Origin of the sequence: Nocardia sp. NPDC058640 (assembly GCF_042716995.1) — a bacterium.
GTDB lineage: Bacteria > Actinomycetota > Actinomycetes > Mycobacteriales > Mycobacteriaceae > Nocardia.
Genome location: NZ_JBHXRG010000001.1, coordinates 658601 through 716271, shown reverse-complemented (window position 1 = coordinate 716271; position 57671 = coordinate 658601). Strand labels below are relative to the sequence as shown.

Sequence of the window (57671 nt, the reverse complement as noted above, 5' to 3'; positions counted from 1 at the left end):
GTTTCGCTAACAAGAACGTAACGGGTACAGCTACCCGACCGTTACTCGGCGTGCGATTATGTCTCCCGACCGCGTTACCGTTAGGGAGCAAAAACAAGTGTCTGAGTTCTTGACCACGATCAACGGGTACATCTGGAGTGACTCGCTGATCTATCTGTGTCTGGCCGCAGGTTTGTACTTCTCGATCCGGACCAGATTCGTGCAGTTGCGGGAGATCCCGGAGATGATCCGGCTGCTGATCAACGGGGAGAAGTCCAGCTCCGGCGTCTCGTCGTTCCAGGCACTGGCCATGTCACTGTCGGGCCGGATCGGCACCGGCAATATCGCCGGCGTCGCGACCGCGATCGCGTTCGGTGGCCCCGGCGCACTGTTCTGGATGTGGGTGGTGGCGTTCCTCGGCGCGTCCACTTCCTACGTCGAATGCACGCTGGGTCAGATCTACAAGACCCGCGACAGCATCACCGGTGAGTACCGCGGCGGCCCCGCGTACTACTTCAGCAAAGCGATGGCACACACCAAGGCCGCGCCGCTGTTCAAGGTGTACGGCGTGCTGTTCGCCGCGGTCACCGTGCTGGCCTGCGGTCTGCTGATGCCCAGCGTGCAGTCCAACTCGATGACCGCCGCGATGCACCAGGCGTGGGGCCTGTCGGAATGGGTCATCGCCGTGGGCACCGTGATCGTGCTCGCCTTCGTGATCATCGGCGGCGTGAAGCGCATCGCCGCGTTCGCGTCGGTGGTCGTGCCGTTCATGGCCGTTGCCTACATCCTGATCGCCATGGTGATCGTGTTCGCCAACGCGGGCCAGATTCCGGAAATCCTCTCCCTGATCTTCCGCAGCGCCCTTGGCCTGGACTCGGCGTTCGGCGCGATCGTGGGCTCCGCGGTGATGTGGGGCGTCAAGCGTGGCGTCTACTCCAACGAGGCAGGCCAGGGCACCGGCCCGCACTCCGCAGCCGCCGCCGAGGTCTCGCACCCCGCCAAGCAGGGCCTGGTCCAGGCCTTCGCCGTGTACATCGACACCCTGTTCGTGTGCACCGCCACCGGTTTCCTGATCCTGTCCACCGGCGCCTACCGGGTCTTCGACGGTGAATCCGCCGACGGCGCGATCCTGCACGACGGCGGCGCGCTCCCGTCCGACGTCGCCGTGGGCCCCGCCTACGCGCAGACCGCGGTCGACACCCTCTGGGGCGGCTTCGGTTCCACCTTCGTCGCGATCTCGCTGGCGTTCTTCTGCCTGACCACGATCATCGCCTACTACTACATGGCCGACACCAACGTCCGATTCCTGCTCGGCAAGAAGGCCGCCACCCCCGTCCCGTTCCTGCGCGGCACCGTCGGCAGCAACACCACCCTGGTCCTGCAGGCGCTGATCCTGACCTCGGTCGCCGCGGGCGCGGTCTCCACCGCCAGCGACGCCTGGGCACTGGGCGACGTCGGCGTCGGCCTGATGGCGTGGCTCAACATCATCGGCATCCTGATCATCCAGCAGCCCGCCTTCAAGGCCCTGCGCGATTTCGAACGCCAGAAGAAGGAAGGGAAGGACCCGGTCTTCAACTCCAAGAAGCTGGGCATCCCGAATGCCACGTTCTGGGAGACCTACCAGCCCGAGTCCGAACGGGACAAGGAGTCGGTCTCGTCCTGATCGTTGATCGTCGAGGTCCGGTCGACCCCGGACCTCGGCGAGGCCTACCGCTCGACGAGGGTAACGCCGAGGTCGCGCAAGCGGGGAAGGACTTCTGGCGGAAACAACGCTCTCGGCAGGACCATCGGTGCGGCGCCGTAGTGCACGACCGAACAGTCTGCGTGCAGGACCACCTTGGTGACCAGCGAATACGGCACGCGCAGTTGGAAGGTGTGCCCGGCCAGCACGACCGCGTCAGTGCCGAACTGCGCCGCCAGCCCGCTCGCTACCGGCAGCATTCCTTGGTACTGGCGCAAGGCGTTGTCCGACGGATGACGCATCCAAAACCGAATCGTCAACCCGCACAGGGATGCGACCACCAACGCCGTCAGCGCACCGCGGACTCCGTATTCCAGTGCGCCGAGCACACCGGCCTCCGCCAGCATGAAGGCGAGGGCGACCGGAGTCCACGCTCGCCGCCACGGCTGCAGGCGGCGAGCGACGGTTAGTCGGTGTGCGGTATCGGCGGCGATCACCGTGTGGACTTGCGGGTGGGGGAGTCGAGGAAGCGGTGGCAGCGGGGCCGGGACGTCTGTGGGCTCGGAGTCGATGAGCCGACGTAGTCGCGCGAGCAGCGCGTCGGGGAACAGCGCCCGCGGTAGGGCGACGTGCCGGTTGTCGAAACTCAGGGTGACGACGTGGCGCGCAGCCGTGACGGATCGCAGACGGTCGTAGCCGATACGGGTGCGCGACGCACTCTCCGCCAAGTCGAGTGCGTCGGCGCCGAGCGTGATGGCGCAACTGCCCGTCGTGACATCGGACCGCGACACGCTCCGGAACTGTCGATGGAGCGAAAAGTACGTGATGACCAGTACATACGCGACGATCGCACCCTGAAACATCACGATCGTTTTCCAGGGCAGGTTCAACCAGAGCAGCGCGATCGTGCAGGCCGGCACTGCGATCGCGAGGAAGATCCCGATGAATCGTGGCGCCGCCCGGAGAGCATTGTGGCGGGCGAGTTGTGCCGCTGTGTCCGGCGTCAACGCGACGGTCGCGTCGGGGACGTCGAGGCCCGGGATCTCGGGTGCGGGCTGGGTGAATGGGTCGATGTCGGGCTGCGCTGTGGTCGGCGGATTCGTCGGTTGCGGGGCGGATTCGAGGCTTTGCCCCTGGTCGTTCATGGAAGCAGACTAAACGGTCATCTCGACGTCGGCGAACGTGCTCACCCAGTGGTGGGGCGGGCGTGCCGGGTTGGGCTCGCCGGGGCGTCGGACGCCGACTACCTGCCAGCCTGCGGCGACCGCGGCGTCGAGTTCGTCGGGGTGGTCGGACAGGAACAGGATGTGCTCCGGCGGGGTGGCGATGCGTTCGGCGATGCGGTCGTAGGACTTGGGGTCGCGTTTGGGGCCCGCGGTGACCAGGTCGAAGTGGTCTTCGATCAGCCCGGAGAGGTCGCCGGGTTCGGCGTAGGTGAACCAATCTCGTTGATTGCGTTCGGAACCCGAGGAGTAGACATAGAGGTGCAGGCCTTGGGTGTGCCAGGTTTTCAGGGCGGGGGGGACGTCTTCGAAGAAGCGGCCGTGCAGGGCACCTGCTCGGAAACCTTGGGCGCAGATTGCTCCCTGGGCGGCCTTCAACGGTTCGGCTTTGATGTCGGAATGTAGCCAGCTGGTGAGGATTTCGGCTATTCGGACGGTGTCGGCGGTGGGTTCTTCGGCCAGTTTGCGGGTGGTGGCGATGACCGATTGTGCTGCGCCGTCGGCGTTTTCGGCCAGCCACTGGGGTAGGTGCTGTTCGGTGTAGCCGTAGAGGTCGGTGCGGACGGCGTCGGTGGGGCTGGTGGTGCCCTCGATGTCCACGACGATGGCGCGGATCATGCGAGCAGCTCGTCGAGGGTCGGGAAGCCGGCGCTGATCTTGTCCCCGGTGAAGTCGCCGATCCAGCCGTCGGCTTCCTCGAAGAAACGCAGGGCGATGAAATCGGGGCGGGTGCCCATGTCGAACCAGTGCAAGGTGCCCGCGGGGACCGAGAGCAGGTCGCCCGCTTCGCAGACCGTCGCCAGGACGGCGTCGTCTACGTGCAGGTAGAAGCAGCCTCGACCGGCGGCGAAGAAGCGGACCTCGTCTTCGGCGTGGCGGTGTTCGTCGAGGAATTTGGCGCGCGCGCCCGCGGCGGTGGTCGGCCAGTCCGGGTCGGTGTCGTCGGGGTGGATGCGCGCGACGTCGATGTGCCGGTACCGGCCCGACGCGTTGAGCTCGGCGATCCGCGGGGCGTAGTGCGCGAGCAGGGTGTCGGAATCGGTGGTGGCGGCGTCGGGCAGCACGTCCCAGTGCGAGTAGGCGATGCCGTGTCGGGCCAGCTCGGCGGCGATCTCGGTGGGGTCGGTGGTGCGCACGCGGACGTTCGCGGCGTTGTCGGCGGCCATCACTTGCAGCAGGGTCATCGTGATCCGATCTCGAGAGGCGAGGCGTGCGTGCGGCCGGTGCGGGTGATCAACTCGCACAGGGCTTCCAGGCATTCGGCGCGGTCGCGCGCCTGAGCCAGAGTGTCGCCCCAGGTGGTGATCCCGTGGGCGGTGATGAACAGAATCGGTGGGGCGTCAGGGTTTTCGCGCAGGTAGGTCTCGATGTCGGTGCCGATGCGGGGGACGTGCGGCCAGTTCGGGAAGACCGGGATCTCGAGCGTCGACGGGTCGGCCAGGCCGAAGCCTTTGAGTAGTTCGAAACCGTTGATGCGCAAGGTGGTTACTGAATCTTGTGCGGCGGTCGTAGCGAGGGTGGTGGCGAAGGGGGAGTGGACGTGCACGACCGCGCCTGCGGGGCGAGTGCGGTAGACGGCGGTGTGAATGCTGGTCTCCGCGGAGGGTTTCCGGCTTTGCCCGGGGCGTGCGGTGGTGTCCTCGATGGAAACGAGCACCGTATCGCGTTCGCTCAGTTCACCTTTGGACAATCCGCTGGCGGTGATGAGGGCATCGTCGTCGATGCGCACCGAGATATTGCCCGCGGTGCCGGGCATCCAGCCGCGCCCATACAGTTGGCGTGCGGTAGCGGCGATCGCCTGCCCTTGCTCGGTGAAACGCTGTTCGGCGCTGACATCCGAATTCCGGTACACCACACCGTTTTCCGTGACAACGGCCGTCACCAGCTCGGTCGGTGTCACGTCGAAGGCCGGGTTGAATACCGCGGTGCCTGCCGGTGCGGTCTCGACCCCGCCGAACCCGGTGACCTCGGCGGCCGCGCGCTGTTCCACCACGATCTGCGCGCCGGTCGCCATCGCGGTGTCGCGGGTGGACTCGGGCGCGACCACGATGAACGGAATGCCGTGGTGGCGGGCGGCCAGCGCCAGCGCGAACGTGCCGATCTTGTTGGCGACGTCGCCGTTGGCGGTGATCCGATCCGCGCCGACCAGCACCGCGTCGACCTGGCCGGTCGCCATCGCCCAGGCGGCGGCGGAGTCGATGGTCAGTCGATGCGGGATGCCTGCTTCGGCCAACTCCCACGCGGTGAGTCGGGCGCCCTGCAGCAGCGGGCGGGTCTCGTCGACCAGCACGTCCTCGACGGCACCGCGCTGGTGCAGCACCCGGATCGCGCCGATCGCGGTGCCGACCGCGCTGGTGGCCAGGCGGCCGGTGTTGCAGTGGGTGAGCAGGCGCAACGGGCGGTCGCCGCACAGCTGTTGCACCAGGTCGGCGGCGTGGGTGGCGGCGGCGAGGTTGACTCGCCCGTCCTCGGCGAGCATGTCCAGGGTCTCGGCCAGCACCGCGTCGGCACCCTCGGCGATCCGGGCGCGCACCCGGTCGACGGCCCACGCGAGGTTGACCGCCGTCGGTCGAGCCGCGGCAATCCGATCGGCCTCGGCGTGGACCGCGGCCACGTGGGGCATCGCGTTGGTCGGATCCGCTGCGTCATCGCGCGTATGGGCCCTGGTCGCGATGACCACGCCGAACGCCCCCGCGATGCCGATCGCCGGCGCCCCGCGGATGGCGAGGGTGGTGATCGCGTCGATGATCTCGTCGACGGTGCGCAGGCGCAGTTCGCGGACCTCGTGCGGCAGTCCGCGCTGGTCGATGGTCACGAGCGCACCGTCGTCCCAGATCAGGGAACTGTCGTCCATCGGAGGTCCTCACTGCGCGGTAATTCTGGCTGGTAGACGGTATCCGACCTGGTCATCGTGGTGTGCCGGGGGGCTGCGCTGAGCACGTGCTGTTCGCGCAAGGCGAGTCCCGTGGCAACCGGCGCAATCACGCAATTCGCACGTTCTCGATCAGTTTTCTGACCGGAAAGCGTCGTTGTGCGTGATTACGCCGGTCGGATCGCGGTCAGTCATTCCGCGGCGTACTCGGCCTCGCGCTCCACCGCGTCGATCGTGCGCTGCGGTACCTGGATCGGTCCGGGCGTGTAGGTGATCGCCCGCAACGCGCCGGTGTAGCGGAACGGCCCCCGGCGTTCGCGCAGGTCCCACGAGACCGGGCCGCGTGCGTCGACGCCTACCGAGATCCCGGTCCACGGCGCCATCCCGACCAGTTGCACCTGATCGGTGAGTTCGGCCAGCGGCGTGCCGTCGACCTCGATGGTGAAGTCCCAGCGCAGGTGCGGCGCGACCGTGGCACGCACCCTGATCTCGCGCGTGCCGAGAGGCAGCGGCACCCCGACCGACGCGTACCGGCCGTAGCTGTTCACGCCGAGCACCACCTCCCCGTCCTCGACGTACAGCACGTACCCGCCCAGCGGATCGCCGTGTGCGACCAGTACACCTTCGTCGCCGGGTCGATAGCCCTCCTGAGCTGCGACTACCGGCGTTGGACCGTTGTCGCTGGGCGGTGAGGCGATGTGCGGGCTGCGGATGTCGGACGAGCTGGCGGAACGTGTGCCGGTGAGGTCTGCGGTAATGGTGAAGTCGCGGTAGGCGATCAGCCGTTGCGAGCGGTAGCGCTCGAGGGTGGGCGTGCCGGGCAGCAGCCGAACCGGGGCGGCGAACCGAGCTTCCTCCGGGCGGCGACGGAAAAGGTCGGCGCGGGTGAGCAGTGGGAAAACCGTGTTGGCCCAAGCAGATTCGTCCCAAGCGGCGGCCAGCTCGGCAGCTTTCTCCGGAAACTGCGCCGAAAGATCGTGCAGCTCCGTGGGATCGGCGCGCACGTCGAACAGTTGCCAGTTCGGTGCGTCGAGCGCATCTCCGTCCTCGTGCAACGACAGCAACTTCCACCCGTCGCGGTAGAACCCACGGTGGCCGGTCATCTCCGAATACTGCTCGGTGTGCAGGGTCGGCGCGGCGGGATCACGCAGCAGCGCGGCGGCGGAGACACCGTCGAAATCCTTGGCAGGCAGACCATTACGCACGGTCGGCCGGTTCAAGCCCGCGAGTTCGAGCAGCGTCGGCGCGAGATCGGTGACATACGCGTACTCGTGACGGATTCCGGCGTCAGCCTCGGTGCGCGGCAACCCTTTCGGCCACGACACCACCAGCGGCACCCGAACCCCACCGGCGAACGTCTGCCCCTTGTAGAACCGGAACGGCGTATTCGACGCCTGACCCCACCCACGCGGATAGTGCACCCCCAGCTTCGCGGTGCCGATCAACTCCTCGTCGACCGGGATGTCGCTGATCCATTCGGGATCATCCACCTGAGGGAACGCGGCGAAGTACGACCGCGTGCCCTCCGGCCCACCTTCGGCCGTGCCACCGTTGTCGGACGTGAACACGATGATGGTGTTGTCGAGTTCGCCGAGCTCCTCGAGCAGATCCACGATGCGGCCCACGCTCTGGTCGATGCTGTCGACCATGCCCGCGTACACCTCCATGTACTTGGCATACCGCCGCTGCTCGTCATCAGACAGCGAATCCCATTCCGCCGCTTCGTAACCCGGCTCGGTATTGCGCGGCTTCTGCTGCGTACCCGGCGGAAACAGCCCCTGCGCCAACTGTTGCGCGAAGCGACGCCGGCGCACCTCATCCCACCCATCGGCGTAGCGCCCGCGATATTTGGCCTGATCCTGCGCCTTGGCCTGCAACGGCCCGTGCATCGCCACATGAGCGAAGTACAGGAAGAACGGCTTCTCGGCGTCGTGCGCGCGCAGGTCCTTGATGTACGACAGGGCCTTGTCGGTGAGATCGTCGGTGAGGTAATAGCCCTCGGGATACTCCTCGACATCGACCACCGAACTGTCCGACACCAGCTGGTTGGGGTAGTAGAAGGAGTTGAGGCCCTCCAGCGACCCGTAATAGCGGTCGAACCCACGCTGCGTCGGCCAGGAGTCCCGATTCGCCGACGGGTTCATCGTGGCATCGCGCACCAGATGCCACTTGCCCACGGCGTAGGTGGCATAGCCGTTGTCGCGCAATATCTCCGGCAGCGTAAGCACATCATCGGCCAGTTCCAGCCGCAGACCGGGGTACCCGGGATCGGCATTGGCGACGAACCCGAAACCCGCACGGTGCGAATTGATTCCGGTCAGCAGAGCCGCGCGCGAGGGCGAGCACAGCGGGGTCGTGTGATAGTTCGACAGTCGAACACCGTGCGCCGCAAGTCGATCCAGTGTCGGGGTCTCGATCTCCGAACCGAACGGCCCGATATCGCTGTAACCCATGTCGTCCACGAGCACCACGACAATGTTGGGCGCACCGGCGGGCGCGGTCGGCGGGTAGGTCCATTCGGGCGTGGATCCTTCGGATGTGCGACCGACCGAGCCGCCGAAGGATTCGTAACCGCGAGCATCAGATGGAACAGGCATGGTCGCAGTAAAGGCGACATATCCGCTGGTCACCAGGGTTAAGTGCACGCTGCGTCGAATCGGTGACCGCCGCACCGCGACTTGTTAGCGTCACTGCCATGCCCACGAATCAGCCCTGCAGCTGCTGTTCGTGTCGTGTCCTGCGCGGCTGACCAACACCTGCGACGTTCGCGGCCGAAACCTTCCCCCGCTCCACCCTTCTCGGCCCCGTGCGGGTCGATGCGTCCTCGAGGATCTTGACGATGAGCTCTACCCCCGGCGGCTTCGACCGTCGTAACTTCCTGCGCACCAGCGGTATTGCCGCGGCGGCCATTTTCGGCGGTGCGGCATTGGCTGCGTGCACCTCGGCGGTGTCGGAGCAAAAAGGTGGGGGCGACGATGCGACACCGGTGCGCGGTGGCACCTTGAAGGTGGCCATCAACGCCGACCTGGTCCCCGCGAACATCCTCACCAACACCACCACCGCGGTCTCGTCGGTCGTCGGTCTGGTCTACGAGTCGTTGATCCGCTACCCCAACGACAAGCTGGAACCCCAACCGCTGCTGGCGAAATCGTGGCAGTTGGCACCCGACGCCCGCTCGATCAGCCTCGACCTGCGTGACGACGTCACCTTCCACTCCGGTCGCCCGTTCACCGCCAAAGATGTCGAGTTCTCCCTGCGCACCTATGCCGACGCCAAGTGGTCGGGTCAGCTGCGCAGCACCGCCGCCGCGGTGACCGGCTTCGACATCGTCTCGCCCACCCGCATCGTGCTGACCCTGGACAACCCGGTCAACAACATCTTCGACCTGCTCGACACGGTCCCGATCCTGGACAGCGAGACCATCGACCAGCTCGGTACCGGCGACACCTATATCGGCACCGGTCCGTTCAAATATGTGCGGCGAGTGCCCAATTCGCAGTTGATCTTCGAGAAGAACCCGGCCTACCACGTGCCGGATCGGCCCTACCTCGATCGCGTCGAACTCACCGTCATCACCGACCGGCAGGCGCAGTTGAACGCGCTGAAATCCGGCCAGGTCGCCGCGGCCATCGATCTGGACTACCGCGACGCCGAGAATCTCGGCAAGGACGGCTACCAGGTGGTCAACCTCGAGGGCGCCGAACTGCAGACCTACGTGGGGGTCAATGTGACCGAACCCGCGCTGGCCGATGTTCGGGTCCGGCAGGCTATCGCCTTCGCGCTGGATCGGGAACGGATCGTCGCCGAGGTCTTTCGCGGTGCGGGCTATCCGTTGAATGTGCCGTGGCCCAAGGGTTCTCCCGCCTACGACGAGACCCGCAACACCAAGTACACCCGCAATGTCGCCAAGGCGAAGGAGCTGCTGAGCCAAGGCCCCAAGCCGCCGAAGCTACCGCTGACCTTCCCGCCCGGCTACGGCGCGACCGCGCAGATCGTGCAGGCCAACCTCGCCGAGATCGGCATCGAGACCGAGCTCGACCCGGTCGACGCCGCCACCTTCGTCAAGCAGCTCACCGGTCAGCAGTTCCGCGCGCTGTGGATCACCGACCACTCGTGGGCCCAGTTCGTGCCGTCGACGCTGACCGCGAGCGCCTATCCGTTCAACGCGCGACGCAACTCCTCGCGCTATGACTCGCCCGCCTATCTCGCCGCCGCCGACGCGGCGTGGCGCCAGCCTCGAGGCACCGGCCCCGACGCCGAGCGCACCTACCAGGCGCTCACCGACCAGCTGCTGGAAGGGCTGTTCCTCATCGAGATCGGGGTGCGCTACCTGCAGTACTCGGCCGCGGGCAAGGTGCACGGACTGAGCTGGACCAAGCGCCGCGAAGCCGTGTTCACCGACACCTTCCTGTCATGACCGGGTACCTGCTGCGTCGGCTGCCGTCGGCGCTGGTGGTGTTGTTCGCGGCGTCGGTGCTGATCTTCCTGCTGTTGCGGCTGGTCCCCGGCGACCCGGCGAGCATCCTGGCCGGCAACGACGCGACGCCGGATTCGATCGCCGCGATCCGGCATCAGCTCGGCCTCGACCGTTCGATCCCCGTGCAATACCTGAGCTGGCTCGCCGACGTGTTCACCCTCGATCTCGGCCGGTCGTACATGATCGGCGGCGAGATCGCCGAGCTGGTCGGGCGGGGGCTGAGCAACACCCTCGCGCTCACCGGCACCGCGCTGCTGCTGGCCGTGGTGCTGAGCGTGTCGGTGTCGGTCGTCTCGGTGCTGTGGCCGAATCGCTGGCTCAGCACGGTGGTGGCCGCGGCGAACACGATCGCGGTCGCGCTGCCGACGTTCGTGGTCGGGCCGCTGTTGGTGTTGGTGTTCGCGGTGGCACTTCCGGTGCTGCCCGCCGGTGGCGTGCCGCCGGACGGGTTCATCGCGCGTCCCGACATCGCGGTGCAGTATCTGCTGCTGCCCGCGATCTGCCTGGCGCTGCCGGTAGCCGCCGCGCTGACTCGCTTCCTCACCGAAGCGCTGCGCACCGAACTCACCAAACCCTATGTGCTGACGGCACGTTCGTTGGGCGTGCCGCATCGCGAGATCGTCACCCGCGGCGCGTTGCGCAACGCGCTGCCGACCATGCTCACGGTGCTCGGCCTGCAGACCGGTCACCTGCTCGGCGGCGCCGTGCTGGTGGAGGCGGTGTTCGTGTGGCCGGGAATCGGACAGCTCATCGAACAGGGCATCAGCCGTCGCGACTACCCGCTCGTGCAGGTGCTGTTGCTGCTGTCGGTGGCGGTATTCGTCCTGATCCAGCTGATCACCGACATCGCCCATGCCTGGTTGGACCCGCGCATCCGGATCGGAGGACGAGCATGACCCGGACACAGGTAATCGCTACATCGTCTGTCGCACAGAAGGTTTCAGCCGGGAGCCCGCTGCGGGCGCTCGGGCGCGGCCAGGGCTTGGCCGGAGTGTTACTGGTCGCGGTAGTCGCGCTGGCCGGGGTGTTCGCCGGGCTGCTCAGCTCCTACGACCCGCTCGCCCAGATTCCGGGTGCCAACCTGCTCGGGCCCAGCGCGCAACACTGGCTGGGCACCGATCACCTCAACCGCGATGTCGCCGCCCGGGTGCTGGCCGGCATCAGGATCAACCTGCTGATCGTGCTGATCGCGGTCCCGGTCGGCGCGGCGATCGGTTCGTTGATCGGCCTGGTGGCCACCGCTCATCCGATCGCGGACGTGACCGTGCAGCGGCTGTTCGATCTGATCCTCGCGTTTCCGACGTTGATCCTCGGTATCGCCCTGGCCGCCATCGCCGGACCGGGCTGGCACGCGGTGGTCATCGTGATCATCGCCGCCGAGATCCCGCTGTTCGGCCGCCAGATCCGGGCCGCGGTGCTGACCGTGCGCGAACAGCCCTTCGTCGAAGCGTCCGAGGTCATCGGCGCCGACACCTGGTGGACCTTGCGAAAGCACGTGCTGCCCAACGTGATCGAGCCGCTGGCCGTGCAATTCGCACTGTCGTTGTCGATCGCGGTATTCATCGAGGGCGCGATGAGTTTCATCGGGATCGGGGTGGTCGCGCCGCAACCTTCGCTCGGTTCGCTCATCGCCGCCTCGATCGCCAACCTCGACGCCAATCCGTGGATCGCCATCGGCCCGTTGGTCGTGGTATCGGCGTTGACCTTGGGATTTCTGTTGATAGCCCAGGCATTGGGCCGGGCAAGGAGACTGGCATGAGCGCACACACCGACCAGCCGCGACACGACGACGACCTGGTGCTCGAGATCGAGGAGTTGACGGTCGCGTTCGGGGACAGGGCGGTGGTCGACCGGGTGAGTCTGCGGGTGCGGCGGGGCCAGGTCGTCGCGCTGGTGGGTGAATCCGGGTCGGGGAAATCGCTCACCGCGCGATCGGTGCTCGGGCTGTTGCCCGAGACCGCGCGAGCGACCGGGTCTATCCGGCTCGCGGGCACCGAGGTCATCGGTGCGGACGAATCCGTGTTGCGGGCGTTGCGAGGCACCAGGGCCGCCATGGTGTTTCAGGAGCCGCAGACCGCGCTGAACCCGGTGCAGAAGATCGGCACCCAGCTCGCGGCCGCCTTGCGGGCGCACGGGGTCAGCGACAAGGCCGCGGCCCGCACCCGGGCCATCGAACTGCTTGCCGCCGTCGACATTCCGGAACCCGAGAAGCGCCTGGATTGGTATCCGCATCAGCTGTCCGGTGGTCAGAAACAGCGCGTCGTCATCGCGCTGGCGCTGTCGGGCGAACCCGATCTGCTCATCGCCGACGAGCCGACCACCGCGCTCGATGTGACCGTCCAAGCCGAGATCCTCGACCTGCTGCGTTCGCTGCAACGCGAGCGTGGGGCGGCGATTCTGTTCATCACCCACAACCTCGGGGTGGTCGCGGAGATCGCCGATCGGGTGGTGGTGCTGCGGGACGGACAAGTGGTCGAGGAGCAGACGGTGTTCGGGTTGTTCGCCGATCCGGGCGCGGAATACACCCGCACGCTGCTGGCCGCGGTGCCGCGTCTGCCTGTGGTGACGTCGCGGGGTGCGGTGAATGGTGTCGGTGCGGTCCAAGGGCAGGCAGCGGCCGAGGTCGATGGAGTCGCCGCCGCCGACGCAGATGTCGATGCCGACGAGGCGGGTGGTGTTCGCGAGGCCGCGGACTCGGAGGGTGATTCCGAAACGCTCGTCCCGGAAACTGCGGTCCGTCGGATCCTGCGCGGGGTAGTCACGCGCGCACCCGCGGTTGTAGCCGAAAAGGGCGGCGGCACAGTCGAACCCGAGTATCGCGACGTTTTGCGCATCGACGACGTGTCGGTGGTGTATCCGGCACCGCACGGCGGCGCGTCCTTTGCCGCGCTTGCCGACGTGTCGCTCACCCTCGGCCCGCGTGAGGTCCTCGGCGTGGTCGGTGAATCCGGTTCCGGCAAAAGCACTCTGGGCCGTGCGGCCCTCGGCATCGTGCCGATCACCGCGGGACATATCGCGTTGCAAGGTGTTTCGCTGACGGGGTTGTCGCGACGGGATCTGCGCGGACTGCGCAAGCATGTCGCGCTGGTGCATCAGGATGTCGGCGCCTCGCTCGACCCGCGGCGCAGCGTCGCGGACTCGATCGGCGAACCATTGCAGGTGCACCGGGCCGCGTCGGGTGCGTTGCTGCGGTCCAAGGTCGAGGGGCTACTCGAATCGGTCCGTCTGCCAAGGGATTACGCGCAGCGTCGGCCGAACGAATTGTCCGGCGGGCAGCGTCAGCGGGTGGCGTTGGCTCGCGCACTGGCCTTGGCACCGCGACTGCTGGTAGCCGACGAACCCACCAGCGCACTCGACGTCTCCGTGCAGGCGCAGGTCCTGGACCTGTTCGCCGACCTACGCGCCGAATACGGCTTCGCCAGCCTGTTCATCAGTCACGATCTGGCCGTGGTGCACCAGGTCGCCGACCGGGTTGTGGTGCTGCGGCAGGGCCGGATCGTCGAAACCGGCGAGGTCCGCGCGGTATTCGCCGCACCGGCTCAGGAGTACACCCGCCGCCTGCTCGACGCGGTGCCCGCTCCCGATCCGTCGACGGCGCGACGCGGGCGGGCCGGATCCGCGGCAGCCGCGCCACAGCGAGTCGGGGCATGACGTGGACGAGCCGCCGGTCATGACACCGGCGGCTCGTCGACACACGACTATCAGTGATGGCCGGGGCGGCGCTGCTGATCACGCCGATCATCCTGACCTGCTCGCGTGGAACCCTGCGAGTCCTGCTGCCCCTGCTCCTGCCGCTGCTCCTGCTGCTGGCGCGGCATCTGCTTGGGCATCTTCTTCGGCGCCTTCTTCGACTTATCAGCCATCTCCACACGGTCCTTTCCGAGGGATAAAGGGATAAAGCCTTCAACGCACTGTCCGACGCAATCCACCTCGCGTGCGGGGCGTCCCACGCCTGACTTCTCCCACGATAGGCACCATTACGCCGCAAGGGTAGAGCTGAGCAGTAAATAGGCCAACTACCAGCGCATATGCGGCGTGTCCGGCAATTGATGAATTGTCACGGCCGTCGCCAGGCGGAAACCAGTTCGTCCGGTCCCCACCACTGCGCGACACCGGCATCGGAGGTTATTCCGCAACGGGATACCGCCACCAAAGCGGTATCCGGATCGGTGCCGGGAATGGCTAGCAGTGACCGGGTGAGGGCGTCGTAATCGTGGCGGTCGAAAGGGTGGTTTTCCAGCCATTTGATCGAGCCGACGAAGTGAATGGATTTCGCGACGGGGGATCGGTCGGTGCCGATCAGGTCTACCTCGGGGGTGTTGGTGCGGTTCCACCAGCCGCCGACTTCTTCTGTGTCGGGCCAGTTTTCGTCGGGGAGCAGGCGCAGCAGTGACGCGCGAATGAGGGGTTCGACGGCGCGGCCGCGCCAGGACGTCCAGGATCGCTCGATGCGGGCCAGGGCCAAGTCACCGCGGCCGCGTTCTACGAGGGGAAGGCTGCGTTCGAGGAAAGCGAGCCAGAAACGCAAGTAGGAGTCGGTGATTCGGTAGCGCTTGTTCTTCGTATCGGCGACAGTCGATACCGGATAATCGGCCGCGACGATTCGCTTGTCCTGCAACGTTTTCAGCAGGGGGTTGAGAGTGCCGGCCGGGAGATCGCCCTGGGAGCCTGCCTGCGCGGCGATGGTGCTGAAGGTGCGTTCGCCGCTGCCGATTGCCTGCAGGACCGCGCGGGAACGGGTGCCTTCGGGGAACTCGCCCAGTAGCGATAGTTCGCCTGCGACCAACAGCGGGGACAGGGGGTCGGCGGTGGATTCGCGTAGGAAGTCCAGGCGGTCCATGCCCGGTCGCCATGAGGTCAGGATCTGCGGGAAGCCGCCGGTGATCAGGCGGGCGTCGATGGCCGCGGCTGCGTCGAGGCCGGTCATGGTTTGCACGTCCGCGACATCGAGCGGTTCAACCGTCATTTTGGTCGCGCGGCCGAAGAACGGGCGATCGCGGGCACCGAGCGCCTCCATGACCGAGATATCGCTGCCGACCAGGATCAGCAACACCGGTTTGTTGGACAGGTCCCGATCCCAGACCGTCTGCAGCGCGCCCTCGAACTCGCGGTCCTGCTCGACGAGCCACGGCACTTCGTCGATGACGGCGATCGATGGTCGATCGTCCGGAACGGCGACGGCCAGTGCCCGGAGAGCCTGGTTCCAATCGGTGGCCGACAGCCCGCGGATCAGGTCCGCGCCCGGGGAGCCCATACGGCTGGCGGTCTCGACGAAATCGGCCCGCTCCGCGCTGGGATTGCGGCCGCGGGTCGCCTGGAACACGGTGTACGGGACGTCGGCCCGGTCGCAGAACTCCTGGATGAGGCGTGATTTACCCACTCGGCGGCGGCCGGTGACGATGACTGCGCGACCGGGTGTGCCTGCCGCACCGTCGGTGACCAAGCGGAGTTGATGCGCGATGAGCTCGAGATCTCTGGTTCGGCCGGTGAACTCCATGCAGGCACCTAACTGAGATGGAATCTTACTAAGATCAGATCTTACTAAGATTGAATCTTAGTTTAGTCAGGAGGGGATCGGGAGGAACTCGACCAGGTCGCCGTTGGTGGCGTTCGGGGGGACTATTACCAGGCCGTCTCGGTTGATGAGGCCTGCCAGGTGGGCGGTGCGGATGGTGGGGTCACCGAGGTAGCCACCTTGGGGGGCGTGTTGGGCGGGGGTGATGCGGGTGACGGGGGCGGTGATGTCGGCGGCGTTGTGGAGGGGGGCCAGGATTGTTCGGGGGAGGGGGGAGGCGGTGCGGGCTGAGACGATGGCGGGGGTGAGGGCTAGCAGGACGGCGATGGCGGCGAAGGGGTTGCCTGGTAGGCCCAGAATTGTTGGGCCGGTGGGGAGTTCGGCCACGACGGTGGAACCGCCGGGGCGGAGGGCCAGGCGGGGGACCAGGATGCGGGCTTCGGCTCGGGCGAGGGCGGTGCGGAGTTGGTCCGCGGCGCCGCCGCCGGTCGCGCCCACTACCACCAGCAGGTCGACACCTTCGGTGTCGGTGAGCATGTCGTCGAAGCTGTTGGCGGTGTCGCGGAGGTGGACTCGGTCTACTACGCGAACGCCGCACCCGGCCAACAGGTCTGGGAGGACGGGGCCGATCGAGTCGCGGGTCTGGCCGGTTTGCAGGGGGCCGGTGCTGCGAATCTCGTCGCCGGTCATGATGATTCGTGCGCGCACGGGTCCGCGGACCGAGGCGGTGGTGACTTCCACCGAGGCCGCGGCGGAGCGCAGAGCGGCGGTTACTCGGGTGCCCGCGGGGGCTACGAGGTCGCCGATCATTCTGTCCTCACCACTTTTTCGCACGTCGCCGCGGATAGGCGTGTCCGGCAGGCGGTTCAGTTCGTCGCCGGTGATGGTGGCGAACTCGTCGCGCAGGACCGAGGTGGTGCCGTCGGGGACGTGCGCGCCGGTCGCGATGCGTACTGCTTCGCCGGGGAGTAACCCGACAGGCCTTGCGCCGCCGGCGAATCCGATGTCGCGTCGTAGTTTCCAGGGGCCCTCGCCGCAGACCGCGTAGCCGTCCATCGCGGAGACGTCGAAGCGGGGCAGTGCGCCCGCGGCGGTGATCGGTGCGGCCAGTGCGGCGCCGGTGACGTCGGCAAGTTCCGCGTCGTGCGGTGCCAAAGATGTTGTGCCGGAGGCGATGTGCTCGCGGGCTTCGGTGAGGTCGAGGCGGGCTGACGCGCGGGTGGTCGCGAGCGTTTCGCGGGCGAGGCGGACCTCTTCCTCGGTGTCGCAATCGGCGATGTCGGGCAGCTCGATCAGGGCGGTGTGCGCGGGCACGATGGCTTTCATCGGCTGATTCACCAGCGAATCCAGCCCTGCCAGTGCGGCTTCCAGCGCACCGCGTCGCCACACTCCGACGAGATATTGCGGGCGACCGTCGGCATCGATCGCGAAGACGGCATCAGCGGTGGATTCCGTTGCCTCGCGCAGCAATTCGACCACGGTAGCCTCGGTCAGGAACGGCATGTCCGCGGCGAGCACGACGATCCACGGGTTGGTGGCGTCGAGCGCGCTCAGTCCACTACCGATCGCGGCGACGGGGCCCGAACCCGGCGGTACCTCGCGAGCCTGTAGAAAACGTGAATCCAGTTCGGAACGATGGGGTCCGACCACCACGACCCGTGTGCAGTCGCGCACCGACGCCAGGGCCGCGTCGAGCATCGACCGACCTCCGATCACGATCGCGGGTTTGTCCACCCCGCCCATCCGGCTGGCCCGCCCACCCGCGAGCACGATCGCATCGGCGGCGGTCATCGGCTGATTCGGCATCGGTTGATCGGCACGACTGCATGGTAGTCGCGGTGGCAGATCAGCCCGGATTTCGTCCATATCGAACGTGTCATCGGCAGCGAGGTCGTCGACAGACCGGCAACGATCTCACTGCCGCTCGATGGAACGACCGTCCCCTGCACCCACTCGTGCTCGGCGGGGGAGGTCTCCAGAATGCGCCGAAGAGTCAGAGCCTGGCCGTGCGCAAAACGACGCGACCGTCGACGATCGGAACACCTTCCTCGCCGAGCAGACGCAACTGACGCGCGGCCAGATGCGCGGCGGGCCGACCGGACGCGCCGATCACCCGGTGCCACGGCAGGTCGGCGGAGTCGGTGCGCATGATCCAGCCGACCGTGCGCGCCGAGGACAGCCCCGCCGCCGCGGCGATATCGCCGTAGGTGGCCACGCGTCCGGCCGGGATCGCGGCGACGAGTTCGCGGACCTTCTCGACCTGTTCGTCGGTGGTGGCCGCCATCGGGCTACAGCACCCCGGCGATCAGCGCGGCGGTCTCGGCGGGGCGGGCCTGGGCGACCATGTGATCGCAGTCCCACACCTGCGCGGTGAAATCGTCTAGGTGGTCGGTGAGCGCGGCCAGGAACTCCGGCGTCACATACGGCGGCTGGACCTTGGCCGCGCGGACCAACACGGTCGGCAGGTCGGCGGGCGGCAGCACGAACGGGCGCGCCAGCTGACCCCAGTACGAGGTGATCGCGGGCTGGAAGATCCGCCAGCCGACCCGACCGCCCTCGGTGGGCACCAGGTGCTGCGCCAACTCCCGTTCCAGCACCTCGGGATCGACCTCGTCGGGGCCCCACGCGCTCACCTGCTTGTCCGAACGCGCCTCGGCGAGATCGGTGTAATCGGGGGAGGCGAGGTTGGCCTGCGCGACCTGTTCGATCAGCTTCGCGTCGATACCGATCGCGGGATCCAGCAGCACCAGCGCACGCACGAGGTCGGGATGTCGCCGGGCGAGGTGGATCGCGGTGGCGCCGCCGAACGAGTGGCCGACCACCACGACCCGGGCGTCGGTCTCGGCGCGCAGCAGGTCCGCGAGGTCGGCGACGATCGTTTCGAGATCCCACGGCGGCAGCGAGCTGGAACGGCCGTGTCCGCGCAGGTCGGGGGCGATGATCCGGGCCTGCGGCAGGTGCTGGGTGGCCAGGGTTTCCCAACGGTTGCCGTGACCGGTGAGGCCGTGCAGGGCGAGGACGACGGGACCGTCGGCGGGGCCGAAACGGTACACATGAAGAGGCGACACGACTGCCATTCTGGCCGGTCGGACGCGGTCTCGCAGCGTGCCTGGTCGGTAGGGGTGCGCCGGAGTGTCGGAGGGGTCTGTTGCAATAGCCGATGTGGTGCGATCGGATAGCTCGGTGCGACTTGTGCGCCGGACAACGCGGGCGCCCCGGCCGCGAGCCTGGGGCGCGGCTGTTCGCGCGCTGTTCGCGGAGCAAGCCCAGCCCGCGCCGCCTCGCCCCGGCTGGCGACCGTGGCAGGTGATGGGCGGGCCCGGCACGGGGAAGACCGCGTTGCTGGTGGACCTGGTGACGGCGCGGATCGTCGACGGCGCGGACCCGGAGTCGGTGCTGGTGCTCACCCACACCAAGCACGCCGCCGCTGCCTTGCGCGACGCGATCACCCACCAGCTGGGGCCTGCCGCGGGGATCGCGGGAGCCAGCCGCGAACCGATGGTGCGCACGCTGCACTCCTACGCGTTCTCGGTGCTGCGCCGGCACGCCGACCTGCACGGCAACCCGCCGCCGCGACTACTCACCGGTGCCGAGCAGGACGCGGTGTTGCGCGAGATGTTGCACGGCGACCTCGAAGACATCGAGCGGGGCGCACCGGGCCTGTGGCCGCCGCGGTTGCAGCCCGCGCTGGCGCTGGGCGGGTTCGCCGAGCAACTGCGCGACCTGATGTTGCGTGCCACCGAACGTGGTCTCGGCCCCGAGGACTTGATGGCGTTGGGTCGCGAACACGACAACGATGCGTGGGTGGCGGCCGGGCGGTTCTTCGAACGGTATGAGCACGCGTCGATGCTGCGGTGGTCGGTGGGTGTGGCCGCGCCGGAAGCTACCGCGCCTGCTCTGGATGCGGCCGAGCTGGTTGGTGCGGCTTTGGACGCGCTGGTCGGGGATCGGAATCTGCTTGCCGCCGAACGGGATCGGACTCGGTGGTTGCTGGTCGACGATGCGCAGCATTTGGATCCGCAGGCCGCGACGTTGGTGCGGGCGATCGGCAGCGGTAGTGCGAGCACGGTGATCGCCGGTGACCCGGACCAGGCGGTGTTCACCTTCCGTGGTGCGGATTCGGCGTTTCTCACCGAGCTGGACACGGTGGCGCAGCGACGAATTGTCTTGCGGCACAATTATCGCAGCGGTGCGCCGATTCGATTGGCGACTGCTCGTATCGCGGCGAGGTTGCCAGGGAGTGCGCGGCATCGGATTTTGCCGGGACAGGAAAACGACCTGCCGGAAGGCATCGAGTCCGAAGACGGATGGGTTCCGCCTGAAGAACCGTCGACGGATGGGTGGGTTCCGCCTGACGAACCCCCGGACGACGGGTGGGTTCCGCCCGACGAACCCCCCGAGGACGGGTGGATGCCACCCGAGGACCTGCCGCCCGTCGACGAGTCGAGCGTGCGCGTGCGGGTGCTGTCGACACCGGCCAAGGAAGCGGCACTCATCGCCGACCATCTGCGACGCGCACACCTCACCGACGGGGTGCCGTGGTCGTCGATGGCCGTGATCGTGCGATCGGTGCCGTTGTCGTTGGCGCCGTTGCGACGGGCGCTGCTCGCGGCCGGGGTGCCGGTGCGCAGGCCCGCGGTGGCTGAGCCGTTGGCGCGCAGGCGGGGTGCGGCGTGGATGGTGCTCGCGTTGCGGGTGCTGTTGGCGGGGGATTCGTCGCGGCCGGGGTCGCGGCGCGCGATCGACGCGATGTTCTCCGCGGACGACGCGATGGATCTGCTGTCCGGGCCGCTGGGTGGGGCCGATCAGATCGCGCTGCGGCGGTTGCGGCGTGGTGTGCGGCGCAGCGTGTTGGACCTGGAACGTACTGGGGCGCTTGCCGAGTCGTTCGTCGATGGTGCGGATCAGTTCGTGCTGTGGGACGAGACGGTGCCGCCACCGGACATGCTCGAACCCGATCCGATCGACGATGAGTGGTTGCCGCCGCCGGATCTGGAACCTGAACCGGACTGGGATATCGCCGATCGTCTTCCTGACCATCTCGACCTGCTCGATGTCGAAAATCCCCCTGCCGCAAGAACGATCATCGAGGCCGTGTCGGAACCTTCGCGCGCCGAGCCCGCGGTGGCCGCTGTGCTGCTGATCGACCAATCGTCGGCCGAGGTATTGCGCGACCTGATCGTCGGCGTCGGCGAACAGCGACTGCTCGATAAACTCACCGAAGTCGAAGCGGCACCGTTGAATCGCGTGCTGCGGGCGATCGCGAAGGCGAAGGAAACCCAGGCCAGAGGGCAGGGGTTGGAAGACGTGCTGTGGACGCTGTGGACGAGTTCGCGGCTGGAGCGACGCTGGTTCAAACAGTCGCGGCGCGGCGGAGCGTCGGGGATGCAGGCCGATCGCGATCTCGATGCCGCTGTGGAGCTGTTCGATACCGCGGCGGCCTACGTCGACCGGTTACCCAAGGCGAGCATCGACGGTTTCGTCGAATATCTGTTGCACCAGCAACTTCCGCAGCAGGGCAGGCCGCTGACCGTCGAAGGCGAGGCGGTGACGCTGCTCAGCGCGCACGCGGCGGCGGGTCGGGAGTGGGATGTGGTGGCGGTTGCCGCTGTGCAGGAAGGGATTTGGCCGAACCCGAGAGCCAGGGGAACGCTGCTGCATACCGAGGACCTCGTCGATCTGGTGGCCGGGGTCGATCCGAGCGCGACCGTGAGCAGGGGCGCGCCGATCCTGGCCGAGGAGCGCAGGCTGCTGTTCGTCGCGTGCAGTCGTGCGCGGCGGTCGCTTCTGGTGACCGCCGTGGAATCTGTTGCGGGAGACCAGGATCTGGTGCCGTCGCGGTTTCTGGCCGAGCTGGTCGGCGATGACGACAGTGGTGAACCGGGTGCCTTGCCGGTGGTCGATCCCGGTCGTGCGCTGGTGATGCATTCGCTGGTCGCGGAACTGCGCGGGGTGGTGTGCGATCCAGGCACCGAGCCGCAACGTCGCGACCGTGCGGCACGTCAGCTGGCACGGTTGGCAGACGCGGGCGTGCCGGGCACCGACCCCGCGCACTGGTACGGCACCGCCGAACTGAGTTCGGACCGGGAACTGTGGGACGACGACGATTCGCCGATCGGTTTGTCACCGTCGACGGTGGAACTGTTGCGCACCTGCCCGCTGCGCTGGGCGCTGGAACGGCACGGCGGCACCGACGGCGACAACCCGCACGCGGTCAAGGGCAACCTCGTGCACACGCTGGTGCAGGCGCTGGCCGGTGACGTCCCGGAGGCGCAGGTGCGCGCGGCGCTGGACCAGGCGTGGAAGACGGTCGACCCGGCCAGCGGTTGGCATTCGCGGCAGGAACTGCGGCGCACCGAGACGATGCTGGAGACCTTCCTCGGCTGGGTGCGCGCCACCCGCGGTGAACTCACGCAGGCCGGTGTGGAGGTGCCGGTCGACTGTGTGTTGCCCGCGCGCACGGAAGACGCACGGGCCGTGCGGATTCGGGGACGCATCGATCGGCTCGAACGAGATGCGCAGGGGCGCTTCGTGATCGTTGATGTGAAGACGGGCAAGACGCCGGTCAGCGCGAAAGGCGTTGCGGACCATGCCCAGTTGGCGACCTATCAGGTGGCCGCCGCCCATGGCGCGCTCGACGAGGACTCGGATGAGCCTGCGCCCGTTGCCGATCCGGGTGGTGCGCGACTGGTGTACGTCGCCAAGCCCAGTACCAAAACCGGTGCCACCGAACGGGCGCAGAAACCCCTCGACAGCGAGGGACTCGAGCAGTGGCGCACCACGATTCACGATGCCGCCGACGCCACCCGAGGGCCCGGTTATCTGGCAGTGCGCAATGACGGGTGCAGGCATTGTCCCGTCGCGGGCAGTTGCCCGGTGCAGGACACCGGACGGCAGGTGACCGACGAGTGAGCGGCGTGCGCGTCACCCCGCAGCGGTTGGCCGACGCGCTCGGTCTACCGCCCCCCACCGAGGAACAGGCTGCGGTCATCGCGGCGCCGCCGGGCCCGACGCTGGTCGTGGCGGGTGCGGGCGCGGGCAAGACCGAGACGATGGCGGCGCGCGTGGTGTGGATGGTGGCCAACCAGCTGGTCGCCCCCGACGAAGTGCTCGGCCTCACGTTCACCCGAAAAGCCGCGCAGCAGTTGACCTCTCGTATTCGCACGCGGCTGGCACGGTTGGCCGGCGCGCCGCTGCTGCGCGAGATCGACCCCAGTGGGGCGCTGCGCACGATCGTCGCCGCAGCCGAACCGGAGATCAGCACCTATCACTCGTACGCGGGCCGGCTACTCACCGCGCACGGACTGTTGCTGCCGGTGGAACCCTCGGCGGCACTGCTCACCCAAACTCAGCTGTGGCAGCTCGCGCACGAGGTGGTGCGGTCGTGGGACGGCGACCTCGACACCGACCGCACGCCCGTGTCGGTCACCGAGGCGGTGCTCGCCCTGTCCGGGCAGCTCGCCGAACACCTGGTGGAACCCGAACAGCTGGCCGAAGCGCACGCTGAGCTGGAGAAACTGGTCTACACGCTGCCCGCGGGTCCACGGCAACGCGGCGGGCCCAAACAAGAGCTGATCAATGTGGTGACCGCGCAACGCGAACGTGTTGCCCTGCTGCCGCTGGTCCGGCAACTCGCCGAGGCACTGAACCGCCGTGGTGCACTGGATTTCGGCTCCCAGATGTCCCTTGCCGCTCAACTGGCCGTCGACCATCCCGAAGTCGCCGCTGCCGAACGCGCTCGGTTCAAGCTGGTGCTGCTCGATGAATATCAGGACACCGGGCACGCCCAGCGGGTGCTGCTGTCGGCGCTGTTCGGCAATCCCGAAGCGGTGCACAAGAATCGAACGCGAACCGTGCGGGTTCGAGGTGACGCGCAGCCACCTCGCGCACACGAGTCCGACACGCTGTTCCCGATGGATGAGCGGGATTCGGCATCGGCGGTCCCCGGCGAAACCGCCTCTGCGCTTTCAGGGAGCGATGAGCGAGCCCGCAGTGCACAGGCGCTCGCGGTGACAGCGGTCGGCGACCCGATGCAATCCATCTACGGATGGCGCGGAGCCTCAGCGGCCAACCTGCCACGGTTCGCCACCGACTTCCCCACTGCGCCAGGAGTTCCCGCACCGGTACTGCCGCTGCTGACCAGCTGGCGGAACCCGCCGGAAGCATTGGCATTGGCGAACCTGGTCGCCGACCCGTTGCGGATGGTGGCGCGGGCCGCGGGCGGCGCGACAGTGGACGCCTTGCGCGCCAAGCCGCAAGCACACGCGGGCGTAGTCGAGTTCGCACTCACTGAAACCATTGCCCAAGAACGAGATTGGATCGCCGCGCGAATTGCCCGAGAGTGGGAAACCGCACGCGGCAACGATGATCCGCCCCCCACCTCGGCGGTGCTGATCAGGCGCAATGCCGACGCCGCGCCCCTGGCCGAAGCGCTACGCGAGCAGGGGTTGCCCGTGGAAATCGTCGGACTCGGCGGCTTGCTGGCGACACCGGAGGTCGCCGATATCGTCGCCACCCTGCGCCTGATCGCCGAACCGGGCACCGGCAGCGCGGCGGTCCGTATTCTCACCGGCGCCCGATGGCGAATCGGAGTAGCCGACCTGGCCGCACTGGCGCGACGAGCGCGAATGCTGTCCATCGGCAGCCTGTCCGGCGGCGACGCCAACGAGATCACCGACGCCGCAGGCCTGGCCACCGCACTGCGCGAGGTCGCACCCGAACCCACCGAGAAAGCAGGCCTGGCCGACGCCATCGCCGATCCCGGTGCGGCAGACCAGTATTCAGAGGCAGGGTTCACCCGCATCACCGCCCTGAGCGAGGAACTGGCAGCACTGCGCGAACGCAGCGGGCAGCCGCTGATCGAATTCGTCGCCGACGTCGAACGCACCATCGGTGTCGGCGTCGAAACCCAAGCCAGGCGCGCCATCGTGGGCGGCGGCGCCGGACGCGAGCACCTGGACGCCTTCGCCGAGGTGGTCGCCGGATACGCCGCGGACTCGCGGGCCTCGCTGAGCGGTCTGCTCGCCTTCTTCACCGCGGCCGAATCGGTCGAAAACGGCTTGGAGCCAGGCGAAGTCGAGGTTGCGCGCGACCGCGTGCAGGTGCTCACCGTGCACGCCGCCAAAGGCCTGGAATGGGAAGTCGTCGCCGTGCCACACGTGAGCTCCTCGGTATTTCCGTCGACCAATGCCCTGAGCACCTGGCTCGGCGCACTCACCGAACTCCCCACCACCCTGCGTGGCGACCGCATCCAACCCGACTCCGGCGAGGGCGTCCCGGTCCTGGACCTGACCGGCCTCGGCGATCGTGTCGACCTCGAACGCGCGATCGTCGACCACAGGGAGGCCCTGCGGAACCGTCGCCTCGACGAAGAACGCCGCCTGTTCTATGTCGCGCTCACCAGAACCGAACGGGTACTGCTGGTTTCGGCGTACTACTGGCCAGAAACGGGAACCTCGCAGAAGGGTCCTTCGGACTTTCTCCTCGAACTGAAGGAGGCGAACGAGAACCCCGACAGCGAGGCCTACGGCGTGGCCACCATCGCACGCTGGGACGACAAGCCCGCCCCGGACGCGGTCAACCCCTTCGCCGACAACCCTCCGACCGCCCAGTGGCCGCGCGACCCACTGGGCAACCGTCGCGACCCCATCGAACAGGGCGCCGCACTGGTCCGCGACGCCCTCGACCAATTGCGAAGCACCCCAGTGGATTCCGAGGACACTGACACACCAGAGGATGACCCCGAAGGCTGGGTCAACGACGTCGACGCACTGCTCGCCGAATTCACCGCCGCCGAACTAGCCGAACAACAGGTGGAACTACCCGGCCAACTCCCCGCCACCGCCCTGGTCGAACTGCGCGCCGACCCCACCCGCCTCGCCGCCCGCCTGCGCCGACCGCTCCCGTACCCGCCCAACCCAATGGCCCGGCGCGGCACTGCCTTTCACGCCTGGGTGCAATCCTGGTTCGGCACCGAACAGCTCCTGGGCCTGGACGAACTGCCCGGCGCCGCCGACAGCACCACCGAAATGGGCCGCGCCGACCAGGAACTGGCCGCCATGCAGTCCGCGTTCCGCAGATCCGCCTGGGCACACCGCAACCCCGTCGACGTGGAGGTGCCGTTCGAAACCAGCATCGCGGGCACCGTGATTCGCGGTCGCATGGACGCCGTCTTCGCCGAACCCGGCGGCCGCTGGATCGTCGTCGACTGGAAAACCGGCGCCGAACCCGGCCCCGCCGACGAACCCGCCGTGGCGATGCAGCTGGCCGTGTACCGCCTGGCCTGGGCCCGCCTGATGGCCGCCCGCACCGGCGACACCGAACAGCACATGCTCGAACGGGTAAGCGCCGCATTCCATTACATCCGCTCCGGCCGCACCATCGCCCCCACAGACCTGGCAGGCCCCGCCGACCTGGAACGTCTCATCCGCGACGCCGCCCCCGAAAACACCGACACCGCGCCACACGACCACCCATGAGCCGATACGCTGGCGAGCGCCGAAGGCCAGCCCCTCCGGCACGGCCCGACAACGAAGCGGCGCCAGCCGCCAGTTTTCGGCCGCCTTGATCTGGACTGACCAGAGGGTGTGACGAAGGAGCACCCGCCGGGAGGGAAGATCAAGGTACCCAGGCCGAAAACCCGCGGCACCAGCCGCCAATAAACACAGGAGCTCATATTTATGTTCGGTGACACGCGCAACCCGATCGGGTTGAGTAGCAGTCCCGACTATGCGCTTGTCGGTCTGCTGCGGATTCCCGCGGCGCAGTCCAGCCCGTGGGTTTCGCTCACCCGCCGCGTGCTGTTCGCGATCGCGCTGCTGTTCACCGCCGCGACCGTTGTCTACCTCGGCCGGCACGGCTATCGCGACAACACCGGCGACGAACTGTCGTTCCTCGACGCCATGTACTACGCGACCGTCTCCCTGTCGACCACCGGTTACGGCGATATCGCCCCGGTGACCCCGTCGGCGCGACTGGTCAACATCATCGTCATCACCCCACTGCGCGTGCTGTTCCTCATCGTGTTGGTCGGTACCACTCTCGGCGTGCTGACCGAACGGTCGCGGCAGGCATTCAAGATTCAGCGATGGAGGCACACCGTGCGTAATCACACCGTCGTCGTCGGCTACGGCACCAAGGGCCGCACCGCGATCGATGCGATGGTCGGTGACGGAGTGCAGTTGTCCGACATCGTGGTGGTCGACACCGACCCCGTCGCGCTGGAGGCCGCCGCCGCCGCGGGCCTGGTGACCGTGCACGGTTCGGCGACCAAATCCGATGTGCTGCGGCTGACCGGCGTGCAGCGCGCGTCCGCGGTCGTGGTCGCCACCAACCGCGACGACACCGCGGTGCTGGTCACGCTCACCGCCCGCGAACTCAACAAGACCGCCAAGATCTCCGTGGCCATCCGCGAAGCCGAGAACACGCACCTGGTCCGCCAGTCCGGCGCGGACTCGGTGGTGGTGTCCTCGGAGACCGCGGGCCGGCTGCTGGGCATCGCCACCACCAAGCCGACCGTGGTGGAGATGATGGAAGACCTGCTCACCCCCGAACAGGGTTTCGCGGTGGCCGAACGCGAGGTCGAACCCGGCGAAGTGGGCGGTTCGCCGCGCCACCTCAGCGACATCGTGCTCGGCGTGGTGCGCGACGGCGCGCTGATCCGGGTCGGCGAGCCCGAGGTCGACGCGCTGGAAACCGGCGACAAACTGCTGTACATCCGGCACACCGGAAAGTAGGCCGCGCCCACCGCTAGGCTGCACAGGTGTCCTTCCGGCTGAAAGACGTTCCGCTGCTGTCCCGTTCCACCCTCGATCGCGCCGACCACGTGCGACTCGATCCCGACGCGCTGCGTGAGGGGTGGGGCAAGGCGAAGGTGCTGCGCGTGGACCCGCGCGGAAAAGTGCGGGTGGACAACGACCAGATCGTGCTCGACAACGCAGCCGTCGTGGGCGACGGCCCCGGTGACGCCGCGGTTTTCCTCGGCGTGGTCGAGGGCAGTCACCTGTGGGCCGTACGCGAACCGGAACTGGACGGCACGCTCAAAGATCTGCGGGTGCTCGGCTCGGTCGACGATTTCACCGCCGAACTGCTGTCCACCGCGTACGCGCTGCTCAACTGGCACGACCGGGCCCGATTCCATGGCGGCGACGGCTCGACGACCACGCCCGCGCGTGGCGGCTGGTCGCGTCTGAACGCGGCGGGCGAGGAAGAATTCCCGCGCATCGACCCGGCCGTGATCTGCCTGGTGCACGACGGCGCCGATCGCGTGCTGCTGGCACGTCAACAGCACTGGCCGGAGACGATGTTCTCGCTGCTGGCCGGATTCGTGGAGGCCGGCGAATCGCTGGAACGCTGCGTGGAACGCGAGGTGCGCGAGGAAGTCGGCGTGGACCTGCGCGATATCCACTATCTGGGCAGCCAGCCGTGGCCGTTCCCGCGCTCGCTGATGCTGGGTTTCGCCGCGATCGGCGACCCCGCCCAGGAGTTCGTGTTCTCCGATGGCGAGATCGCCGAGGCGCACTGGTTCACTCGCGACGAGGTCCGTGCAGCTCTGCAGGCAGGCGACTGGACCGCCACCCAACCGGGCGCACGACTGCTCGTCCCGGGTTCGATCTCGATCGCGCGAACGATCATCGAATCCTGGGCTGACTGACCCGGCGGGCTCAGGCCTGTGCGGCCAATGCCTTCTTGACCGCGGCCAGCGACGGGTTGGTCGCGGTCGATCCGTCGCGGTACTTGATCGTGGGCACCACGTGGTTGCCGCCGTTGACGCTGCCGACGAACTCCGCCGAGGCGGGATCGTCTTCGATATCGATCACCGAGTAGGTGATGCCCGCCTCGTCGAGCTGGGTCCGCAGGCGCCGGCAGTAGCCGCACCACGTGGTCGAATACATCGTCAGATCTGGGGTTGCTTCAGTCACGCAGTGTGCAACGTCGGGCAAGCGCCTGGTGTTCCGACGCGGTGCGATCGCGGCCGTGCGCGTTTGTTGTCGGGGGTCGCTGTCATGATGGTGCGCGTGCCAGCACTCGATCTCACCGCCCTCGACCCGGAACAGGCCGCCGCGGTGCGGGCACCACGGGGGCCGGTGTGCGTTCTCGCCGGTGCGGGCACGGGCAAGACCAGGACCATCACGCACCGGATCGCGCATCTGATCGCCGGTGGGCACGTGAAAGCCGACCAGGTGCTCGCGGTGACCTTCACCGCGCGGGCGGCGGGGGAGATGCGCAATCGGCTGCGCACGATGGGCCTGGGCGGCGATGCCGGGCAGGTCCAGGCGCGCACCTTCCACGCCGCGGCGCTGCGGCAACTGCGCTATTTCTGGCCGCAGGTGGTCGGGGATGTGCCGTGGCGGTTGATCGACAGCAAGTTCCCCGTGGTCTCGCAGGCCGCGCAACGAGCGGGACTGCGCGCGTCGACCGAAATGGTGCGTGACCTGCTCAGCGAGATCGAATGGGCCAAGGCGTCGCTGATCGCGCCGGAGGACTATCCGGCCGCCGCGGCCAGGCACCATCGCGACGCACCGGTCGACGTCACCAAGGTCGCCGAGGTCTACCAGGCATACGAATCCGCCAAAGCCTCCGCCGACGGCCTACTACTGGACTTCGACGACCTGCTGCTGCACACCGCCGCCGCGCTCGAGGACTATCCGGCCGTGGCCGACGAATTCCGTGGCCGGTACCGCAGTTTCGTCGTCGACGAATACCAGGACGTCACCCCGCTGCAACAGCGCGTGCTCGACGCGTGGCTCGGCGAGCGCGACGACCTGACCGTGGTCGGCGACGCCAATCAGACGATCTACTCCTTCACCGGCGCCACCCCGAAGTACCTGCTCGATTTCTCCCGGCGCTTCCCCGACGCCACGGTGGTCCGGCTCGAACGCGACTACCGGTCCACCCCGCAGGTCGTGTCGCTGGCCAACCGGGTGATCGGGGCCGCGCGCGGGCGCATCGCCGGCACCCGGCTGGCGCTGATCGGCCAGCGCGCCGACGGTCCCGAACCCGAGTTCGCCGAGTACGTCGACGCGCAAGCCGAGGCCGTCGCGGTCGCCGAGCAGATCCAGAAACTGATCGCCAACGGGACACCCGCCGCCGAGATCGCGGTGCTGTACCGGACGAACGCGCTGTCGGAACCGTTCGAACAGGTCCTGGGCGCACGCGAGATCCCGTTCCAGGTGCGCGGTGGCGAGGGATTCTTCCAGCGGCCGGAGGTGCGGCAGGCGGTGTCGGCACTGCGCCAGGTCGACGGGCGCGACGACCTGCCCGACGCCGCCCGCAGCGGATCGTCGCTGATCACACTGGTGCGCGCGGCGCTGGCCCCGGTGGGGCTGACCACCGAGGAACCCGCGGGCGCGCAGGCGAAAGAACGATGGTCCTCGCTGCTGGCGCTGGTCCAGCTCACCGAGGAACTGGTCAGCCACGACGACGACATGGACCTCACCGCGCTGCTGCGCGAACTGGCCACCCGCGCCGAGGCCAAACATCCGCCGACGGTCGACGGCGTCACCCTGGCGTCGCTGCACGCGGCCAAGGGCCTGGAATGGGACGCGGTGTTCCTGGTCGGACTCACCGACGGCACGCTGCCGATCTTCCACGTGCTCGGCAAGAAGAACACTCCCGTCGACGAAGCGGGACTGGAGGAGGAGCGGCGACTGCTGTACGTCGGCGTCACCCGAGCGCGCGAACACCTGAACCTGTCGTGGACCCAGCGACGACTGCAGGCAGGCGGGGACTACCGGCCGGTGACCCGCTCGCGGTTCCTCAACGACCTGATCCCGGACACATCCGCGGCCTCTCGGATCGCGGTCGAACTGCCTGGCAAGGCGCAGGCTCCACGTCCGCTGTGCCGGGTCTGCCTGAAGCCGCTGATCGGCACCTACGCCACCATGCTCGGCCGCTGCCGACGCTGTCCGGGCGAAGTCGACCCGCTGCTGCTGGACACGCTGAAGGAGTGGCGGTCGGAAAAAGCCGAGGCGCTGAAGGTGCGCGACTTCGTCGTGTTCACCGACACCACGCTCACGGCCATCGCCGAACAGTTCCCCGCCGACGACACCGCGCTTGCGGCCATCGCCGGAATCGGGGCGAAGAAGATCGAACAGTACGGCGCCGATGTGCTGGCCATCGTTGCCTCACGTTTGCGGGCCACGGAGCAAAACCCCAGGTAGAAAATAGGTTGTTAGGTTCTCGATCATTGCCTATGGTGGAGAACACGCAACGGCAGCAATGCCGATGCGCGGCCATTGTTCACACACGAGTTCAGGAGGGAGGCAGAGACATGAAGACGAATACGAACACCACGTTCGATGCGATGAGCAATCGCGTCCTGGTGAACGCCTTTGGCATGTCCGCCTTCCGGGGGGTCCTCGCTCTGCAGGGGACCGGCCTGTCCGTCGGCGACGCGCATCAGATTCGCCGCCAGGACAAGCCCAGTGTGGGTTGGCAGCCGACCGCCGTTTCGGCACCGGCAGCACCCGCCGACGAAGCCGGTTACGCACCGGCGGTCGTCGGCGCAATCCGCCTCCGCGTCCACCCAGCGACCGTGAACAGGGTTCGACAGCACTGTCGAACTAGGTAGGGAACCACTTCCCAGACCTCCTGGCCACGGATCGCGAACAGCGAAATCCGTGGCCATATTTTTTCGGCTCCTCAGCCGTAGGCACCGGGTTCGCACACCGAACATCCCACCGCTGCAAACGAGCTGAAGGAGAACGACGTGTTCACCGCCCAGGACTGGCCCACGGCCACTGCTGACGTGACATGCCGAACCGTGACGCAGGTCACCAGGACTCTGCCCTGCCGGGGCGGAAACCCCGATCTGTGGTTCGCCGAGAGCCCCACCGATCTGGAGCAGGCCAAGGAACTGTGCGCTGCCTGCCCGATCCGCAAGACCTGTCTGACCGCGGCCATCGACCGCGCCGAGCCGTGGGGCGTGTGGGGCGGTGAGATCTTCGACCAGGGTGTCGTGATCGCCCGCAAGCGCCCCCGCGGTCGGCCGCGCAAGGTCGCGATCATGGCATGAGCGGTCAGCGGTCGGAGGCGGCAGCGGAGCGTAACCACGTAGGCCGCCCGAGCATGCCGAATGAACACAGCATGAACCCGGGAAAAGGGTTGTACCGCAAGCGAACCGCTCACCTGTTTCTGGTGAGCGGTTCGTTTGTTATTTGCGGGAGTTGCGTTTGACGGTGCGACCGTCGGCCACGGCCAGGACCAACGTGGTGGTGTCCGGGGAGTGCGCCCACCACCGGTGTTTCTCGCCGGCGCGGCAGTAGTAGGTGTCGCCGGCGCCCAGTTCGTGTTCGGTGCCGTCGGCGATCAGGGAGATCGCGCCGCGGGTCACGTGGATGATCTCGTCGCCCTGGTGGACGAAATCGCGGTCGCCGCGGTCGGTGCCGCCGGTGAATTCCAGGGCGCGCAGGTCGCGGTCGCCGTGGACCAGGGAGCGGACTGTGCCTGCGCCGGGGTCGGTTTGGGGCAGGACGGTGTCGTCGGCGGCGCGGACCACCGCCGCGGGTGCGGTGTCGTCGGCGGCGGCCAGCAGCGCGGTGGCGGTGGTCGACAGGGCGTCGGCGATCTGTTGTAGCGAGCGCAAACTGGTGTTGGTGCGGCCGTTTTCGAGTTGGCTGAGAAATGACTGGGACAGCCCAGTCTCGGTGGACAGGCGGGCCAGGGTGTGTCCGGCGGCGAGGCGACGGTCGTGGATCACGGTACCCAGTTGTCGATGTCGGATGTGGTCGCCGCTGGCCACTGCTCGCCTCCGTGTGTTCGGTACCGCTGTGCCTGCGACTGTAGTGAATTTTCGGTGGACCGAATCGGGGCGGGGTGCGGTTTTCGGGCGCCGACCAGGCGATGAGCGGGTTTCGCGCACCGTGATCGGAACCGTTCCCGTTTCGCCGCCGCTACTGAATATTCAGTGGGGTCGAATATTCAGGAAGAGGCGGCATGGAACAGAACACGCTCAAGAGACGCGGCATCGGGCTGATCGGTAGCAATCCCGAGCTGGCCTCGCCCGGCTTCACCCTCTATGCGCCGCTGGCGGGCAACGGCCGGGTCGACCTGGTCGACCTCGACGGCGAGATCGCCCACCAGTGGCACCTGCCCTACCGCCCCGGCAGGCACGCCCGCATCCTCGCCGACGGCAGCCTCGCCTACAACGGCGCGACCCTGGCCCGCGAGCCGCTGTTCGCCATGTGGCGCAAGTACTCCGGCGGTTCGATGGCCCGCTACGACCACACCGGCGCGCGACTGTCGGAGATCCGCGACGACCTGGCCCACCACGACGCGCACCACTACGACGACGGCCGCGTGCTCTACGCTGCGGTGCAGCCACTCACCGGCGCCGACGCCGCCCAGATCCAGGGTGGTGTGCCCGGCACCGAAGCCGACGGGATCGTGTGGTCCGACGTGATCCGCGAGGTCGACGCCGACGGTGCGCTGCGGTGGGAATGGCGTGCGGTGGAACACCTGGATCCCGCGGAATTCGCTTTGCAGCCACACTATTGGCGTGAGCACTGGCCGCTGATCAACAGCGTGTACCCGCTCGACGAGCACACCGTGGTGGCCAGCCTGCGCAGCGTGTCGGCGGTGATCCTCATCGATCGGCGCACCGGCGCGGTCACCAACCTGGCCGACCGCACCGTGCTCGCCCAGCAACACCATGCGACCCCGGTGGGTGACGGCAAGATCCTGGTGTTCGACAACGGCACCTTCCGCACCGGGGAGTCGGTGACCTACAGCCGCGTCGTCGAAATCGACACCGCCACAGGCGCTGTGGGCTGGACCTATCAGGATTCACCGCGTGAGGCGTTCTTCACTCCTTTCATGGGTGGGGCGCAGCGGCTGCCCAACGGCAACACGCTGATCACCGAGGCCGCCTTCGGCCGGATCTTCGAGGTGACGCCGGACCGGCAGATCTGCTGGGAGTACGTGGTGCCCTCGTTCACCGAATACCCCGATCCCGATACCGCGCAGGTGTTTCCGGGCATCTCCAACGCCATCTTCCGTGCGTACCGATACCAGGCGGAGGAACTGCCATGGCTGCGGTGACCGATCCGGTGGTGGCGCCGGTCGATGAGATACCTTCCGCTGGAAGGGCTTTCGCGGGTGCGTTGCAGCACCTGGTGGTGATGATCGCGATGCCGCTGACCTCGGTACTGCTGATCAGCCGCAGCCTGCATCTCGACGATGACGCCGCGCGCGCATTGTTGTGTGGCGCACTGCTTTTCAGCGGCATCGGCACGATCCTGCAGTCGAGTGGACGATATGGCCTGGGCGCCGGACTGCCGTTCGTGATGCTGCCCGGTGGTGCGGCGGTGGTGCTGTTCATCCAGACCGCCCAGACCTACGACCCCGCGACCGCGACCGGTGCGGTGCTGATCACCGCGGTCGCGGGCATCGCGCTGGTGCCGGTGGCGCGCAAGCTGGTGCGGTTCCTGCCGATGGTGGTGATCGCCAGCATGATCCTGGTGATCGGGGTGAACCTGGTGAAGGTCGGCGCGAACCTGATCACCTCGGCCGACGATCCGACACCGATCAGGTCGGTGTCCATCGCCGGCGTGACCATCGTGGCCACCGTGCTTGCCCACCGCTTTCTCCCTTCGGGGTGGCGTCGGGTTTCGGTCCTGATCGGCATGGGTGTGGGGACCGCGGTGGCGGCCGCGCTGGGCCAGTTCACCCTGGCACCGGGTAACGCACTGGTGCAGTTGCCCGAGCCTTTCCTGTTCGGCACACCGCATTTCGACCTACTCGCCGCGGTGCCGCTGCTGGTGTTCAGCATCGGCTCGATGGCCGAGGCCACCGGACAGACCGTGCTCAACGCCCAGGTGGTCGGCAAGCAGATCGACACCGCGCCCACGGTCGGACGCACGATCCGCGGCGACGCGGTGACCTCGCTGTTCTCCGGTCTGTTCGGTGGCCCGACCATGGTGACCAGCGGCGAGAACATCGGCCTGATCCGCCTGACCGGTGTGCGCAGCCGCTATGTCACCGCGCTGACCGGGCTGATGCTGATCGTGGCCGCGTTCGTCGCCCCGGTCGGGCGCATCGTGAACTCGCTGCCCGGTCCGGTGGTCGGCGCGACGGCCGCGATCGTGTTCGCCACGATCATCGCCTCCGCGATCGGCCTGTTCCGGGAGGTCGACCTCGACGAGGACTCGGCCCTGCTCACCACCACCGCGGCACTGACCGCGGGCCTGCTACCGATCCTGGTACCCGCCCTGTACCGCGGCTTCCCCGCCGACCTGAAACTGCTGCTCGGCAGTGGGGTGACCATGGCTGCCGTGGTCGGCATCGCGGTTCACCTGCTGTGCACCGTCGGCAGGCGTGACTCCGCCGACCGGAAACCTCGGTCGGAGGTGGGTACCGAAGCGTCCGTCGACTAGACGCATCGGAGGAGCAGGCAGGTGTCGCCTACGAGGCCTGTTCGGTGCGGAACCCCGGAACCCAGGTGCGAACCAGGTTCATGAAGCCCAGTTCCGCGTCGAGTTGGGCCAGGATGCCCACCGACCCACCCAGCACCCGGAACACGGTGAGATATTCGGGCGGAAGTTGCAGAGCGCGGGCGGTTTTCATCTCCGGGCTGGAGAACTCCGAGGCCTTGCCCGCCACCTGCTGCATCCACGCGCGGGTGAAGTGGAAGGTGTCGGTGCGGATGGGGTCGCTGAACGGGCGTAAGTACGCCTCGATCTCCTCGTGGGTGACCACCCGTCCGGGAATCACCCAGCCGTGTTCGTAGAGCAGTTCGGTCAGTGCCGCGTGCTCGTCGGCTACGGCCAGGGCCAACATGCGGCCCAGGATCTCCGGGAAACCGCCCGGCATCGGCGCGCAGGCACCGAAGTCGAGCACGGCCAGGGTGCCGTCGGGCCGGATCAGGAAGTTGCCGGGGTGCGGGTCGCCGTGCAGCAGCCCGACCAGTTCGGGCGAGCTGAAATGGAAGACGCCCATCAGCTCGGCGATCCGATTGCGCTGTGCCAGGGTGCCTTCCGGGTCCTGCGCCCCTTCCTTGATCAGCGCCGACACTGGCGTGCCGTCGAGCCACTCGGTCACGATCACCTTCGGGGCACCCGCGACCACCTTCGGGACGGTGATGCTGGGATGCCCGTCGAAGGCCGCGGCGAAACGGCGCTGGTTGGCGGCCTCGATGCGGTAGTCCAGTTCTTCCTCGGTGCGCTCGACGATCTCCGCCAGCAGTGGCTTCACGTCGGCGCCGGGAATCACCGACGCGAAAAGGCCGGTCATGCGGGACAAGGTTTTCAGATCGGCGCGCAGGGCGTCGTCGGCACCGGGGTACTGGACCTTCACCGCGACCGGGCGACCGTCGGACCACACCGCGCGGTGCACCTGGCCGATGCTGGCCGAGGCGGCGGGGGTGTCGTCGAAGGACTGGAAGCGTTCGCGCCACTTGGTGCCCAGCTGCTGATCGAGTACGCGACGCACCGTTTCGATGGGCATCGGCGGTGCCGCGGCCTGCAGTTTGGTCAGCGCGTCGCGGTAGTGCTCGCCGAACTCCTCCGGGACCGCGGCCTCCATCACGCTCAGGGCCTGGCCGAACTTCATCGCGCCGCCCTTGAGCTCACCGAGCACCGCGAACAGTTGCTCGGCGGCCTTCTGGTTCAGGTTCGCGTTGATCTGCTTCTTGTCACCGCCGACGAGTTTCTTGCCGAATCCGACCGCGGCTCGTCCGGCGATGCCGAGCGGTATCTTGGCCAACTTGGCATTGCGGCTGGAACTGCGGCGCACGATCTCGGACACGGTACCCATCATGGCCGAACCTGCCCGGTGTGTGCCATAAGAATGCTCACACCGGCGTATGCGACGCCCGTCACCGCGACGTTCCCTGCACGTGCGCGGTCATGTTCCGGCACCCGCATTCCTGATGCGGCAGCCACGGGCGGCGCTGGATCTCGTGCGTATCCAGGTCCAATTCCACGGTGGCGTCGAGGGTGCGCGGTGCCCGCCGCGGCGAGCAGGCGATGATCGCCTCCAGTTCGCCCAGTGCCAGCGCCGTGGTGGCCGCGATGCCGGCGGGCGAGGCATGGCCGGTGCGGCCCAGCAGCTGGGCGGCCAGGTGCGGCCAGTCGGTGTCGAAACCCGCGCGGGTCAGGTCGGCGCAGCGCAGGCAGCTGGTTTCGCCGGGCAACACCAGCGGACCGACCACGCCGATCCCGTCACGAACGCGCACCTGCAGATGCGGGACCCGCCGCAACACCAGATCCACCGACAGTCCGGGATCGATCATCAGGGCGTCGGTGAGCACCACCAGATCGCCGGGGGTCGCCCCGATCGGGGTGTCGGGTCGGTACTCGCGCGAGCGGGTCGGTCGAAAACCCATGCGCCGCAACCCGATCGCCACCGCATCCGACAGCGGACCCAGTCCGTGCACGGTGATGCTGCGGATCTTGCCCTGTTTGTGTTCGGGTTCCAGCAGGAGTCCTGCCCGTTCGATCGCGGTGAGCATCCCCATGGTGCGATCGGGACTGATGCCGAATTCACCTGCGCGCCAAATGATCTGGGGTCTGGATTGCAGCCCGTCGAGCAGGCGGAGGAAGGCCAGCACCGTGCCGGTGTCGTGGTCGGTGGTCTCGAGCAGCAGCGCGCGTTCGGGATCCCAGCCGAGTTGGACCGTGCCGGAGGGTCGAACGAGCGTGGTCACGCGCGGGTGCAACATCGGGCCGCGCAGTGGGGATTTGGTCGTCATGCCCAAAGTGTCGACAACCCGACCGAGCACAACCTGCCCCGAAAGCGCAGTTATCCACAGGCTTTCGGCGTGTCGGCAGCTCGACTTCGAACTGTGAACAACCGGTGTACCGCGGGTCGTCGCGGCATTTCCCGACGGTCGTTAGCGGGGGAACCGTGTCGCGCCGCCATGGTCGCAAGATTTATCGGCAGACCATGGCGGCGGCGCGGATCAGGACTTGTCGGTACCGGAATCGGGGTCGGAATCGCCGGTGTCGGACGGGTTCTGGTCACCCTTGTTCTTCTCGAGGTCGGCCGCTTCGCGTTCGCGCGCCTCGGTCTCGGCCAACTGCGCCAGCGGATCGTCGAAAGCGCCCGTGCCACCGCCGATCACCGAGTCGATGAACCCGGCGGGGGAGTCCAGGTCGGCGGAATCGGGCAGCAGGTCCGGGTGCTCCCACACCTTGTCGCGCCCTTCCATTCCCGCGTCGGTGGTCAGCCGACGCCACAGCGCCGCCGCCTCACGCACCTTGCGCGGGCGCAACTCCAACCCGACCAGCGTGGCGAAGGTCTGCTCGGCGGGCCCACCCGTGGCGCGACGGCGACGCAGCGTCTCCGACAGCGCGCCCGCACCCGGCAGCCGCTCACCCACGGCATCGGTGACCACCACGTCGACCCAGCCCTCGATCAGCGCGAGCAGGGTCTCGAGACGTTCCAGCGCCTGCTTCTGCTCGGGCGTGGTCTGCGGCTCGAAGGTGCCCTGCGACAGCAGTTCCTCCAGCTTGGACGGGTCGCTCAGTGACATCGGGTCGATGCCCTGCGCGGCCTCCTCGATCGCGGAGAAGTCCATCTTGATCCCGCGCGCGTAATCCTCGACCGCGCCCAGCACCTGCTGACGCAGCCACGGCACATGCGCGAAAAGCCGCTGGTGGGCGGCCTCGCGCGCGGCCAGGAACACCATGATCTCGCTCTCGGGCTGCTCGAGCCCCTCGCTGAACGCCGAGATCGCGGTCGGCAGCAGCGCCGCGGTACCGGCCGGGCCCAACGGCAGACCGATATCGGTGGAGGTCAATACCTCCTTGGCCAGCTGGCCCAGTGCCTGACCGAGCTGGGAGCCGAACGCCAGCCCGCCCATCTGGCCCAACATGCCGACCATCGGCCCGGCGAACTGCTTGGCCTCCTCGGGCAGCTGCGCGGTCCACATGCCCGAGATCTGCTCGGCCACCGGATCGCACAGGCGCTTCCAGGTGGGCAGGGTCTCCTCGATCCAGTCGTTCGCGGTCCACGCGACTGTCTTGGTGGCGCCCGCGGGCAGCACGGTCGCGCCGTCGAGCCACAGCTCGGCCAGGTGCGCGGCGTCGATCACCGCGGTGGTGGTGCTCGGCGCGATCGGGGCCACGGTGGAACCCAGCTGCTGGCGGGCCAGGCGCTTGGCCACGTCGTAATTGACCGGGCCCGACTGAGTGCCGCCGGGGCCCATGCCCTGTCCCATGCCGCTGATCATCTGCCCGAGCTGGCTGAGCATCTGACCTAGCTGCGACGGATCGAACCCGCCCGCACCGCCGGTTCCGAAACCGAACGGATCGCTTCCGCCGGGGCCGTTCGCCTCGTCACGACGCTTGCCGGACTCGTCGTCGTCGCCGGTCGAGAAGCCGAAGGGGAGATCGCTCATACCCTTTACGTTACGCGGGCCCCCTGGGGCTTCGGTGTTCGCGCATCGCGAAATCGCCCGGCATCGCCTGCGCCACAAAAGCGTGCCACTACCGTTGCGCACGCGAGCTGATCACTACTGTGGTCGGAGTGAATCGTCGGATCCTCACCCTGATCGTGGCCCTGGTCCCTGTCCTCGTGCTCGGCGTGACGGGCAGCGTGGTCACCGTGCCGTTCGTGGCCCTGGGCCCCGGCCCGACCTTCGACACGCTCGGGCAGGTCGAGGGCAAACCGGTGGTCGATGTCACCGGCGCACCACTGGATCCCACGACCGGGCACCTCAATATGACGACCGTGTCGGTGCGCGACGGACTGAACCTGTTCGAGGCGTTCGGTTTCTGGGTCAGCGGTGAACACGGACTGGTCCCGCGCGCCGAGGTCTACCCGCCCGGCGTGTCGCGCGAAGAGGTCGACAAGTCCAATCAGCAGGACTTCAAGGATTCCGAGAGCGATGCCGAGGTCGCCGCGCTGCACTACCTGAAGATGCCCACCGTCGTGCTGGTGCGCGGACTCGGTGAGGAAGGCCCGGCCAACGGCGTGCTGGAGGCAGGCGACGAGCTGATCAGCATCGACGGCACCCCGATCACCGCGCCCAAGGACGTGATCGACATCGTCGGGACCAAGGCTCCCGGCACCGTCATCACTGTCGTGTACCGGCGCGGCGATGCCGAGCGCACCAGCCAGATCACCCTGGCGCCGCGCCCCGACGACGATGCCAAGGGCTACCTCGGCATCACCCCCGGCGAAGGTGGTCGACCGCCGCTCGAGGTCGAGTTCAACCTCGCCGACATCGGCGGACCGTCCGCGGGCCTGATGTTCAGCCTGTCGCTGATCGACAAGCTGTCGCCCGGCGAACTCAACGGCGGCAAGTTCGTGGCAGGCACCGGCACCATCGATCAGGAGGGCAAAGTCGGCCCGATCGGTGGCATCCAGTACAAGATGATCGCCGCCCGCGAAGCCGGCGCGGAAACGTTCCTAGTGCCCGCCGACAACTGCAACGAGGCAGCTCAGCGCATCCCAGAGGGCCTGCGCTTGGTCAAAGTCGACACCCTCGACAGCGCGATCAGCTCGCTGACAGCAATCAACGAAGGCCGCGAGCCGGTCGGCTGTAAGTAGTCACTCCAAGGTGTGTTGCAGGGCCTCGACCAGGCCCGGTGCCAGGTTCGGGTAGGTGCGCAGGTCCAGATCGCCGAAGCCGTCGTCGTCTTCGGGGCGGATCTGCAGCAGGCACAGCACCGCGCCCTGGCGCAGCACGCCCGCGATGAGGCGGGCGTCGCGACGACCCGGATGCGCGTGTGCGGCGGCGCGCCCGGCCGCGTCGGCGGCTTCGTCGTCGGCCAGCAGCGGAACCAGTGCCTCGTCCAGATCGCTCTCGGCGTCGGGCGGCAGCACCACGATCTCCTGCACCAGCACGCACCCCTCGACCGCGGGCGGCCAGGTGGTGGTGGCCAGGAATTCGTCCAGCGCCATCGACCCGCCGGTGATGTCGTCGGGAAAGGCTTCCTGCGCAACAGGGGTCAGTTCGCTGCCGTCGTCGAGCTGATCCTGCAGGTCGGGTTCGGCCGCGGCCAGGTCGGCGGTGGGCACCAACGCGAACATCTGCGGCGGGTTTCCCCAGCCCTCGGCGTCGGCGAACTCGACGACCTCGCGTACACAGCGGGCGAGGAGGACTTCGGCGTGCTCGTCATCGTTCACCCGCACATCCAATCATTTTCGGCCCGCACGCTTGCACGGTGTCCGATTTCCGTAGAGTGGGCGCCAACGATCCGGCGACGGGTCATCCGCAACATTCGGACTGCGGTGTCCGTGCCGATCACGGCGCGGAACCGCCGGACCTTGGAGAGTGGCACCGTGGGCATGCGGCCCCCCACCGGCTTACCTTCGTTGTCCCGACGCAGCCGTGTGCTGCTTGTGACAGCAGTCGTCCTCGCGGCGCTGCTGTTGCTCGGGCCCCGCTTCACCGACGCCTATACCAACTGGTTGTGGTTCGGCGAGGTCGGTTATCGCAGTGTGTATCTCGGCGTGTTGCGCACGCGGGTGCTGCTGTTCGTCGTTGTCGGAGTGTTCGTCGGTCTGGTGGTCTGGGCGGCGCTGCTGCTGGCCTATCGGTCGCGTCCGGTGTTCGTGCCGGTCGCGGGGCCCAACGACCCGATCGCGCGCTACCGCACCACCGTGATGAGCAAGCTGCGCCTGTTCGGCATCGGCATCCCGGTGCTGCTGGGCGTGCTGTCCGGGCTGGTGGCGCAGTCGAATTGGGCCACGGTGCAGCTGTTTCTGCACGGCGGCGAATTCGGCCAGACGGACCCGCAGTTCCACCTGGACATCGGTTTCTACACCTTCGATCTGCCGTTCTTCCGGATGGTGTTGAACTGGCTGTTCGTGGCGGTGGTGATCGCGTTCTTCGCGAACCTGGTGACCCACTACGTGTTCGGCGGCCTGCGGCTGGCCGGGCGCGAAGGCACGCTGACCCGCGCCGCACGGGTGCAGCTGGCGGTGATCGCGGGAATCTTCGTGCTGCTCAAGGCGGTGGCGTACTGGTTCGACCGGTACGACCTGTTGTCGAGTACGCGCAAAGAACCAACGTTCGGCGGTCCCTCGTACACCGACATCATGGCGGTGCTGCCCGCCAAACTGATCCTGCTGTCGATCGCGGTGATCTGCGCGCTGGCTTTCTTCACCGGAATCGTGTTGCGCGATCTGCGCGTTCCCGCGATGGCGGCGGCGCTGCTGGTGCTGTCGTCGATCCTGGTCGGCGCGGTGTGGCCGATGGTGGTCGAGCAGTTCTCGGTGCGACCCAACGCCGCCGAAAAGGAGAGCCCGTATATCGAGCGCAATATCCAAGCCACGCGCGAGGCCTACGGCATCACCGACGACAAAGTCGAATATCAGAACTATCAGGGCGAGAGCAAGAAGAGCCCGCTCGAGGTGCCTGCCGACGCGGCCACCATCGGCAATGCCCGGCTGCTGGATCCGAACATCCTGTCGCCCACCTTCACCCAGTTGCAGCAGCGGAAGAACTTCTACGGCTTCCCCGAGTCGTTGGACATCGACCGCTACAACCTCAACGGTGAGATCCAGGACTACATCGTGGCCGCGCGCGAGCTGCACCCGGCCGCGCTGTCGGGCAACCAGAAGGACTGGATCAACCAGCACACCGTCTACACCCACGGCAACGGCTTCGTCGCCGCACCGGCCAACCGGGTGAACAAGCCGCAGTCCGAGGCCCAGAGCGCCAGCGGCGGCAGCGATTCGGGTTACCCGCTGTTCATGGTCAGCGACCTGTTCACCAAGGTCGAGGACCAGCAGATCAAGGTCGATCAGCCGCGCATCTACTACGGCGAGCTGATCGCCCAGACCGACCCCGACTACGCCATCGTCGGAACCGCCGACGGCCAACAGCCCCGCGAATACGACACCGACCAGGCGCAGTTCACCTATGACGGCAGTGGTGGCGTGCCGATCGGGAACTGGTTCAACCGGCTGGCCTTCGCCGCGAAGTACGCCGAGCGCAACATCTTGTTCTCCTCCGCGATCAGCGAGGACTCCAAGATCTTGTTCAACCGTGGTCCGCGTGAGCGGGTGCAGAAGGTCGCACCGTGGCTGACCACCGACGGCAACGCCTACCCTGCGGTGATCGACGGCCGCGTGAAGTGGATCGTCGACGCCTACACCACGCTGGACAAGTACCCCTACGCCCAGCCGACCTCGCTGGACGGCGCGGTCGAGGACAGTATCGACAAGAAGACCGGGCGGGTGATCCCGCGCAAGGAAGTCAGCTACATCCGCAACTCGGTGAAGGCCACCGTCGACGCCTACGACGGCACCGTCACCCTGTACGAGACCGACACCGTCGACCCGGTGCTCAAGGCCTGGCGTGGGGTGTTCCCCGACGCGGTGAAGCCGCAGAGCGAGATCTCCCCCGAGCTGCGCGCGCACTTCCGCTACCCGGAGGACCTGTTCAAGGTCCAGCGCGAAATGCTCACCAAGTACCACGTGGACAATCCGCGAGAGTTCTTCACCAACAACGCGTTCTGGTCGGTCCCCAATGACCCGACCATCGAGGGCGGGGTGTTCAAACAGCCCCCGTACTACGTCCTGCTGGGCGACCCGAAGACCAACAAGCCGGTGTTCAACCTGACGTCGGCCATGGTCGGCTACAACCGAGAGTTCCTGTCGGCCTACATCTCTGTGCGGGCAGATCCCGAGGGGTACGGCAAGTTCACGGTGTTGCAGCTCCCGGTGGAAACGCAGACCCAGGGTCCGCAGCAGACACAGAACGCGATGACCACCGCGGGCGCGGTCTCCCAAGAGAAGACCCTGCTGTCGAACTCGAACAAGATCCGCTACGGCAACCTGCTCACCCTGCCGGTGGCCGACGGCGGCATCCTCTACGTCGAACCGTTCTACAACGAACGCAATACCGGTTCGTCGACCTTCCCGCAGCTGCTTCGCGTGCTCGTGAGTTATCGCGACGCGGGAGGCAGCGTGAAGGTCGGTTACGCGGCGACGCTGGCCGAGGCGCTGAACCAGGTGATGCCCGGTACGGGATCGCTGGCCACGCCGTTCGGTGGCGATCCGTCGGTGAAGCCGAAGCCGGGCGCGACCCCGCCGGTCGAGCCGGGCACGGTCACTCCGCCGCCCGGTGGCACCCAGCCGCCGGGGACGACCCCGCCCGCGGGTTCGCCGACGCAGGAGGCCGCGGCCGCCGAGCTCAACCGCAAGATCGAGGCGGTGCGCACGGCGATGCGGTCGGGCAACTTCACCGATTACGGTAAGGCGCTCGATGAACTGGACGTCGCGATGAAGGCGTACCAGGACGCAGCCGGACGCTAGTCGCAGGCAACAGCAAGGAAGGCCCCGCCAAATTCTGGCGGGGCCTTCCTCGTGCAGGGGGAACGGTGGATCAGCCGCCGATCGAGGAGATCAGCGGAGAATTGGCGTTCAGCAGGTCCTGGTACTGGCCCGCGACACCGTACTGGTCGGCAAGCGCCTGACCGGCGGTCTTGGCCTGGTCGACGGCGACCTGAACGTCGGTCTTGGCCTGCGCGGGGACCTGCACCGGCAGTTCGACGGCGGGCTCTTCGACGGCGGGCTCGGGAGTCGAGGCGCCCGACTGCAGGAACTGACCGCAGTGCGGCCACGCGCCGACGCCCTGGCTGGCGAGCACGTTCTCCGCGACGCGGATCTGCTCTTCCTTGCTGGCATTGTGCGCCGAACCCTGGCCGCCGTTGGCAGCCCAGGTGCTCTGCGAGAACTGCAAGCCACCGTAGTAGCCGTTACCGGTGTTGATACCCCAGTTGCCGCCGCTCTCGCACTGGGCGACGCCGTCCCAGTTGTAGGAGGCTGCGGAGGCGGTACCGGTGGCGAGGCCGAACGGAGCGGCAACCAGGGCGCCGGCGATAGCGGCGACGCCGAGGGCACGGGTGCTGATTTTCCGGGTCTGGATCATGAGGGAGACGCTAACCAAAGAATCGATGCCGATCACATCTTGATAACGAGCAAATTCTATGAATGGAATAGCCGTCTTATCAAGGTTTACGGTGCATAGCCAGTGGGAATACCTAGATTCCGGTCGGTCTGTTATTGGTCCGTTATGTGTTCGGGATCACGAGGTTATAGTGACGCCACTCACTGAAATGCACACTCGGTCGGGAGTGGCCGCCGAATGTGTGATGGCTGCCACATTCGCGGCCCTCGATCTGTGGTGTCGCACAGTGAAGATCGCGCGAATGCCCTCGAAAACCCACGCTGACCACGCGATTTGGCACTCACGCGCACCTGTGTGTAATGTTGTGTTCACACCGACGCGGGGTGGAGCAGCTCGGTAGCTCGCTGGGCTCATAACCCAGAGGTCGCAGGTTCAAATCCTGTCCCCGCTACAAAACGAAAGGCCCGGAACCACTGGTTCCGGGCCTTTCGCGTTATCCGGGTCAGGCGTCGAGGTCGCTGGCCACCAGTTCCGCGATCTTGTCCAGGGTCGCCTGGTCGTCGCTGGTGATCACGACTTCCGCGCCCTGACCCGCGCCCAGGGTCATGATCATCAGGGCCGAACCCGCGTCGACCGGGTCGCCGCCGGACACGGCGATCGTGACGAGCACGCCCGCGGCGCCGACCGCCTCGGCGATCAGGGCCGCGGGGCGAGCGTGCAGGCCGACCGAGGAGCCGACGGTGACGGTGGTGCTTGCCATGGGATATCTCCTTGTGTGCGAATGGATTACGCGGTGGTGAGGACGGGGGATACGGGCTGCTTGCGGGTGAATTCCTTGGCCACGGTCACGCACAGCGCCGCGACCAGGGTGCCTGCCAGCAGCGCGACCAGGAACCAGCCGATGTGGCCGATCGCGAAGAACACGAAGATGCCGCCGTGCGGGGCGCTCAGGGTCACCTGCGTGGCCATGATCAGGCCGCCGGTCACCGCGCCGCCCACCATCATCGACGGCAGTACGCGCAGCGGGTCGGCGGCGGCGAACGGGATCGCGCCCTCGGAGATGAACGAGGCGCCCAGCAACCAGGCGGCCTTGCCGTTCTCGCGTTCGGCCTCGGTGTACAGGCGCGGACGCACCAGGGTCGACAGGGCCATCGCCAACGGCGGCACCATGCCCGCGGCCATCACCGCAGCCATGATCCGCAGGGTCGCCGGGTCGTTTACCGACAGGCCCGCCGCGGCGAACGAGTAGGCGGCCTTGTTGACGGGACCACCGAGGTCGAAGCACATCATCACGCCCAGGATGACACCCAACGCCACCGCCGAGGTGCCGGACAGGCCGGAGAGCCAGTCGGTGAGCCCGTTGGTCACCGCGGCCAGGGGCTTACCCAGCAGCACGAACATCAACAGGCCCACGATCGCCGACGCCAGCAGCGGAATGACCACCACCGGCATCAGCCCGCGCGCCCACACCGGCACCGGCAGCTTGCTGACATACAGCGCGGCGAAACCGGCCACCAGACCACCCACGAGGCCGCCGAGGAAGCCCGCGCCGACGAACACCGCGATGGCGCCCGCGGTGAAACCCGGTGCCAGACCGGGGCGGTCGGCGATCGCGAAGGCGATGTAACCGGCCAGCGCCGGGACCAGGAAGCTGAACGCCAGCGAGCCGATCTGGAACAGCACCGCGCCGAAGTAGGTGGCCAGGCCGCCGTCGGGCAGGTCGGTGATCGAGTTGTCCAGCACGATCGCCTTCGCGCTGTCGGAGATCTCGTAGCCGCCCAGCAGGAAGCTCAGCGCGATCAGCAGACCGCCCGCGGCGACGAACGGGATCATGTAACTGACGCCGGTCAGCAGGATCTGCCGTAGGCGAGTGCCCCAGCCGATGCCCTTGGCCGATGATTCCGAAGGGGCGGGTGCGGCACCGCCGACCGTAGCCGCGTTCGGATTGTCGCTGGCCGCGACGGCTTCGGCGATCATCTTGTCGGGTTCGTTGATGGCGCGTTTGACGCCGGACTCGATCACCGGCTTGCCCGCGAAACGGCCGCGGTCCTTCACACCGACATCGGTGGCGAAGATGACGGCGTCGGCATCGGCGATGGTGGACGGGTCGAGTGTGCCGCCGCCGCTGGAACCCTGGGTTTCCACGGCGATGTCGACGCCTGCGCGTTCGCCCGCGGCGACCAGGGAGTCGGCGGCCATGTAGGTGTGCGCGATGCCGGTGGGGCAGGCGGTGACGGCGACGATCTTCTTCGGTGCGCTGGACTTCGCGATGCTGACAGCCGGTGCGTCACCAGCCGAGTCGCCCCCGGCTGACGATGCGGCGCTGGTCGTCGCTGCGGCGGAACTCGCGGCTGCCGCCGTGCTCGAGGCTCCGGCGGAACTCGCGGCCGTGCTCGCGGAGGATGTCGCGGACGCGGCCGGGGGATTGATGACGCCGTCGACGAGCGTGACCACGTCCGCGGGTGTCGCGGCGGCGCGCAGGTCGGCCACGAATGCCGGACGGACCAGCGCGCGAGCCAGCGACGACAGCAGTTTCATGTGCTCGGCGCCCGCACCTTCGGGGGCAGCGATCAGGAACACAAGGTCGGCGGGCCCGTCGGGAGCACCGAAGTCGACCGCGGGAGACAGTCGCGCGAAGGCCAGGGATGGGGTGGTCACCGCGGCCGAGCGGCAGTGCGGGATCGCGATGCCGCCGGGTAGGCCGGTCGCCGATTGCGACTCCCTGGCCAGCGCGGCCATCGACACCGCGGCGGCATCGGTGGCGCGGCCGGCTGCGGCGAGCTTGTCGGCTAGGGCGGTGATCACCGCGGACTTGTCGGTGCCGAGGTCGGCGTCCAGGGCGATCAGGTCGGGAGTGATGATCGAGTCGGCCATCGTCGTGTCTTTCTGAGTGGGGGTGCGGCGGGGGTCGCGATATCGGGGCGGATCAGTCGGTGGTGATGGCGGTCGAACACCGTGGTGGGATTCCGGCGCTTTCGGGGGCGGCGCTCATGCCGGTGGACGTTCGGCGGTGAGGGGGGTGGCAGTCACTGCCTCGAGGAGAATGTCGGCCGGTCCGGGTAGTTCGGTGCCGGGTAGTGCGGTGGCGGCGCTGCCGTAGGCGACGGCGGTGCGCAGGCGGTCGGCGGGGGAGGCACCTGCCAGGTCGGCGAGCAGGTACCCGGCAAGCGCGGAGTCGCCCGCGCCGACGGTGCTGCGGGGCACGATCGGCGGAGCGGCGGCAAACCAGGCTCCTTCGGCGCTGACCAGCACCGCACCGGCCGCGCCGAGCGTGGCCAGCACCGTCCCGACGCCGCGTTCGACCAGAGTCGAAGCGGCTTCGGCTGCGGCCGTGGGGTTTTCGAGGTCGATGGCATCGAGGCCGGTGAGCTGAGCCAGTTCTTCGGAGTTCGGTTTGATGAGATCCGGGACAGCGCCGAAAGATTCAGCGAACAGCGCGAGCAGCGGCGCATCGGAAGTGTCGACGGCAACGCGGGTGCGTCGAGTTCCGTTGGGGGACAGGCTCAGTGTGGACAACGTCGCGACGAGCTGCGCGTACCAGTCGACCGGCACTCCCGGCGGCAGCGACCCGGACAGCACGATCCACTGCGCACCCGCGGACAATTCGACGAGCAACGCGGTGAGCTCGGCCAGATCCCGCGCCTTCAACGGATAACCCGGTTCGTTGATTTTGGTTGTGGTGCCGTCTGTTTCGGCGATGGTCAAGTTCACCCGCGGCCCACCGGCCACCGGCACGGTACGGAATTCGATTCCCGCCGTGCGTAATCCGTGCACCACCGGATCGTCCTCGGCCCCCGGCAGAACGGCGAGCACCGCCGCACCACCTTCGGACACCACCCGCGCGACGTTGACGCCCTTGCCGCCCGGATGCGACGTGACACTCGCCGCGCGATGCACCTGCCCGCGCCGCAACGGCTCGGTGAGCGTGACCGTGCGATCCACGCTCGGGTTGGCGGTCAGTGTGACGATCATGCGAGCACCACCTCGATTCCTTCGGTGACCAGGTCCGCGTGTGCGGTGGCCGGGATGTCGGTATCGGTGACCAGGACGTCGATATCGGTGGCGAGGCCGAAGCGCACGAAGTCCTCGCGCCCGATCTTGCTCGCGTCGGCCACCACCACGACCCGGTCGGCGGCGGCGATCATCGCGCGTTTCACCGCCGCCTCCTCGGGGTCGGGGGTGGACAAACCGTGCCGCACGGTCAACGCGTTGGTGCCGAGAAAGGCCACGTCGACCCGCAATTCGCCCAGCCCTCGCAGGGTCTCGGCACCGACCGCGGCCTGGGTGACCCCGCGCACGCGCCCGCCCAGCAGGTGCACGCGCACGCCCGCGAATCCGGTGAGCCGGGTGGCCACGGGCAGCGAGTTGGTGACGGTGACCAGGTCGACGTCGATCGGCATGGCCGCGGCCACCCGCGCGGTGGTGGTGCCCGCGTCGAACAGCACGCTGCCGCCGGGGCGCGGCAGGTAGCGCTGCGCGAGTTCGGCGATCCGGTCCTTCTCCGCGGCGCGGGTGCTGTCGCGTTCGACGGTGCCCGGTTCGAAGGTGGTCAGCGCACCGGACCCGACCGCCCCACCGTGCACCCGCCGGATCACCCCGAGCCGGTCCAGCACGGCGAGGTCGCGGCGCACGGTTTCGGTGGTGACCCCGTACTGGTCGGCGAGTTCGGTGACCGACACGCGCCCGCGATGCCCGATCAGGGTCGCGATCGCCTGCTGTCGTTCCTCGGCGTACATGGGTTCCTTCGGGGTCGGTGAATCTGTACTCATGTTGTTTTATGCCCACTTGTGTGGGTTTGTCAACGGATTTTGGTGAGCCGAGTCACAATCGTTGCCGGTGCCTATCGATGGAAAGGTGTCCCCGATCACACCGTGGTTGCGTCGGTGTTCGGTATCACGACGGGAGTCTGTGCAGGTCAACGGCTTTCGCGTCGGCCTTCACGTCGCTGTTACGCGCGCCTTCGAAGATCGACATGAACGACCAACACGCTGGCCCGTATGTGGCGATTCGCAGTGCGACCCCGTGTCACGGCCCTGGCCTGCGAGGTATGCGGCCGACTGCCGCATCCGGGCCGGACCAGGCTCACCCTGGCCAAGCTCGCGGCGGTGTTCCCGGTGGAACTGGCGCTGCACGCGCTGGTCATCCACCTGCACCCGCCCTACCTGCTGACCGTGGCCCTGCTGACGATCACCACCACGATCCTGGTGATCTGGGTCGTCGAACCCTCGGCAATGCGCATGCTCGGCGGCTGGCTGCACAGCCCCGAACTACGCCACCGCGACCGCATCGACGAAGCCCCCGCGCTGTGGCGCATCCGCGTGCGTCTTGCCGACCGGCCCGGTGCGCTGGAAACCCTGGCCAAACAGTTGGCGCATCGCGAGGCCAACATTCTCACCGTGCACGTGCACCAACTCGAGGACGCGGTCCTGGACGAACTGGTCGTGTCCGCGCCCACCGAGGTCACCGCGCACGCGATCACCGCCGCGGTGGAACACGCGGGCGGTTCCGGGGTGCGGGTGTGGCCCGCGACCGTGCTGTCGCTGATCGACGGGCAGACCAAAGCGCTGGCCATCGCGGCCCGCATCGTCGGTGATCCGGACGAATTGCCCCTGGCCGTGGCGGAATTGCTGGGTGCGCGCTATCTCGCGCCCGGGACCGCGCCGGTGACCGGGCTGGGGGAGGGGACGCTGCTGGAATTGGATCGCGACGATCGCCGCTGGGGTTTCGTGCGGCCGGACGAGCCGTTCACGCCCGCCGAAATCGCCCGCGCGCATCGGTTGGCAGACCTAGCTGCGCTGACCGTGCGGCGGTGACGATTCCGCTCGACTCAGTCGAAGCCGAGGTCGGCGGTGAGCGGGTCGCGCAGCGCACCTTCCGCGGCGCGCAGCCGATCGGTGACCGAGGTCAGCAGGTCCATCGAATCCTGCGACAGCCCCAGCGCGAGGCGGGTCAGGTGGCGGATGGCAGCGCAATGGAAGCGGTCGGCCAGTAATGCGTCCGGGTCGGCGGGCACGGCCGAGGGTTCGACGACGGTCACGACAGTGGCACTCACAATCTCGGGCACTCACATTCTCGTATTTTCGAGTATGACGCACCTTACATCCACCCTGCGGTCCGTGACCCCGAGTCGGCGTGCGAAAGTGCTGCGATGAGTCAGTTCGCCGACTATCAGAACGAGATCTACCTTGCCGCGCTCGGTGGGATCCAGCCCGAATTTCCCATGGACTACGCGACGTTGGAACGCAAAGCCACTGCGGCACTGCCGGATTCGTTGCTGAACTATATCGCCGGTGGGGCGGGCGACGAGCTCACCCAGCGGCGCAACGCCGAAGCGTTCGGGGACTGGGGTCTGGTGCCGCGGATGCTGGTGGGCGCCACCGAACGCGACCTGACCGTCACCGCGTTCGGTCATACCTTCGCCAGTCCGCTGTTCCTGGCGCCGGTCGGGGTGATCGGCCTGGTCGGGGAGCGGGGCCACGGTGACATCGCGGTGGCGGAAGCGTCGGCGCAGACCGGGGTGCCCGCGATCTATTCGACGCTGATGGAGGACCCGCTCGAGGACGTGCGCCCGCACGCCGGTGACACACCCTCGTTCTTCCAGCTCTACACGCCGAAAAACCGTGAGCTGGCGGAAAGTTTGGTGCACCGCGCCGAGGCCGCCGGTTATGCCGGAATCACGGTCACCCTCGACACCTGGGTGCCCGGTTGGCGTCCGCGTGACCTGGCCAGCGGCAACTTCCCGCAGCTGCGTGGACACGTGCTGAAGAACTACACCAGTGACCCGGTCTTCCAGAAGATGGTCGGTTCCGACGACCCGAAGATGATTGTCCTGCACTGGATTTCGACCTTCGGCAACTCGCTGACCTGGGAGGATCTCGAGTGGTTGCGTTCGCTGACCGACCTGCCGCTGATCCTGAAGGGCATCTCCCATCCCGAGGACGCGCGCAAGGCCATCGACCTGGGCGCCGACGGCATCTACTGCTCCAATCACGGTGGGCGGCAGGCCAATGGCGGGCTCAGCGCGCTGGAAACTCTGCCCGAAGTAGTGGCGGCCTGTGACGACCGGGTGCCGGTGCTGTTCGACTCCGGGGTGCGTTCGGGTGCCGATGTGGTGAAGGCGATGGGCCTTGGCGCCACGATGGTCGGCCTCGGCAGGCCGTACGTGTACGCGTTGGCGTTGGGTGGGGTGCGCGGTCTGGTGCATCTGCTGCGCAGCTATTCGGCCGAGGCGGATCTGTTGATGGCGGTCAACGGGTATCGCGATGCGGCGGCGGTGCGTGCGAACATTCGACCGACCACGCGCGGAAACGCCACTCGCTGAGTGCGTTCGGCGGCCCCGGATTCGCGTCGCGAGAGGCGTTTTGGGGCCGCGATGGTGGCTCGGCGGGAAACTTGTCGGTGGCGTGCGGCATCATCGGTGCCACACACCACCGAACACCCAGCGTCAACCCCCGGAGTCCACGATGTCCTCGCCGAGCACCAAGTCCGCATCCCGTCGATCCGCACCGCCGGTACTGTCCGAGGCCGAGCTCGCGCGCATCGCAGGCGAGCTAGCGCAGGGCAAGCCGCCGATGGTGTGGTTCACCGCCGCCGCTGTCGGTGTCGCCGAAGGGAAATCGGGCAAGGTGATCGCCCTGGACGATCCGTCCGCGGGCGACTTCCTGCAGGTGCGGCCCACCGGTTCCAAAGATGTGCTGTCGTTCGGCCCCAGCGAGGTGACGCTGACCAAGCCGGCCCGCGGCACTACCGTTGCGCCGAGCGGATCCGCCAAGAACCGCCCGGAGAATACTCCCGCTGTCAGCAACCGAAAGGACACCACTGTGACCCAGCCGACGACCCTGCCGAGCGCGCCTACGCCCGCGCCGAGGTCGCTCGCCCCGGTGCCCGACGAGGCGCCGAAGCCCGCCGCCGCGGCCGCACCGCGTCCGGCGAAAGCTCCTGCGGCACGCAAGACCAAGGTGCCCGAGGTGACCGTCACGCTCACCGGCACCGCCGATGGTGAGTGGACTGTCGATGTGGTCAACGGTAAGAAGCGTTCGGTGAAGGGGATGGCGGTGAGCAGCGGGGCGGTTGCGCAGGCGGCCAAGATCCTGCATCCCGAGGTCGAGGAAGTGGTGGCCGGGATTCTGGAGGCCGCGCGCGGGGCACAGCAGGCGAAGGTGGCGCAGTTACAGGCTGAGCTGGAAGCGGCGCGAAAGTTGTTGGAGGAGTTGGGCGACTAGACCGCCGTGCTGGTGGGGTTGGTGGTTCGCAGGTGGAGGCGGCGGGGTGTCGGCTTTCTGAGGTCGTCGTGGAAGGTCAACCCCTGGCGGAACTCCTTGGCGTGGTACATCGCCGCGTCGGCGTTGCGTAGCAGGTCGTAGATCGTCTTCTCGGTGGGTCGAGTGGTCACGCAGGCGACGCCGATGCTGGCGGTAATGGGGATTTCGCCGCAGCTGAGTTCGAACGGGCGAAGGAACGCGCTGAGCAGTTGTTCGGCCAGCACGGCGGCGTCGGAACGGGTGCGGGGGGTCAGCACGACGAATTCGTCGCCGCCGTAGCGGGCGGTGATGTCGGCGTGGTGGGTGGTGCGGCGGATGCGGGAGGCGGCGTTGGCGATGAGTTCGTCGCCTACGGCGTGGCCATAGCTGTCATTGACCATTTTGAAGCCGTCGAGGTCGATGAACAGCAGGCACAGGGGTTTTCCGGCCCACTGGTCGCGGTAGCGGTGAGGTGCGCGCAGCAGGGCGGCACGGTTGAACAGTCCGGTGAGCAGGTCGTGGTCGGCCTGATATTGCGCGCGACGTTCGCTGCGCATACTGCGGGCGATGGCGCGTTCGCTGCGCACCAGCACGCCCACCAGCAGCAGGGTGAGCAGCGAACAGATCACCACGCGGTCGACCACGCCCAGGTCGGCACCCACGACACTGATCAGCGAAGCCGCCACCAGCGCGACCGCGATCATCCCGGCCCGCTGCCGCGACCGATGCGGATGGAGCTCGTCGGCATCGTGGAGCACGCCCATCGTCGGATGTATTGCGGCCAGCCCCGCCAGCAGGTACGCCCACTGCTGCGGCACCAAAGCGAATTCGGGGTCGACCGCAATAGTGTCTGCGGCAGTGAGGCTTTCGATCAGGCCGCCCACCAACACCGCGATCAGCGCCGCCTGCAACAACCGCAGCGAAGTCTCCGACCGCACGACGGTGGTCAGCGAATGCGCGAGCACGGTGACCAGCAGGGCGTGGATCACCGGGTAGCTCGCGGCGAGCACGGTGTCGAACCCGTTGTCGTGCCGCAGGATCGGCGAGATCAGGAAGGTCCACGATGCCAGCAGTGCGCTGAGGCCGATCAGTGTCGAGTCCAGCCACAGGTCACGGGCGTTGGTGACGCGGCGCGGCTGCAACCAGCCGACCGAGGCCAGGCCCAGACACAGGTAGGCGGCCAGGGTGCACAGGTCGTCGGCCGGGTGCCAGGTCGGGTGCAGGCCCAGCGCGCGGATCGCGGCGCCGGTGGCGAACAACGGGACCGAGGCGGCCAGCAGGTACCAGGGCAGTCGGTGGGCGGGACGATGCCTGTACAGGCCGAACCCGATCATCGCCAACGACCCGGCCACAATCACGATGAGCAACAGAAACGGTAGCGCGCGCCCACCGACCAGCGGCGCGATCGACACGGCCCCCGCGAACCCGGCCAGCAGCGCGCACCAGCGCAGAGTCCCGTGGCGAATCACGCTGATGCTCATCAGGCCCCCTCGATCTTGCTGCGCACGCGACGGCGCCGATCGAATGAGGCCGGTGAATCACTCGAAGTATCGGCCGAGAGCACCGAGTGTTGCTGTCCGAGCACTATCCCCAGCCGGCAACCGCCGACGCTCAAAACCTTTACAACTCAGTCGATCATGACACGTCCACGGGCTCGCTGTCGATGCGTTGCGCGCATTGCCGGATACCGATTTCGCACCCGTGTCGCGCGTTTGCTGGTTGCGGTGGTCTCGCTCAGGCTTGCACTGCGCCGGGAGTGCCGTCTTCGACGACGAAACTCGCGCGCGTGCTGATCGGTGCGCCCGGACGGCTGACGTACGGGACGACGCGGAAGTCGTTGCGCCACTGGCGATGATCCAGGTCTACGCGCACGTAGCCGCGCTGCCGGTTGTAGAACTTCATGTCCGGATTGGCGGCCAACAGGCTGCGGCCCGCGTCGGTGATGTCGGCGCCGTCGCTGCCGGTACTGATCGAGGTACCGGTGAATTCGGTTGCCACCACGGGTGATTCAGGGTCGGCGTAGTCGCGGCGAAGGTCGGCGACGTAGTTCTCGTGGCGGTCGCCGGTGATCACCACCAGGTTGTCCACCGCGTGATCGGTGGCTGCGCCGAGCACGGTGTTGCGGTCGGCGATGTAGCCGTCCCACGCGTCGGTGCCCAGCAGCAGGCCGGGGCCGGGGTCGTAGTCGGATTGCGCCATCGCGACCTGGTTGCCCAGGATCTGCCAGCGGGCCTGCGAGGTAGCGAAGCCGTTCACCAGCCAATCGCGTTGGGCCGCACCGAGAATGGTGCGGTCGGTGGCGAAGCGGTCGGCGCAACCGATGACCGCGGAGCCGTCGCCGCAGGCCTGGGGTGTGCGGTACTGCCTGGTGTCGAGCATGGTGAATTCGGCCAGGTCGCCGAAGCTGTACCGGCGGTGCAGGTGCATCGAGGGGCCCGCGGGGAGTTGGGCCAAGCGCATCGGCTGGTGCTCGTACATGGCTTGAAAAGCCGCGGCTTTGCGTCGGCGATATAGGGGTGGCAGGCGGTACACGTCCACGCCCAAGCCGGGGCGTTCACCGGCCCAGTTGTTGTCGAGTTCGTGATCGTCAAGGGTGACCAGCCAGGGGAACGCGGCGTGCGCATTCTGCAGTGGCACTTCGGCTTTGGCTTGGGCGTAGCGCAACCGGTAACCGGACAGGTCAACGGCTTCGTCGGCGAGTTGTGGTGGCATGTGCGCACCACGACGGGCCAGGACCCAGGAGGATTCGTAGATGTAGTCGCCCAGATGCACGACCAGGTCGAGGTCTTCGGCGCGCAGGTGTTCGTAGGCGGTGTAGTAGCCCGAACTCCACGATTGGCACGACGCGAACGCGAACCGCAGCCGCTGCGTCGGACTGTTCGGCAGCGGCGCGGTGCGGGTGCGACCCACCGGTGAGATCGCCGACCCGGCGCGAAATCGGTAGTGGTACCAGCGATCTGGTGCCAGACCGAAGACTTCGGGATGCACACTGTGCCCGAGCGCGCGGGTGGCCACCGCCGACCCACGGGCCACGACCTTCGTGAACAGTTCGTCATCGGCGACCTCGTAATCCACGGTCACCGGGTCGACCGTCATCCCGCCGTACCCATCCGGCGCGAGCGGATCAGGAGCCAGACGCGTCCACAACACGACCCCGTCGGACGTCGGTTCACCGGAGGCCACCCCGAGCGAGAACGGTTCGCCGAGCCGTCGCGGCGCGGCGAACCGCGCGCTGCTCGCCGCGCCCACCCCCACCAGCGCCGCGACCGAACCGGTACGCAGAAGTTGGCGACGCGACAGCATCGTCAGATCCTATTCGCCACGAAAGGGAACCGCGCAGATGCGACGATTCCCTTTCGCGAACTCGGAGTCGGCGAACCGCCCGCACTGTCAGCCCAGCTTTACGCCTGCTCGGTGCGCGCGGCGAGTCCCGACGCGACGTCGATGAGCAGAAACGCCAGCAGACTCAACCCGATCAGGGGGATGAACCAGCCGATCGCGACGGCTGCGGCGATCATCGGGACGGTGATCCACCGGGACGTGCGCCGTAGGGCACCGCGCCGTGGTGGGACGGGCAGCGCGGTTCTGCGGGTGGGGCGGCGCTGCCACCACATGCGGTAGCCGAGCACGATCACGGTGATCAGGCCCGTCATGATCGCGAGCAGCAGAAGCTGGTTGAGCAGACCGAACAACAGGCCCATGTGGAAGGCGATGCCCCAGTTGGTGAGTTTGGCCGGCAGGGGCCACTCGGCGAACGGCAGCTTGTCGGTGACCGTGCCGGTGGTGCCGTCGATCGCGATGGCGTCGATCGTGTAGGTGCCCGGAAGTCTGAGTTCCTTGACGGTGAAAGCCTTTTCGGGTGTTGCGGGGACGGTGATCTCGGCGCCCTGGGTGACTCCGTTGGCGCGGGCTGCTTCGTACACGCGGTCCAGTTGTGCGATGCGGGCTGCCGGATCGGCAGGGGCAGCAGCGGTGTGACCTGCGCTGTGATGATCACCGCCCGCCGGCTGGGCGGGCCCGGTCAGTGCGACGCTGACCGCGGGCGTGGTCCAGCTCATTTCCTCGCGCAGCTTCGTGACGTTCTCGCCGGCGTAGGTCGACCAGGTCATGCCGGTGGCCGACAGCATCAGCACCACCGGCAGGATCCAGAGGCCGATTGTGCCGTGCCAGTTCATCTTTCGACGCCTCGGTGCCGACAGGTCCGGCGTGAGCAGCCAGCGGGCGGAATTGCGTGCCCGCCGTGTGCGCACGCGATGCACCCACAGCACCAGGCCGAACAGTGCGATCACCCACAGCCACGACGCGGCCAATTCGCTGTAGAGCCTGCCGAATTCGCCCAGATGCAGGCTGCGATGGAACTCGCTGAGCCATGTGCGCAGGGGTAGCGAACCGCCGCTGCCGTAGACGACGGACTCGCCGACCGGTTGGGCGGTGTGCGGGTCGATGAATACCGAAATTCGTTCGGAATCACCGAGAGCGGGGTCGTTGAACAGCACGCGAGTGGTGTCACCGTCGCTGGGGGCGGGGGCGACGGCCACCAGGGTCAGGTCGGGCCGGGCCGCGACGGCCGAGCCGACCTGGGTCGACAGCGGTTGCGCGGGGCCGGTGGTGTCGACCTGGAGCAGGTCACGCGAGATGAAACCTTCGATCGTCGGCGCGATCGCGTACAGGGCGCCGGTGAGCGCGGCGATCAGGATGAACGGGGCCACGAAGATCCCCGCGTAGAAGTGCAGGCGCAGGGCCAGTGGATAGAGGCGAAAGCCGCGGCGTCGACCGGCGACCGGCGGCGCGATCTCTCTCGCGGGCGGACGAGTGTCTGTGATGCTCATGATGATTCGTTTCTGGAGTATCGGAACCCGGCGAGCACGGACGTGACACAG

The 57671-nt window shown here is 67.7% G+C and carries 43 protein-coding genes and 1 tRNA gene; 19 read left to right on the top strand and 25 right to left on the bottom strand.

Going from position 1 to position 57671, the window contains the following annotated elements; genetic code table 11:
* Positions 1–97 precede the first annotated feature (97 nt).
* Positions 98–1642 carry an alanine/glycine:cation symporter family protein gene (locus ACFWU5_RS03460; protein ID WP_379240278.1) on the top strand — a complete coding sequence of 515 codons (1545 nt, stop codon included), beginning with the start codon at positions 98–100 and terminating at the stop codon, positions 1640–1642.
* A gap of 44 nt (positions 1643–1686) precedes the next feature.
* Here ACFWU5_RS03460 and ACFWU5_RS03455 read toward each other — a convergent pair whose 3' ends face one another.
* The 5 genes from ACFWU5_RS03455 to ACFWU5_RS03435 all read right to left on the bottom strand — a co-directional run bounded on the left by ACFWU5_RS03455 (position 1687) and on the right by ACFWU5_RS03435 (position 8352).
* A complete protein-coding gene (locus ACFWU5_RS03455) occupies positions 1687–2805 on the bottom strand; it encodes a hypothetical protein (protein WP_379240279.1) in 1119 nt (372 codons plus the stop codon).
* Between the two features lie 9 nt (positions 2806–2814).
* Positions 2815–3501: an acireductone synthase gene (gene mtnC / locus ACFWU5_RS03450; RefSeq protein WP_379266023.1), complete on the bottom strand. Its 687-nt coding sequence runs from the start codon at positions 3499–3501 to the stop codon at positions 2815–2817.
* Complete coding sequence (locus ACFWU5_RS03445) at positions 3498–4067, bottom strand: acireductone dioxygenase (RefSeq protein ID WP_379240281.1); 570 nt, start codon at positions 4065–4067, stop codon at positions 3498–3500. Before ACFWU5_RS03445 ends, mtnC begins: the two co-directional genes overlap by 4 nt.
* Positions 4064–5737, bottom strand: coding sequence for an S-methyl-5-thioribose-1-phosphate isomerase (gene mtnA / locus ACFWU5_RS03440; RefSeq protein WP_379240282.1), 1674 nt, complete (start codon positions 5735–5737; stop codon positions 4064–4066). Before mtnA ends, ACFWU5_RS03445 begins: the two co-directional genes overlap by 4 nt.
* A gap of 209 nt (positions 5738–5946) precedes the next feature.
* Complete coding sequence (locus tag ACFWU5_RS03435) at positions 5947–8352, bottom strand: arylsulfatase (RefSeq protein ID WP_379266022.1); 2406 nt, start codon at positions 8350–8352, stop codon at positions 5947–5949.
* 242 nt (positions 8353–8594) lie between these two features.
* On the opposite strand from ACFWU5_RS03435, the gene ACFWU5_RS03430 reads away from it, so the two are divergent.
* The 4 genes from ACFWU5_RS03430 to ACFWU5_RS03415 are packed head-to-tail and all read left to right on the top strand — an operon-like array spanning position 8595 to position 13883.
* The gene (locus ACFWU5_RS03430) at positions 8595–10172 is read left to right on the top strand and encodes an ABC transporter substrate-binding protein (RefSeq protein ID WP_379266021.1); all 1578 of its coding nucleotides are present in this window, start codon (positions 8595–8597) and stop codon (positions 10170–10172) included.
* Positions 10169–11128, top strand: a complete 960-nt coding sequence (locus ACFWU5_RS03425) for an ABC transporter permease (protein WP_379266020.1) — start codon at positions 10169–10171, stop codon at positions 11126–11128. The genes ACFWU5_RS03430 and ACFWU5_RS03425 overlap by 4 nt, the downstream gene beginning before the upstream one ends.
* Positions 11125–11991 (top strand): ABC transporter permease, encoded by an 867-nt coding sequence (locus ACFWU5_RS03420; protein ID WP_379266019.1) that lies wholly within the window; start codon positions 11125–11127, stop codon positions 11989–11991. Before ACFWU5_RS03425 ends, ACFWU5_RS03420 begins: the two co-directional genes overlap by 4 nt.
* Positions 11988–13883 carry a dipeptide ABC transporter ATP-binding protein gene (locus ACFWU5_RS03415; protein WP_379266018.1) on the top strand — a complete coding sequence of 632 codons (1896 nt, stop codon included), beginning with the start codon at positions 11988–11990 and terminating at the stop codon, positions 13881–13883. The genes ACFWU5_RS03420 and ACFWU5_RS03415 overlap by 4 nt, the downstream gene beginning before the upstream one ends.
* Positions 13884–13933: 50 nt before the next feature.
* Here the strand turns inward: ACFWU5_RS03415 and ACFWU5_RS03410 are convergent, their stop codons facing one another.
* From ACFWU5_RS03410 to ACFWU5_RS03390, 5 genes are all read right to left on the bottom strand, one after another.
* Entirely contained in the window at positions 13934–14095 is a 162-nt protein-coding gene (locus ACFWU5_RS03410) for a hypothetical protein (protein WP_379240288.1), read from the bottom strand.
* Between the two features lie 194 nt (positions 14096–14289).
* Positions 14290–15729 carry an ATP-binding protein gene (locus ACFWU5_RS03405; RefSeq protein WP_379266017.1) on the bottom strand — a complete coding sequence of 480 codons (1440 nt, stop codon included), beginning with the start codon at positions 15727–15729 and terminating at the stop codon, positions 14290–14292.
* 66 nt (positions 15730–15795) lie between these two features.
* On the bottom strand, positions 15796–17538 hold the full coding sequence (locus tag ACFWU5_RS03400) for an NTP transferase domain-containing protein (RefSeq protein ID WP_379266016.1): 1743 nt from the start codon (positions 17536–17538) through the stop codon (positions 15796–15798).
* Between the two features lie 202 nt (positions 17539–17740).
* A complete protein-coding gene (locus tag ACFWU5_RS03395; protein WP_379266015.1) occupies positions 17741–18031 on the bottom strand; it encodes an MGMT family protein in 291 nt (96 codons plus the stop codon).
* 4 nt (positions 18032–18035) lie between these two features.
* Entirely contained in the window at positions 18036–18824 is a 789-nt protein-coding gene (locus tag ACFWU5_RS03390) for an alpha/beta fold hydrolase (RefSeq protein ID WP_379266014.1), read from the bottom strand.
* A 115-nt stretch (positions 18825–18939) separates the two neighbouring features.
* On the opposite strand from ACFWU5_RS03390, the gene ACFWU5_RS03385 reads away from it, so the two are divergent.
* From ACFWU5_RS03385 to nudC, 4 genes are all read left to right on the top strand, one after another.
* Positions 18940–22659: an ATP-dependent helicase gene (locus ACFWU5_RS03385; RefSeq protein ID WP_379266209.1), complete on the top strand. Its 3720-nt coding sequence runs from the start codon at positions 18940–18942 to the stop codon at positions 22657–22659.
* Complete coding sequence (locus ACFWU5_RS03380; RefSeq protein WP_379266013.1) at positions 22656–26225, top strand: ATP-dependent helicase; 3570 nt, start codon at positions 22656–22658, stop codon at positions 26223–26225. The genes ACFWU5_RS03385 and ACFWU5_RS03380 overlap by 4 nt, the downstream gene beginning before the upstream one ends.
* A 201-nt stretch (positions 26226–26426) precedes the next feature.
* Positions 26427–27482 carry a potassium channel family protein gene (locus ACFWU5_RS03375; RefSeq protein ID WP_379240294.1) on the top strand — a complete coding sequence of 352 codons (1056 nt, stop codon included), beginning with the start codon at positions 26427–26429 and terminating at the stop codon, positions 27480–27482.
* A gap of 26 nt (positions 27483–27508) precedes the next feature.
* Entirely contained in the window at positions 27509–28399 is an 891-nt protein-coding gene (gene nudC / locus ACFWU5_RS03370) for an NAD(+) diphosphatase (protein WP_379266012.1), read from the top strand.
* Between the two features lie 10 nt (positions 28400–28409).
* Here the strand turns inward: nudC and ACFWU5_RS03365 are convergent, their stop codons facing one another.
* Positions 28410–28640, bottom strand: a complete 231-nt coding sequence (locus tag ACFWU5_RS03365) for a mycoredoxin (protein WP_379240963.1) — start codon at positions 28638–28640, stop codon at positions 28410–28412.
* 111 nt (positions 28641–28751) lie between these two features.
* On the opposite strand from ACFWU5_RS03365, the gene ACFWU5_RS03360 reads away from it, so the two are divergent.
* A complete protein-coding gene (locus tag ACFWU5_RS03360) occupies positions 28752–30908 on the top strand; it encodes an ATP-dependent DNA helicase UvrD2 (RefSeq protein WP_379266011.1) in 2157 nt (718 codons plus the stop codon).
* Positions 30909–31456: 548 nt separating this feature from the next.
* Positions 31457–31762 (top strand): WhiB family transcriptional regulator, encoded by a 306-nt coding sequence (locus ACFWU5_RS03355; protein ID WP_379240298.1) that lies wholly within the window; start codon positions 31457–31459, stop codon positions 31760–31762.
* Positions 31763–31900: 138 nt separating this feature from the next.
* On the opposite strand, the gene ACFWU5_RS03350 is transcribed toward ACFWU5_RS03355, so the two are convergent.
* Positions 31901–32488, bottom strand: a complete 588-nt coding sequence (locus ACFWU5_RS03350) for a helix-turn-helix domain-containing protein (protein ID WP_379266010.1) — start codon at positions 32486–32488, stop codon at positions 31901–31903.
* 194 nt (positions 32489–32682) lie between these two features.
* Here ACFWU5_RS03350 and ACFWU5_RS03345 point away from each other — a divergent pair, with 194 nt between their 5' ends.
* Both ACFWU5_RS03345 and ACFWU5_RS03340 read left to right on the top strand, forming a co-directional pair.
* Positions 32683–33786: an aryl-sulfate sulfotransferase gene (locus tag ACFWU5_RS03345; protein ID WP_379266009.1), complete on the top strand. Its 1104-nt coding sequence runs from the start codon at positions 32683–32685 to the stop codon at positions 33784–33786.
* Positions 33774–35120, top strand: coding sequence for a uracil-xanthine permease family protein (locus ACFWU5_RS03340; protein ID WP_379266008.1), 1347 nt, complete (start codon positions 33774–33776; stop codon positions 35118–35120). The genes ACFWU5_RS03345 and ACFWU5_RS03340 overlap by 13 nt, the downstream gene beginning before the upstream one ends.
* A gap of 28 nt (positions 35121–35148) precedes the next feature.
* Here the strand turns inward: ACFWU5_RS03340 and ACFWU5_RS03335 are convergent, their stop codons facing one another.
* The 3 genes from ACFWU5_RS03335 to ACFWU5_RS03325 form a co-directional block, all read right to left on the bottom strand.
* Positions 35149–36501: an ABC1 kinase family protein gene (locus tag ACFWU5_RS03335; RefSeq protein WP_379266007.1), complete on the bottom strand. Its 1353-nt coding sequence runs from the start codon at positions 36499–36501 to the stop codon at positions 35149–35151.
* A gap of 58 nt (positions 36502–36559) precedes the next feature.
* On the bottom strand, positions 36560–37435 hold the full coding sequence (locus tag ACFWU5_RS03330; protein ID WP_379240303.1) for a TOMM precursor leader peptide-binding protein: 876 nt from the start codon (positions 37433–37435) through the stop codon (positions 36560–36562).
* Positions 37436–37645: 210 nt separating this feature from the next.
* Positions 37646–39085 carry a zinc-dependent metalloprotease gene (locus ACFWU5_RS03325; RefSeq protein ID WP_379240305.1) on the bottom strand — a complete coding sequence of 480 codons (1440 nt, stop codon included), beginning with the start codon at positions 39083–39085 and terminating at the stop codon, positions 37646–37648.
* A 128-nt stretch (positions 39086–39213) separates the two neighbouring features.
* On the opposite strand from ACFWU5_RS03325, the gene ACFWU5_RS03320 reads away from it, so the two are divergent.
* Positions 39214–40239 (top strand): PDZ domain-containing protein, encoded by a 1026-nt coding sequence (locus tag ACFWU5_RS03320; protein WP_379240306.1) that lies wholly within the window; start codon positions 39214–39216, stop codon positions 40237–40239.
* Here ACFWU5_RS03320 and ACFWU5_RS03315 read toward each other — a convergent pair whose 3' ends face one another.
* Positions 40240–40818: a PPA1309 family protein gene (locus ACFWU5_RS03315; protein ID WP_379240307.1), complete on the bottom strand. Its 579-nt coding sequence runs from the start codon at positions 40816–40818 to the stop codon at positions 40240–40242. It abuts the gene before it with no gap.
* Between the two features lie 156 nt (positions 40819–40974).
* Between ACFWU5_RS03315 and ACFWU5_RS03310 the strand changes: the two genes are divergently transcribed.
* Positions 40975–43956 carry a UPF0182 family protein gene (locus ACFWU5_RS03310; protein ID WP_379240308.1) on the top strand — a complete coding sequence of 994 codons (2982 nt, stop codon included), beginning with the start codon at positions 40975–40977 and terminating at the stop codon, positions 43954–43956.
* 70 nt (positions 43957–44026) lie between these two features.
* Here ACFWU5_RS03310 and ACFWU5_RS03305 read toward each other — a convergent pair whose 3' ends face one another.
* Complete coding sequence (locus ACFWU5_RS03305; protein ID WP_379240309.1) at positions 44027–44572, bottom strand: transglycosylase family protein; 546 nt, start codon at positions 44570–44572, stop codon at positions 44027–44029.
* A 356-nt stretch (positions 44573–44928) separates the two neighbouring features.
* On the opposite strand from ACFWU5_RS03305, the gene ACFWU5_RS03300 reads away from it, so the two are divergent.
* Positions 44929–45002, top strand: a tRNA-Met gene (locus ACFWU5_RS03300).
* A 51-nt stretch (positions 45003–45053) separates the two neighbouring features.
* Here ACFWU5_RS03300 and ACFWU5_RS03295 read toward each other — a convergent pair.
* The 4 genes from ACFWU5_RS03295 to ACFWU5_RS03280 form a co-directional block, all read right to left on the bottom strand.
* A complete protein-coding gene (locus ACFWU5_RS03295; protein WP_379266006.1) occupies positions 45054–45311 on the bottom strand; it encodes an HPr family phosphocarrier protein in 258 nt (85 codons plus the stop codon).
* A 26-nt stretch (positions 45312–45337) separates the two neighbouring features.
* Positions 45338–47425, bottom strand: a complete 2088-nt coding sequence (locus ACFWU5_RS03290; RefSeq protein WP_379266005.1) for a fructose-specific PTS transporter subunit EIIC — start codon at positions 47423–47425, stop codon at positions 45338–45340.
* A gap of 114 nt (positions 47426–47539) precedes the next feature.
* Positions 47540–48523: a 1-phosphofructokinase family hexose kinase gene (locus ACFWU5_RS03285; RefSeq protein WP_379266004.1), complete on the bottom strand. Its 984-nt coding sequence runs from the start codon at positions 48521–48523 to the stop codon at positions 47540–47542.
* Positions 48520–49287: a DeoR/GlpR family DNA-binding transcription regulator gene (locus tag ACFWU5_RS03280; RefSeq protein WP_379266208.1), complete on the bottom strand. Its 768-nt coding sequence runs from the start codon at positions 49285–49287 to the stop codon at positions 48520–48522. Before ACFWU5_RS03280 ends, ACFWU5_RS03285 begins: the two co-directional genes overlap by 4 nt.
* 261 nt (positions 49288–49548) lie before the next feature.
* Between ACFWU5_RS03280 and ACFWU5_RS03275 the strand changes: the two genes are divergently transcribed.
* Positions 49549–50364, top strand: coding sequence for an amino acid-binding protein (locus ACFWU5_RS03275; RefSeq protein WP_379240313.1), 816 nt, complete (start codon positions 49549–49551; stop codon positions 50362–50364).
* Positions 50365–50378: 14 nt separating this feature from the next.
* Here the strand turns inward: ACFWU5_RS03275 and ACFWU5_RS03270 are convergent, their stop codons facing one another.
* Positions 50379–50603, bottom strand: coding sequence for a hypothetical protein (locus tag ACFWU5_RS03270; protein ID WP_379240314.1), 225 nt, complete (start codon positions 50601–50603; stop codon positions 50379–50381).
* 96 nt (positions 50604–50699) lie between these two features.
* On the opposite strand from ACFWU5_RS03270, the gene ACFWU5_RS03265 reads away from it, so the two are divergent.
* Together ACFWU5_RS03265 and ACFWU5_RS03260 are read left to right on the top strand one after the other, a co-directional pair.
* Positions 50700–51872: an alpha-hydroxy-acid oxidizing protein gene (locus tag ACFWU5_RS03265; RefSeq protein ID WP_379240315.1), complete on the top strand. Its 1173-nt coding sequence runs from the start codon at positions 50700–50702 to the stop codon at positions 51870–51872.
* 142 nt (positions 51873–52014) lie between these two features.
* Positions 52015–52773, top strand: a complete 759-nt coding sequence (locus ACFWU5_RS03260; protein ID WP_379240316.1) for a DUF6319 family protein — start codon at positions 52015–52017, stop codon at positions 52771–52773.
* On the opposite strand, the gene ACFWU5_RS03255 is transcribed toward ACFWU5_RS03260, so the two are convergent.
* The 3 genes from ACFWU5_RS03255 to ACFWU5_RS03245 all read right to left on the bottom strand — a co-directional run bounded on the left by ACFWU5_RS03255 (position 52770) and on the right by ACFWU5_RS03245 (position 57620).
* Complete coding sequence (locus tag ACFWU5_RS03255; protein ID WP_379266003.1) at positions 52770–54272, bottom strand: diguanylate cyclase; 1503 nt, start codon at positions 54270–54272, stop codon at positions 52770–52772. The genes ACFWU5_RS03260 and ACFWU5_RS03255 overlap by 4 nt on opposite strands.
* 253 nt (positions 54273–54525) lie before the next feature.
* A complete protein-coding gene (locus ACFWU5_RS03250; RefSeq protein ID WP_379266002.1) occupies positions 54526–56094 on the bottom strand; it encodes an alkaline phosphatase D family protein in 1569 nt (522 codons plus the stop codon).
* Between the two features lie 98 nt (positions 56095–56192).
* Positions 56193–57620 carry a PepSY-associated TM helix domain-containing protein gene (locus tag ACFWU5_RS03245; RefSeq protein ID WP_379266001.1) on the bottom strand — a complete coding sequence of 476 codons (1428 nt, stop codon included), beginning with the start codon at positions 57618–57620 and terminating at the stop codon, positions 56193–56195.
* Between the last annotated feature and the right edge of the window lie 51 nt (positions 57621–57671).

What these genes read in the sequence shown, in the direction of transcription:
- ACFWU5_RS03455 (WP_379240279.1), bottom strand. Translation starts at nt 2,805, where the DNA reads ATGAACGACCAGGGGCAAAGCCTCGAATCCGCCCCGCAACCGACGAAT.
- mtnC (WP_379266023.1), bottom strand. Translation starts at nt 3,501, where the DNA reads ATGATCCGCGCCATCGTCGTGGACATCGAGGGCACCACCAGCCCCACC.
- ACFWU5_RS03445 (WP_379240281.1), bottom strand. Translation starts at nt 4,067, where the DNA reads ATGACCCTGCTGCAAGTGATGGCCGCCGACAACGCCGCGAACGTCCGC.
- mtnA (WP_379240282.1), bottom strand. Translation starts at nt 5,737, where the DNA reads ATGGACGACAGTTCCCTGATCTGGGACGACGGTGCGCTCGTGACCATC.
- ACFWU5_RS03435 (WP_379266022.1), bottom strand. Translation starts at nt 8,352, where the DNA reads ATGCCTGTTCCATCTGATGCTCGCGGTTACGAATCCTTCGGCGGCTCG.
- ACFWU5_RS03430 (WP_379266021.1), top strand. Translation starts at nt 8,595, where the DNA reads ATGAGCTCTACCCCCGGCGGCTTCGACCGTCGTAACTTCCTGCGCACC.
- ACFWU5_RS03425 (WP_379266020.1), top strand. Translation starts at nt 10,169, where the DNA reads ATGACCGGGTACCTGCTGCGTCGGCTGCCGTCGGCGCTGGTGGTGTTG.
- ACFWU5_RS03420 (WP_379266019.1), top strand. Translation starts at nt 11,125, where the DNA reads ATGACCCGGACACAGGTAATCGCTACATCGTCTGTCGCACAGAAGGTT.
- ACFWU5_RS03415 (WP_379266018.1), top strand. Translation starts at nt 11,988, where the DNA reads ATGAGCGCACACACCGACCAGCCGCGACACGACGACGACCTGGTGCTC.
- ACFWU5_RS03410 (WP_379240288.1), bottom strand. Translation starts at nt 14,095, where the DNA reads ATGGCTGATAAGTCGAAGAAGGCGCCGAAGAAGATGCCCAAGCAGATG.
- ACFWU5_RS03405 (WP_379266017.1), bottom strand. Translation starts at nt 15,729, where the DNA reads ATGGAGTTCACCGGCCGAACCAGAGATCTCGAGCTCATCGCGCATCAA.
- ACFWU5_RS03400 (WP_379266016.1), bottom strand. Translation starts at nt 17,538, where the DNA reads ATGACCGCCGCCGATGCGATCGTGCTCGCGGGTGGGCGGGCCAGCCGG.
- ACFWU5_RS03395 (WP_379266015.1), bottom strand. Translation starts at nt 18,031, where the DNA reads ATGGCGGCCACCACCGACGAACAGGTCGAGAAGGTCCGCGAACTCGTC.
- ACFWU5_RS03390 (WP_379266014.1), bottom strand. Translation starts at nt 18,824, where the DNA reads ATGGCAGTCGTGTCGCCTCTTCATGTGTACCGTTTCGGCCCCGCCGAC.
- ACFWU5_RS03375 (WP_379240294.1), top strand. Translation starts at nt 26,427, where the DNA reads ATGTTCGGTGACACGCGCAACCCGATCGGGTTGAGTAGCAGTCCCGAC.
- ACFWU5_RS03365 (WP_379240963.1), bottom strand. Translation starts at nt 28,640, where the DNA reads ATGTATTCGACCACGTGGTGCGGCTACTGCCGGCGCCTGCGGACCCAG.
- ACFWU5_RS03360 (WP_379266011.1), top strand. Translation starts at nt 28,752, where the DNA reads ATGATGGTGCGCGTGCCAGCACTCGATCTCACCGCCCTCGACCCGGAA.
- ACFWU5_RS03345 (WP_379266009.1), top strand. Translation starts at nt 32,683, where the DNA reads ATGGAACAGAACACGCTCAAGAGACGCGGCATCGGGCTGATCGGTAGC.
- ACFWU5_RS03340 (WP_379266008.1), top strand. Translation starts at nt 33,774, where the DNA reads ATGGCTGCGGTGACCGATCCGGTGGTGGCGCCGGTCGATGAGATACCT.
- ACFWU5_RS03335 (WP_379266007.1), bottom strand. Translation starts at nt 36,501, where the DNA reads ATGATGGGTACCGTGTCCGAGATCGTGCGCCGCAGTTCCAGCCGCAAT.
- ACFWU5_RS03330 (WP_379240303.1), bottom strand. Translation starts at nt 37,435, where the DNA reads ATGACGACCAAATCCCCACTGCGCGGCCCGATGTTGCACCCGCGCGTG.
- ACFWU5_RS03325 (WP_379240305.1), bottom strand. Translation starts at nt 39,085, where the DNA reads ATGAGCGATCTCCCCTTCGGCTTCTCGACCGGCGACGACGACGAGTCC.
- ACFWU5_RS03305 (WP_379240309.1), bottom strand. Translation starts at nt 44,572, where the DNA reads ATGATCCAGACCCGGAAAATCAGCACCCGTGCCCTCGGCGTCGCCGCT.
- ACFWU5_RS03295 (WP_379266006.1), bottom strand. Translation starts at nt 45,311, where the DNA reads ATGGCAAGCACCACCGTCACCGTCGGCTCCTCGGTCGGCCTGCACGCT.
- ACFWU5_RS03290 (WP_379266005.1), bottom strand. Translation starts at nt 47,425, where the DNA reads ATGGCCGACTCGATCATCACTCCCGACCTGATCGCCCTGGACGCCGAC.
- ACFWU5_RS03285 (WP_379266004.1), bottom strand. Translation starts at nt 48,523, where the DNA reads ATGATCGTCACACTGACCGCCAACCCGAGCGTGGATCGCACGGTCACG.
- ACFWU5_RS03280 (WP_379266208.1), bottom strand. Translation starts at nt 49,287, where the DNA reads ATGTACGCCGAGGAACGACAGCAGGCGATCGCGACCCTGATCGGGCAT.
- ACFWU5_RS03275 (WP_379240313.1), top strand. Translation starts at nt 49,549, where the DNA reads ATGTGGCGATTCGCAGTGCGACCCCGTGTCACGGCCCTGGCCTGCGAG.
- ACFWU5_RS03265 (WP_379240315.1), top strand. Translation starts at nt 50,700, where the DNA reads ATGAGTCAGTTCGCCGACTATCAGAACGAGATCTACCTTGCCGCGCTC.
- ACFWU5_RS03260 (WP_379240316.1), top strand. Translation starts at nt 52,015, where the DNA reads ATGTCCTCGCCGAGCACCAAGTCCGCATCCCGTCGATCCGCACCGCCG.
- ACFWU5_RS03255 (WP_379266003.1), bottom strand. Translation starts at nt 54,272, where the DNA reads ATGAGCATCAGCGTGATTCGCCACGGGACTCTGCGCTGGTGCGCGCTG.
- ACFWU5_RS03250 (WP_379266002.1), bottom strand. Translation starts at nt 56,094, where the DNA reads ATGCTGTCGCGTCGCCAACTTCTGCGTACCGGTTCGGTCGCGGCGCTG.
- ACFWU5_RS03245 (WP_379266001.1), bottom strand. Translation starts at nt 57,620, where the DNA reads ATGAGCATCACAGACACTCGTCCGCCCGCGAGAGAGATCGCGCCGCCG.